General features: G+C 45.0%; 61 protein-coding genes and 4 pseudogenes. 9 read left to right on the top strand and 56 right to left on the bottom strand.

Translation table 11 applies throughout. The annotated features are described in order from the left end of the window. Positions 1-86: 86 nt before the first annotated feature. The 16 genes and pseudogenes from AQR02_RS28160 to AQR02_RS28095 all read right to left on the bottom strand — a co-directional run bounded on the left by AQR02_RS28160 (position 87) and on the right by AQR02_RS28095 (position 13,516). Entirely contained in the window at positions 87-896 is an 810-nt protein-coding gene (locus tag AQR02_RS28160) for a hypothetical protein (RefSeq protein ID WP_054943632.1), read from the bottom strand. 918 nt (positions 897-1,814) lie between these two features. Then, positions 1,815-2,126, bottom strand: coding sequence for a hypothetical protein (locus AQR02_RS28155; protein WP_127600892.1), 312 nt, complete (start codon positions 2,124-2,126; stop codon positions 1,815-1,817). A 203-nt stretch (positions 2,127-2,329) separates the two neighbouring features. After that, positions 2,330-2,525 (bottom strand): annotated as a pseudogene (locus AQR02_RS35005) (phospholipase D-like domain-containing protein); the annotation flags it as partial. 26 nt (positions 2,526-2,551) lie between these two features. Continuing rightward, positions 2,552-2,740 (bottom strand): annotated as a pseudogene (locus AQR02_RS28150) (SpoVA/SpoVAEb family sporulation membrane protein); the annotation flags it as partial. 175 nt (positions 2,741-2,915) lie between these two features. Next, the gene (locus AQR02_RS32705; protein ID WP_159067864.1) at positions 2,916-3,071 is read right to left on the bottom strand and encodes a hypothetical protein; all 156 of its coding nucleotides are present in this window, start codon (positions 3,069-3,071) and stop codon (positions 2,916-2,918) included. 293 nt (positions 3,072-3,364) lie between these two features. Then, positions 3,365-3,712: a hypothetical protein gene (locus tag AQR02_RS28145; protein ID WP_023559073.1), complete on the bottom strand. Its 348-nt coding sequence runs from the start codon at positions 3,710-3,712 to the stop codon at positions 3,365-3,367. Between the two features lie 105 nt (positions 3,713-3,817). Further along, positions 3,818-4,255: an Hsp20/alpha crystallin family protein gene (locus AQR02_RS28140; protein WP_054943631.1), complete on the bottom strand. Its 438-nt coding sequence runs from the start codon at positions 4,253-4,255 to the stop codon at positions 3,818-3,820. A gap of 196 nt (positions 4,256-4,451) precedes the next feature. Further along, complete coding sequence (locus tag AQR02_RS28135) at positions 4,452-5,495, bottom strand: ATP-binding protein (protein WP_054943630.1); 1,044 nt, start codon at positions 5,493-5,495, stop codon at positions 4,452-4,454. A 158-nt stretch (positions 5,496-5,653) separates the two neighbouring features. Then, positions 5,654-7,828 (bottom strand): PAS domain-containing protein, encoded by a 2,175-nt coding sequence (locus AQR02_RS28130; protein WP_082452127.1) that lies wholly within the window; start codon positions 7,826-7,828, stop codon positions 5,654-5,656. 325 nt (positions 7,829-8,153) lie between these two features. Continuing rightward, on the bottom strand, positions 8,154-9,080 hold the full coding sequence (dpsA, locus tag AQR02_RS28125) for a dipicolinate synthase subunit DpsA (protein ID WP_054943629.1): 927 nt from the start codon (positions 9,078-9,080) through the stop codon (positions 8,154-8,156). 37 nt (positions 9,081-9,117) lie between these two features. Then, positions 9,118-9,432 carry a YunC family protein gene (locus tag AQR02_RS28120; RefSeq protein WP_023559069.1) on the bottom strand — a complete coding sequence of 105 codons (315 nt, stop codon included), beginning with the start codon at positions 9,430-9,432 and terminating at the stop codon, positions 9,118-9,120. A gap of 159 nt (positions 9,433-9,591) precedes the next feature. Then, positions 9,592-11,109 (bottom strand): phospholipase D-like domain-containing protein, encoded by a 1,518-nt coding sequence (locus AQR02_RS28115; RefSeq protein ID WP_054943628.1) that lies wholly within the window; start codon positions 11,107-11,109, stop codon positions 9,592-9,594. Positions 11,110-11,189: 80 nt separating this feature from the next. Further along, entirely contained in the window at positions 11,190-11,396 is a 207-nt protein-coding gene (locus tag AQR02_RS28110; RefSeq protein ID WP_029197844.1) for a DUF1657 domain-containing protein, read from the bottom strand. A 116-nt stretch (positions 11,397-11,512) separates the two neighbouring features. Beyond that, positions 11,513-12,061: a CBO0543 family protein gene (locus tag AQR02_RS28105; protein ID WP_245237779.1), complete on the bottom strand. Its 549-nt coding sequence runs from the start codon at positions 12,059-12,061 to the stop codon at positions 11,513-11,515. A gap of 62 nt (positions 12,062-12,123) precedes the next feature. Further along, a complete protein-coding gene (locus AQR02_RS28100) occupies positions 12,124-12,597 on the bottom strand; it encodes a hypothetical protein (RefSeq protein WP_023556420.1) in 474 nt (157 codons plus the stop codon). Positions 12,598-13,312: 715 nt separating this feature from the next. Further along, positions 13,313-13,516, bottom strand: a complete 204-nt coding sequence (locus tag AQR02_RS28095) for a hypothetical protein (protein ID WP_054943627.1) — start codon at positions 13,514-13,516, stop codon at positions 13,313-13,315. A 237-nt stretch (positions 13,517-13,753) separates the two neighbouring features. Between AQR02_RS28095 and AQR02_RS32700 the strand changes: the two genes are divergently transcribed. Continuing rightward, a complete protein-coding gene (locus AQR02_RS32700) occupies positions 13,754-13,927 on the top strand; it encodes a hypothetical protein (RefSeq protein ID WP_153784608.1) in 174 nt (57 codons plus the stop codon). A gap of 174 nt (positions 13,928-14,101) precedes the next feature. Here the strand turns inward: AQR02_RS32700 and spoVAE are convergent, their stop codons facing one another. The 4 genes from spoVAE to AQR02_RS28075 are packed head-to-tail and all read right to left on the bottom strand — an operon-like array spanning position 14,102 to position 16,854. After that, positions 14,102-14,452, bottom strand: coding sequence for a stage V sporulation protein AE (gene spoVAE, locus AQR02_RS28090; protein ID WP_054943626.1), 351 nt, complete (start codon positions 14,450-14,452; stop codon positions 14,102-14,104). Next, positions 14,449-15,468 carry a stage V sporulation protein AD gene (gene spoVAD, locus AQR02_RS28085; protein WP_054943625.1) on the bottom strand — a complete coding sequence of 340 codons (1,020 nt, stop codon included), beginning with the start codon at positions 15,466-15,468 and terminating at the stop codon, positions 14,449-14,451. The genes spoVAE and spoVAD overlap by 4 nt, the downstream gene beginning before the upstream one ends. A gap of 1 nt (position 15,469) precedes the next feature. Beyond that, the gene (spoVAC, locus tag AQR02_RS28080; protein WP_005832062.1) at positions 15,470-15,949 is read right to left on the bottom strand and encodes a stage V sporulation protein AC; all 480 of its coding nucleotides are present in this window, start codon (positions 15,947-15,949) and stop codon (positions 15,470-15,472) included. 44 nt (positions 15,950-15,993) lie between these two features. Beyond that, complete coding sequence (locus tag AQR02_RS28075) at positions 15,994-16,854, bottom strand: DUF421 domain-containing protein (RefSeq protein ID WP_054943624.1); 861 nt, start codon at positions 16,852-16,854, stop codon at positions 15,994-15,996. Positions 16,855-17,064: 210 nt separating this feature from the next. Here AQR02_RS28075 and AQR02_RS28070 point away from each other — a divergent pair, with 210 nt between their 5' ends. The 3 genes and pseudogenes from AQR02_RS28070 to AQR02_RS34995 form a co-directional block, all read left to right on the top strand. Further along, on the top strand, positions 17,065-17,271 hold the full coding sequence (locus AQR02_RS28070; protein WP_007781230.1) for a DUF1657 domain-containing protein: 207 nt from the start codon (positions 17,065-17,067) through the stop codon (positions 17,269-17,271). Between the two features lie 529 nt (positions 17,272-17,800). Next, positions 17,801-18,205 carry a phospholipase D-like domain-containing protein gene (locus AQR02_RS35000; RefSeq protein ID WP_245237778.1) on the top strand — a complete coding sequence of 135 codons (405 nt, stop codon included), beginning with the start codon at positions 17,801-17,803 and terminating at the stop codon, positions 18,203-18,205. Positions 18,206-18,276: 71 nt separating this feature from the next. Further along, positions 18,277-18,395, top strand: a pseudogene (locus AQR02_RS34995) (DUF421 domain-containing protein); the annotation flags it as partial. Positions 18,396-18,577: 182 nt separating this feature from the next. On the opposite strand, the gene AQR02_RS28060 reads toward AQR02_RS34995, so the two are convergent. From AQR02_RS28060 to AQR02_RS28045, 4 genes are all read right to left on the bottom strand, one after another. Further along, on the bottom strand, positions 18,578-19,621 hold the full coding sequence (locus AQR02_RS28060; RefSeq protein WP_054943622.1) for a YkvI family membrane protein: 1,044 nt from the start codon (positions 19,619-19,621) through the stop codon (positions 18,578-18,580). Between the two features lie 221 nt (positions 19,622-19,842). After that, positions 19,843-20,325 (bottom strand): CBO0543 family protein, encoded by a 483-nt coding sequence (locus AQR02_RS35245; RefSeq protein ID WP_280818673.1) that lies wholly within the window; start codon positions 20,323-20,325, stop codon positions 19,843-19,845. A gap of 231 nt (positions 20,326-20,556) precedes the next feature. Continuing rightward, complete coding sequence (locus tag AQR02_RS28050) at positions 20,557-21,030, bottom strand: hypothetical protein (RefSeq protein WP_054943621.1); 474 nt, start codon at positions 21,028-21,030, stop codon at positions 20,557-20,559. Between the two features lie 78 nt (positions 21,031-21,108). Further along, positions 21,109-21,411 carry a hypothetical protein gene (locus AQR02_RS28045; RefSeq protein WP_209444329.1) on the bottom strand — a complete coding sequence of 101 codons (303 nt, stop codon included), beginning with the start codon at positions 21,409-21,411 and terminating at the stop codon, positions 21,109-21,111. A 205-nt stretch (positions 21,412-21,616) separates the two neighbouring features. Here AQR02_RS28045 and AQR02_RS35715 point away from each other — a divergent pair. Continuing rightward, positions 21,617-21,733, top strand: a pseudogene (locus AQR02_RS35715) (bacterioferritin-associated ferredoxin); the annotation flags it as partial. A 45-nt stretch (positions 21,734-21,778) separates the two neighbouring features. Here the strand turns inward: AQR02_RS35715 and AQR02_RS28040 are convergent. From AQR02_RS28040 to AQR02_RS28020, 4 genes are all read right to left on the bottom strand, one after another. Further along, positions 21,779-22,876 carry a Ger(x)C family spore germination protein gene (locus AQR02_RS28040; protein ID WP_054943619.1) on the bottom strand — a complete coding sequence of 366 codons (1,098 nt, stop codon included), beginning with the start codon at positions 22,874-22,876 and terminating at the stop codon, positions 21,779-21,781. Continuing rightward, positions 22,857-24,014, bottom strand: a complete 1,158-nt coding sequence (locus AQR02_RS28035) for a GerAB/ArcD/ProY family transporter (protein ID WP_054943618.1) — start codon at positions 24,012-24,014, stop codon at positions 22,857-22,859. Before AQR02_RS28035 ends, AQR02_RS28040 begins: the two co-directional genes overlap by 20 nt. Then, complete coding sequence (locus AQR02_RS28030) at positions 24,014-25,504, bottom strand: spore germination protein (protein WP_159067863.1); 1,491 nt, start codon at positions 25,502-25,504, stop codon at positions 24,014-24,016. The genes AQR02_RS28035 and AQR02_RS28030 overlap by 1 nt, the downstream gene beginning before the upstream one ends. A gap of 537 nt (positions 25,505-26,041) precedes the next feature. Next, complete coding sequence (locus tag AQR02_RS28020) at positions 26,042-26,245, bottom strand: hypothetical protein (protein WP_028407024.1); 204 nt, start codon at positions 26,243-26,245, stop codon at positions 26,042-26,044. A gap of 218 nt (positions 26,246-26,463) precedes the next feature. Here AQR02_RS28020 and AQR02_RS28015 point away from each other — a divergent pair, with 218 nt between their 5' ends. After that, positions 26,464-26,691, top strand: a complete 228-nt coding sequence (locus AQR02_RS28015) for a YuzF family protein (RefSeq protein WP_054943728.1) — start codon at positions 26,464-26,466, stop codon at positions 26,689-26,691. Positions 26,692-26,773: 82 nt separating this feature from the next. Next, positions 26,774-27,670, top strand: coding sequence for a manganese catalase family protein (locus AQR02_RS28010; RefSeq protein WP_054943616.1), 897 nt, complete (start codon positions 26,774-26,776; stop codon positions 27,668-27,670). 137 nt (positions 27,671-27,807) lie between these two features. Here AQR02_RS28010 and AQR02_RS28005 read toward each other — a convergent pair whose 3' ends face one another. From AQR02_RS28005 to AQR02_RS27970, 8 genes are all read right to left on the bottom strand, one after another. Continuing rightward, positions 27,808-28,254, bottom strand: coding sequence for a hypothetical protein (locus AQR02_RS28005; RefSeq protein WP_054943615.1), 447 nt, complete (start codon positions 28,252-28,254; stop codon positions 27,808-27,810). Continuing rightward, a complete protein-coding gene (locus AQR02_RS28000) occupies positions 28,251-29,882 on the bottom strand; it encodes a tyrosine-type recombinase/integrase (RefSeq protein ID WP_054943614.1) in 1,632 nt (543 codons plus the stop codon). The genes AQR02_RS28005 and AQR02_RS28000 overlap by 4 nt, the downstream gene beginning before the upstream one ends. Continuing rightward, positions 29,875-31,272, bottom strand: coding sequence for a tyrosine-type recombinase/integrase (locus AQR02_RS27995; protein WP_054943613.1), 1,398 nt, complete (start codon positions 31,270-31,272; stop codon positions 29,875-29,877). The genes AQR02_RS28000 and AQR02_RS27995 overlap by 8 nt, the downstream gene beginning before the upstream one ends. Next, positions 31,269-32,417, bottom strand: coding sequence for a tyrosine-type recombinase/integrase (locus tag AQR02_RS27990; protein ID WP_228551779.1), 1,149 nt, complete (start codon positions 32,415-32,417; stop codon positions 31,269-31,271). The genes AQR02_RS27995 and AQR02_RS27990 overlap by 4 nt, the downstream gene beginning before the upstream one ends. A gap of 214 nt (positions 32,418-32,631) precedes the next feature. After that, positions 32,632-32,916 carry a 30S ribosomal protein S18 gene (gene rpsR / locus AQR02_RS27985; protein ID WP_023559051.1) on the bottom strand — a complete coding sequence of 95 codons (285 nt, stop codon included), beginning with the start codon at positions 32,914-32,916 and terminating at the stop codon, positions 32,632-32,634. 342 nt (positions 32,917-33,258) lie between these two features. Continuing rightward, positions 33,259-33,723, bottom strand: coding sequence for a single-stranded DNA-binding protein (gene ssb / locus AQR02_RS27980; protein ID WP_054943611.1), 465 nt, complete (start codon positions 33,721-33,723; stop codon positions 33,259-33,261). 70 nt (positions 33,724-33,793) lie between these two features. Further along, entirely contained in the window at positions 33,794-35,047 is a 1,254-nt protein-coding gene (locus AQR02_RS27975) for a DUF3854 domain-containing protein (protein ID WP_054943610.1), read from the bottom strand. A gap of 17 nt (positions 35,048-35,064) precedes the next feature. After that, positions 35,065-36,093: a hypothetical protein gene (locus tag AQR02_RS27970; protein WP_054943609.1), complete on the bottom strand. Its 1,029-nt coding sequence runs from the start codon at positions 36,091-36,093 to the stop codon at positions 35,065-35,067. An 827-nt stretch (positions 36,094-36,920) separates the two neighbouring features. Here AQR02_RS27970 and AQR02_RS27965 point away from each other — a divergent pair. Next, a complete protein-coding gene (locus AQR02_RS27965) occupies positions 36,921-37,910 on the top strand; it encodes a helix-turn-helix domain-containing protein (protein WP_054943608.1) in 990 nt (329 codons plus the stop codon). Positions 37,911-38,216: 306 nt separating this feature from the next. Here AQR02_RS27965 and AQR02_RS27960 read toward each other — a convergent pair whose 3' ends face one another. The 20 genes from AQR02_RS27960 to AQR02_RS27875 form a co-directional block, all read right to left on the bottom strand. Continuing rightward, a complete protein-coding gene (locus tag AQR02_RS27960; protein WP_054943607.1) occupies positions 38,217-39,446 on the bottom strand; it encodes a PIN-like domain-containing protein in 1,230 nt (409 codons plus the stop codon). A 505-nt stretch (positions 39,447-39,951) separates the two neighbouring features. After that, complete coding sequence (locus AQR02_RS27955; RefSeq protein WP_054943606.1) at positions 39,952-40,560, bottom strand: hypothetical protein; 609 nt, start codon at positions 40,558-40,560, stop codon at positions 39,952-39,954. Continuing rightward, positions 40,538-41,047, bottom strand: coding sequence for a hypothetical protein (locus AQR02_RS27950; protein WP_054943605.1), 510 nt, complete (start codon positions 41,045-41,047; stop codon positions 40,538-40,540). The genes AQR02_RS27955 and AQR02_RS27950 overlap by 23 nt, the downstream gene beginning before the upstream one ends. A 315-nt stretch (positions 41,048-41,362) precedes the next feature. Beyond that, complete coding sequence (locus tag AQR02_RS31675) at positions 41,363-41,554, bottom strand: aspartyl-phosphate phosphatase Spo0E family protein (RefSeq protein ID WP_245237777.1); 192 nt, start codon at positions 41,552-41,554, stop codon at positions 41,363-41,365. Continuing rightward, a complete protein-coding gene (locus tag AQR02_RS32145) occupies positions 41,539-41,940 on the bottom strand; it encodes an LPD1 domain-containing protein (protein ID WP_054943604.1) in 402 nt (133 codons plus the stop codon). Before AQR02_RS32145 ends, AQR02_RS31675 begins: the two co-directional genes overlap by 16 nt. A gap of 94 nt (positions 41,941-42,034) precedes the next feature. Further along, on the bottom strand, positions 42,035-43,882 hold the full coding sequence (locus AQR02_RS27940; RefSeq protein ID WP_054943603.1) for a phosphoadenosine phosphosulfate reductase domain-containing protein: 1,848 nt from the start codon (positions 43,880-43,882) through the stop codon (positions 42,035-42,037). Further along, complete coding sequence (locus tag AQR02_RS27935) at positions 43,861-44,151, bottom strand: hypothetical protein (RefSeq protein ID WP_054943602.1); 291 nt, start codon at positions 44,149-44,151, stop codon at positions 43,861-43,863. The genes AQR02_RS27940 and AQR02_RS27935 overlap by 22 nt, the downstream gene beginning before the upstream one ends. Before the next feature lie 238 nt (positions 44,152-44,389). Continuing rightward, positions 44,390-45,709, bottom strand: coding sequence for a replication initiation protein (locus AQR02_RS27930; RefSeq protein WP_054943601.1), 1,320 nt, complete (start codon positions 45,707-45,709; stop codon positions 44,390-44,392). Between the two features lie 996 nt (positions 45,710-46,705). After that, complete coding sequence (locus AQR02_RS27925) at positions 46,706-48,142, bottom strand: DNA cytosine methyltransferase (protein WP_054943600.1); 1,437 nt, start codon at positions 48,140-48,142, stop codon at positions 46,706-46,708. Positions 48,143-48,266: 124 nt separating this feature from the next. Further along, positions 48,267-48,695, bottom strand: coding sequence for a hypothetical protein (locus AQR02_RS27920; RefSeq protein ID WP_054943599.1), 429 nt, complete (start codon positions 48,693-48,695; stop codon positions 48,267-48,269). 167 nt (positions 48,696-48,862) lie between these two features. Continuing rightward, positions 48,863-49,018: a hypothetical protein gene (locus AQR02_RS32695; RefSeq protein ID WP_159067862.1), complete on the bottom strand. Its 156-nt coding sequence runs from the start codon at positions 49,016-49,018 to the stop codon at positions 48,863-48,865. Then, entirely contained in the window at positions 49,018-49,371 is a 354-nt protein-coding gene (locus AQR02_RS27915) for a hypothetical protein (RefSeq protein ID WP_054943598.1), read from the bottom strand. The genes AQR02_RS32695 and AQR02_RS27915 overlap by 1 nt, the downstream gene beginning before the upstream one ends. 337 nt (positions 49,372-49,708) lie before the next feature. After that, the gene (locus tag AQR02_RS27910) at positions 49,709-50,587 is read right to left on the bottom strand and encodes a coiled-coil domain-containing protein (RefSeq protein WP_054943597.1); all 879 of its coding nucleotides are present in this window, start codon (positions 50,585-50,587) and stop codon (positions 49,709-49,711) included. Between the two features lie 191 nt (positions 50,588-50,778). Then, positions 50,779-51,600: a DNA adenine methylase gene (locus AQR02_RS27905; protein ID WP_054943596.1), complete on the bottom strand. Its 822-nt coding sequence runs from the start codon at positions 51,598-51,600 to the stop codon at positions 50,779-50,781. Between the two features lie 234 nt (positions 51,601-51,834). Further along, a complete protein-coding gene (locus AQR02_RS27900; RefSeq protein WP_054943595.1) occupies positions 51,835-52,071 on the bottom strand; it encodes a hypothetical protein in 237 nt (78 codons plus the stop codon). 22 nt (positions 52,072-52,093) lie between these two features. Then, positions 52,094-52,870 (bottom strand): hypothetical protein, encoded by a 777-nt coding sequence (locus tag AQR02_RS27895; RefSeq protein WP_209444327.1) that lies wholly within the window; start codon positions 52,868-52,870, stop codon positions 52,094-52,096. 167 nt (positions 52,871-53,037) lie between these two features. Next, positions 53,038-54,039, bottom strand: a complete 1,002-nt coding sequence (locus AQR02_RS31670; protein WP_082452123.1) for a DNA cytosine methyltransferase — start codon at positions 54,037-54,039, stop codon at positions 53,038-53,040. Between the two features lie 196 nt (positions 54,040-54,235). Continuing rightward, complete coding sequence (locus AQR02_RS27885; protein WP_054943593.1) at positions 54,236-54,736, bottom strand: hypothetical protein; 501 nt, start codon at positions 54,734-54,736, stop codon at positions 54,236-54,238. Between the two features lie 48 nt (positions 54,737-54,784). Then, positions 54,785-55,147, bottom strand: a complete 363-nt coding sequence (locus tag AQR02_RS27880) for a hypothetical protein (protein ID WP_054943592.1) — start codon at positions 55,145-55,147, stop codon at positions 54,785-54,787. A gap of 37 nt (positions 55,148-55,184) precedes the next feature. After that, positions 55,185-55,862 (bottom strand): XF1762 family protein, encoded by a 678-nt coding sequence (locus AQR02_RS27875; RefSeq protein ID WP_082452122.1) that lies wholly within the window; start codon positions 55,860-55,862, stop codon positions 55,185-55,187. A 540-nt stretch (positions 55,863-56,402) separates the two neighbouring features. Here AQR02_RS27875 and AQR02_RS27870 point away from each other — a divergent pair. Further along, on the top strand, positions 56,403-56,839 hold a 437-nt coding region (locus AQR02_RS27870), incomplete at its 3' end, for a hypothetical protein (RefSeq protein WP_159067861.1).

The following is a 56,839-nucleotide window of genomic DNA, read 5'->3' as shown; positions in this document are numbered from 1 at the left end:
TCATATTCGCTCCCTCTCGCCCCTCCTCCTGGAAAGGGCGCAAAATATTAGCCCCTTCCAATGAGAAAGATAAAGAAACACTACTTTTAAATGAAGGATTCTATGATCGAATAATCCGGTGTCTTGCGGTAATGGATCTGATAACGGAGAAGCTCCTTGATGAACTGGCGCGTGTAGTTGTCCCCGTGCTTCAAGACGGCTTTAAAAGAGATCGAGTCAAAGGGACACCAATCCTTAATGGTCAGCCATTCATCCCCGCCATCCTTTTGATTGATGAAGACGAGATTTTTGTAAATGAAGGCTTGCCCCAGGCTACAGTTACCTTGACGGAATTTCTCCATCAATTCAGTAATCGTCTTTACCACAAGGAAACTATCCCGTGTGAAAGGTGGATCATCCGCACAGCGAATCCACGGATTTCTGTACCCCTCTAAAAGCCATAAATCCATCATAATCCGCTTCCCACAAGCTTCACAGAAAATTTTTCCATTCTTGTGATTGAAGAAGCACGATGTTCCCGTTGCGATAAGCTGTCCGCATTCGCATTCAGCCTCTCCACCAGTGCCATGTTCTTGCCACGACATCTTGCCCGGCAAGTTTGCAAACGTACCTGAGTAATGTTTAGCAAACCAGAGCCAGATGAAAAATCGATTAGTAGTCGGCAGCCAGATGAGGAAACGCTCAGTTATGCCTTCATCATTCTTATCAAACGTGACCTTACTGAACAGTTTCCAGAGGTGCTCCAATTGGCGATCCTCCAACAATGACAATTGCTTCATGGTCGGATCCAATTCGATTTTTAAATCGCCTCCGCATTTCAAACAACTTGCGCTCTGAAAAGGTGTATCCGACACATAGCTCTCACCGCACAAACAGAAATAAAGGCCTACTCTCATATGAATGTCTCCTTATCAGCCCCCCTTTCGCATGGGGAGGCTGTTGCTTAACCCCCCATGCAGGGTACTGAATATGGAAACGGACTGAGCCGCTTAGCCGATCTTTACTCGGCTGCTACCAATATCTTCTTCGTATCCACTTGAATACTCTCTGTCTCCAGCCTCCAAGAACTGACCGGTTTGAGAAATTGGTAGCAGTCAACGGACGAACTACTCTTTCTGATGCACGGATTCCAAGAACACCCACGCGGATTCCAGCGTCATTCACCATCGAACATCCGAATTACCCCTTAACACTCCCTTTCACCGGGGAAATTCTCTTCCCCCCGGCAGGGGACAAAAGAAGGGATATCCCCTGCTTGCGGCAGCGGTTCTTCCCTTCCCTCATCTACGTGTTAAATTAATTTATCGTTGTCAGAATGGCAATATTGAAGAACGCATACTGTGTAATTCCCCAATACTCCTTGTTCTAATTGAGTTTTTATTGGTTACACACCGTCCCTGTGTAAACCGTGAATTCACTTTTCTAAAATTACCACAAATACGTCTAGAAATCAAATGTTTAAATCGGACCTCGTTCCGACTCGATAATTGTACTTAAACAACCTCCTCGGTATATATACTAATGGTGGGGTACAGTCCCCTCCTTGCACTTAGAGCAAATAGGCTGCCACGATTGGTTGTTCTGGTAGTCTATTTGTCTCTCCAGAACTAAACATGCAGAATTTAAACTTTTCCAGACGAGAGATGCATATGTAAATTTTTGTACTAAGCCCTCGTTGTCCCTGTTATTTTTCTTACTCTAAGGATTTAGCTGTTTATGATTATTCGCTTCGTCATTACTGCCAATTTCAACATAATATACGCTAACGTTCCGTAGACGGTTTCCTGTTCTTCATCCTCTCCCTCGGTGATACTTTATTTCGGAGCGAAACCATGCAGCAACAGCAGCTCATATGTCGCAAGGATGCCATTAGAGTCGCCGTATCGCGTCTCGTAGTGCTGGAACATGTCGTGAAAAAGGCGGCGTAGGCCGATTCGGCCGGAAGGGGAGGCTACCGAGGCGCTGGCGCCGATCGCTTTTATCGCATGGAGAAAATCGCGCACCGTCGGGTACCGTTCGATGCGGACGTTTTGGCGGCGCCGCGGGTTCATAAACCCGGCTGCGGCCAGCATTGCGTTCCACTCCTTAGCTGTATGCAGCGGCAGGCCGTGGCGCTGCGGCTTCAAGCCCTGCGCACGGTAAGCGAGCTCGAATGCGGTATGCAGCTCTCGAAACGTCTCCAGGCATTACAGGTGAGCGTTACTCCTAGTTCTTTACACAAATCGTCATAAATCTGTTCTGTAGGATGCTCCTCTATGAAATGTCTTGTAAGAAATTCATACCATACCTGGTGCGTTAACCCGCGAGCTATAACAGCGAGGCAAGCAGATTGCTCCGTGAGTTCCCGCGCTACGCCGGCGCTGTACAAAACTTCGCACACCTTGTAATTGAGGCGATTGCTTCTTAAAATCATAATTCGCCGAACATACCACAGCCGTTTCCTCATCGACGACCATCACCTTTGCGTGCAGCATCCCTTTTTCGTACATGTAAATCTGTACCCGGCTTCCGTAGTAGGTACGGCTCCTATCTTAGAAGCCGGGCACATGCTTTATCCACGAGGCTTTGCTACGAGCGACGCAAGAAAAGAGAAAATGATCGCTGCTGAAACGCCGGCGCTCGTTAACTCAAAAATCCCGATGATGATGCCGATCCATCCATCCTGCTGCAGCTCCTGAAGCGCACCATGAACCAGAGAGTTTCCAAAACTGGTGATCGGGACGGTCGCGACGGCGCCCGCAGCTGAAAAAGACATCTTATCTTATATGAGAGATAATCAGGAAAGGAGGGATTGGGGCAATGACTGTAGCTACTCAGGTCAAAACTTGCCTGGCTTCGCTGAAAAGCACCCAGGGAAGAACCGCAATTCAAGGGCTTCTAGTCCATCCATGAACAAAACCGGAAGCAGATCCCGGCTAGGGCAGCAAATGATCCGCAGCTGTACCGCCGATGTACTGCTGCCGATCCGCAAGGCAGACTAAATGAAGAATGGTGTCGGATACACTGCCTTCCGCTGCCGCCTTCGTATCCTCCCGCTCTTCAGCCCCGCAAACCTTGCATACGCTGATCACGATTACTGCTCCTCGCGAAATTTTGCAGTTGCCATGCCTGTATCCCTCCCAAATCTTGCGCAGCTTGCTTGTCAGGTCGCCTCCCAAGCCAAGGCGCGCTGGTTGGCTCGGGAGGCTGAAGGCGCTAGGCAAGGCAGGGGTGCAAGTCTCGTTCGGCATGTTGCTGAACCTTTTGCGCGGCATTTGGGACTTATTTGCAAAGAAAATCGGCTGAATGGTTTTGGGGTATACGCATCGTCAAGTGAAAAAACGACCGCCTTCTTTTTAAAGCGATCGTTTTTTCACTTGCTGTTCTATTGATACTGCCGTGGCTGCAAATTCTGATTCTGCCAGCTCTGAGCCATTGGCCAGCCCGCATTCTGCACGCCGGCTTGTTGTTGCGCTGTTTGTTGAAGCTGAGAACAAATTTGCATCGCCTGCTGCATCTGCTGTATGGCAGTTTGATGTCCTTGCAGAACAGATTGAATGGTTTGAACCGCTTGACGTTCTTTCTGGGCCAGCTGATCCAGTTGGGCGGCGTTTTGCTGCTCCTGTTGCAACATTTGTTGATACATGTTGCTCGATTGCTGGGTTTGCTGGATCAACTGTTGAATAATCTGCGCGCATTGGCTTGCTTGCTGTGAAAGGTTTTGTTGATACACGATTTTTGACCTCCTTCAATATGGTAGGACTTCATCCCCCAAAGCTTATTATGTGCAAGCGCCCATTTTTCATGTAACGCCTATATTGTGATCTCACAATTCATTTTAATGAAACTGCACATCAATTTGCCGTTGGGTATCGGCTTTTAATTTCGGCATGCGAACTTCAAGGACACCGTTGCGGTACGTGGCTGTCGTTCCTTCCGTTTGAACGCGTGATGGCAAAGACACCGACCGTTGGAACCGTCCGACAAACCGTTCTTTGCGATGTATTTGTTCCTGCTTCACTTCATTCGCTTGCTTTATGGTCCCACTAATTGTAAGCATGTTTTCATCCACATCGATATGAAGGTCTTCTTTTTTATCCAAACCAGGGATTTCACAAGAAGCAATCACTTCATGTTCAGTCTCAAATACATCAATACGAGGGGTAGCAAATCCCAGACGCGCGCCTATTTCAGGAAAACCTTCGTTAAAAATTTTTTCCAAATCCCTTCTCCATAGATCGGTATTGCGAAACGAATCCCAAGGAATGAGCGGCATGTAAGTTCCTCCATTGTCACATTATCTTTTTTTTCAGCTTTATTTTGTACTCTTCGGAAAATATTATTCTTTGCTACCCTGCATAGTTGAATTGGAATATGCCTTTGGTCAGAAACTCCCGGCAATAGCCCCCGAAAAAATTTTTTGAGGGTTTGTTGTGTAGCCATTGGCATTTACAGCAATGTTACCGACAATTTTAAGTTGTTCCCGTAAATGTCGGTAATTGAACGATAACATTTGTGCCGACCTCCGAGCTTTCGAAATTCAAAGAGCCCCCCATTTTTGCGATCATAGCATGACTGAAACTAAGCCCAAATCCGATAGCGTCCGGTTTACTTGTAATAAACGGTAGGATGATTCGGGACTGCAGATCTTTTGGAATTCCTGCTCCTTGATCGCGAACAATGATGTGGATATGATTATCCGTAATGTTTATTCGGAGCGTTAAGACAGAACCTGGGGGACTTGCATCTAATGCGTTGTCAATGATTTCTTGCAGCGCCGCTCGCAGCAGCTTGGGGTCTCCTAACACAAAGCCGTTTCGCTCCGGATATTCCAAAGCGAAACGCACTTTTTTGTCTAGTGCTTGGATTTGTATACCGGGAACCCATTCCTGCATGAACGAAATGACGGAAACAGGAACAAATTTCAATTCGGAAGGCTTTCCAAAGAGCAAAAACCGCTGCAACGCTTTGTCGATCGTCTGAATTTGCTCATCGAGCAGCTTAAAGTATCCTGTCATTTTCTGATGAGGCGGAGATGCCGCAAATTGCAAAACGGAAACATGATCCTTCGAACTTTTTTCCAGAAGTTGAAGCGTCCCTTTGATTACCGCTAAAGGATTTAAAATGATATTGGCTGTGCCCGCCGCCATATGCCCAATCGTTTCCCTTCTTTCTTTCTCACATTGAATTTGCACGTACTGTTGAAAATCTTGGATATCGGCCATTAGAACAAAACATTCCCCTTTTAACTGAGGGTATACATAGGCGATCATGGATCGCACTTTGCCATCTAACTTCTCTTGTACGAGTACTCCCGGGTAATTCTTTTTATCCTGCAATACTTGCCCCACGATCGCTTGTATTGCCGAGTGTGCAGGGAATTCTTCTTCGGGGGTTACTGAGTACCATGTGTTCATGGTTGTATTTAACCATAAAATTCTGGCTTCTGAATAAACGACAGCCAGTCCAATATCCATTTGATCGGAATTCATAAGGAACTCTACGATTTGCTTCATCTCTATTAACGTCCTCCATTTGCTTCCTCCATTAACTCCCTTCCCGGCCACTTATCATGTGCAAACTGCAGTAAACAAGCGAGCGAATTTCTCGTCACGAAGTGGATGGGTTATGAATAAAATTAAACCCACTTTCAAAGAAGTTATTAAATTCGTTGTTACAGAGCGACGGGAAACGATACGGTGAAAGTTGTACCTTCACCAACCTCGCTTGCAACCTCAATATTCGCATTGTGATACTCTGCAATCTGATAACAAATGGATAGCCCGAGACCCGTTCCTGTCTCTTTCTGCGTAAAAAAGGGTTGTCCGATCTTTTGCAACAATTCTTGCGGAATTCCAACCCCTTTATCCCTTATGCTTACTTTAACCCATTCATCGCATCGCATTTGTTCGATCCAGACAGTTCCCCCTTCAGGCATCGCTTCAATGGCATTCTTAATCAAATTAATAAATAACTGTTTGATTTTATTTCCATCGCACCGGATCTGCACGGATTCCTTGGTTGGATGAAAGTGAATTTCAACATTATGTAAAGTGGCCTGCGCCTGAAGCAGCACGACGATATCCTGAATCAGCTCGGAAAGATCATGCCGCGTCATGTTCATCTCTTGCGGTTTGGCTAAGGCCAGCAGTTCATTTAGAATAAGTTCGATACGAGTTAATTCATCCTTCATAATATCGTAGTACTTACTTCCATTTTCGTTGCCGGCGCTTAACAATTGCAGAAATCCTTTCAGCGCGGTAAGCGGGTTTCGAATTTCATGCGCAATTCCCGCGGCCATTTGACCCGCTATGGATAATTTGTCTGCCTGATGAGCAGATTGCTTGGCTGCATCAAATTCGGTAATATCGTGCATGACACAAATGCCGCCCACAATTTTATTGTGAACAATGATCGGCTTCCCATGACAGAGAACGAGGCGATGCTCGCCATTCGACTTTTTAACGACCATTTCCAGATCGCGGAAACTTTCGCCCCGATACGCCCGATAAAGCGGGACGCGTTCCTTGCTCAACAGCGTTTTTCCATCCGATTCATACAATCCGTATGTAGAACTCCAGTGTTCGGGAGAAAGAGGTATCTGTACGAATTCGTGCAATTGTCTTGCGGCTCTATTCATGCTTGTCAATATCCCATTTTCATCACAAATCACAACGCCGACATCCATCATTTCGACAATACCACTCATGACACGTTCTTGAGTAGCCAGGACGTCTTCCAGCGTCTTTCGGCTCGTGATATCTCGAAAAACCTTAACTATTTCACGAACATTGCCCGAATCGTACCGTAGCGTGTTGCTTACGACCTCCACCCAAACAAAGGAGCCGTCTCTTCGACGTAATCGCAAAATGTTGACATAACCGTCTTCATTCATCCACTCTTGCGAGTTGTCCAATTTTTCTATATCGGGAGGATAGAACAGTTCCCAGACAGGTCTTCCTATCAATTCCGTCGCATCATAACCCAGCAATGGTTTGCACGCCGGCGATATGTAGTAGATAATGCCATTGATATTCAGTGTAGCAATCATTTCCCCCGTGTGGTCCGCTAACAAACGATACTTTTTCTCGCTGTGCTTCAGGGCCTTTTCCATACTGGATTGCAGGGTAATATCCCTTGCGATGCAATGCAGCCCTACGAGTTCATTCTGAATGAAATTCGGGATATGCAATACGCTGAATTTTAATATTTGGCCGTCTTTCGCTTCAATTGAAGTTTCCATTTCAAACCGGGCATTGGTATACGTTTCCGTCACGTGCTCCAGACTTTTCCAAATGATGTCTCCAAGTGTTCTTTCCAATTCGTATAAGTCATAGCCCAATAATTTCGTGCAGGCGCGGTTCACATAGCTGATACTTCCATCCAACATGACGTCGTAAACAAGATCGGAATGATTGTCAGCAAGCATTCTGAATTTATCCGCGTATTCCTCGTTCAATTCAACAAGCCTTTTGCGATACGTGATCTCCTGAATCTGGATCAAGAATATCCTTTCCGGATATTCCTCCACTTCGATGATCGATAGGGTTGTCGTTCCCCATTTGTGTCTGCCGTCAAGACAAATATAACGATTTTCCATTTCGACATAATCGGAATTACCGCCTAACAAGTCATTGATGGATCCGTTATATAATGGAACGTCTTCCGTATAAATGATATCATGTATTCTCATTCGCAGCAGTTCTTGTTCTGTATAGCCCTGCATGTTGCATAGCGAGCGATTGACCATTTCCACTTCCCCGCCGAGCCGAACCATAGCTTTTCCGACAAGTGTATAATGAAATGCGTGGTGGGCGACAGGATGCGAAAGCAAATCTGAAATATCCATTGTGCAAGTAACCTCCGACTGTGCAATAAGCGTATAGTTGCATACGTAACGTTCTTCTGTTAAGAACCTATGTATGTACTCTATTATATAGGTCATTTGTAACAGTTGGAACAAGATTCCGAGACCAACTTAACTTGGAGTCCCCGAACGCTAGCCATGGAAACGGAACCGACTTGTGATCTGCGAAAGAGCCGCTTCACCACGCACTTCATCATCCGAATTCTTACGAAAATAAGACGGAGGCCGGCAAAGTTGCCAGCCTCTATGATCAAGTATACACAAGTAATCACACCTTCAATTGATTCGTTATTCAGTGTTCACGATCTCATATCCCGGAAGGACAGGAAAGTATGTCCATTTGCTCTCGGTTTCGACTCCGTTCGTCCTGGATCAATTGACATAACGTACTCGCCAATATACGTCCAGCCGTTCTTGGCGCGACCAATCCCGGTAAACTTGGTGCCAACAAGGCCTTGATTCCACGTTTTTCGGCAAAACGAAAATCAGTCCCACCAGGTTTGGAAGCCAAATCAATAATGATAGCGTGATGCGGAATACGGGTTAAAACACGAGAACTAAGAATATGCGCCGGAACTGTGTTAAAAATAATATCCACATTTACGCCTTCATCGTACAAATCTTTCGTATTAAACGGCTCAATCCCCATCTCCCAGGCACGTGCAAACTCCTCCGGTTTCTGCACACCCGCTTTGACGCGTGCCCCCAGGCGGTGAAGCATACCGGCTAACGTAAGACCGATTCTCCCCAAGCCCAGCACCATACAACGCGAACCATGTATGGTAATGTCCGTATGTTGAATGGCCATCATTAAGGCGCCTTCCGCAGTGGGAATGGAATTGAAGATGGCAACATCGTCCCTGCTGAATAATTCAATCAGATCGATCCCCAGTTCCGCGCAAAGGTTCTTCAAGTAGGACTTGGCTATGCCAGTATAGACTTTTGCGTGTTTCGGCAAGGAAGACATATATTCCTTGTTCAGCAATAGCGTTTCAGCTGAAAATGAAGATTCTACTCTGCCATGGTCGTCTGTACCGACAACCGGTAATATCAATATGTCCGCTTTGCGAAGAACCTCCTTCGTAAGCTTGGAATAATGGACTTCATGAAGTTGTTCGTGCAAATCTTCAAAACCGATTACCGCAACATTTGCATCCAGGTCAGTGAATGACCGAATGATTTCAAGATGCCGGGCATCGCCTCCAAGGAAGACAATATGCAGACCCGTTAACAAAAAATCCCCCTACTTTCCTTAAGAATGGACTCAACAATTACCTGCCCCCGCTTACCATCTTTAAAAGCGCATCTGCTCCTTTCATTCCAGGGCGAATTCCGCGTAATTCCGCCTCTGTAGTAACCATATCGAGTGGGGCATCCAGCAATTGCTCTATGGTTCGCACCCCGGTTGCGCGTCCTGCGACAATGCGGCGATCGTTTAATTTCTCATTTAACAAACGGATATCCAGCGCGCCGCACATGATATATCCGTGATCGGTTGTGATGGCAAGAAGTGTTGTTTTGGGCAGGGCGACCTCGATACTTATAACCTGATGACCTTCCACTTCAATCGGTTTCATCATGATCATCTATGATGCAGCTCCTTTTTTTCTACACTATATGCCGGGCGTGATATTTGCACCATAGACGGTAGCCCAAATCCGATATTACTTGTCTTCGTTGGAAGCCTTCTCCCCTTTCGCCAGTGGAAACTGGACTTCGATTCAATTCCATGTAACTTTTGAGATTTATAACAAAGGAGACAACAAACGCGCCGCTTGATCAAGCATGCGCTCGGAAGAAGTACGATGCATATGATCTTCCAAACGATATGGAGTAGCCTCGGCGAGATCCCGTTCGAATTGTTCCGTAAGCTCCCGGGCCACATCGGAATGATACATCACTGCACACACTTCGTAGTTTAAACGGTAACTACGGAGATCGTAGTTGGACGAACCCACTTCGGCAATCTCGCCATCGATAATCATGACTTTCGCGTGCAATACCCCTTTGTTGTACTGAAACACATCGATCCCTGCTTCCACGAGTTCGCCATAATACGTACGGCTTGCAGCTCCTGCAACTTTAGGAATCACTTGGCGCGGCACCAGTAATCGCACTCGAACGCCACGCGCCGCGGCTGTTTTGATGGCCATCATGATATCCGCATCGGGTATAAAATAAGGGTTGGTCACGTCGATGGTTCGGGTCGCCTGCGTCAGGCAGATGAAATGCATTTCCCGAATGACCGGAGTAGGCAGCCCGGGATTGCCTTCGAATATCTGTATATAGACGTTATGCGAATCCTTGGACGGGGAAGCTTTTCCCATGAGGGTGCCTTCCATCGTTCCCAGCTCCGATCCCCATTCCCATCCGTATCCGGATCGTTCTGTTTTGCCGGATAGAAATGGATGAATGGCTTTATCGTCTGAAAGTTGGGCCGATTCAGGGATAAATTTTGCCTTTCTCGTTGAATGGAGCATGTCCGGTGACGCCATTTTCCAGTGAGCCTCAAAAACGGCTTTCACATCATCCGCTGTTTCGCCGGTTAACCGCATATGAGTGTCGCGCCAAAAACCGACATCCGGCTTCATTCCAGTATACTCGTCCCCAACGTTGATTCCTCCCATGAAGGCTTCCTTTCCGTCGACGATGACGATCTTGCAATGATCCCGGTATGTCAAGTTGGATAGTACCCAGGGGATTCGCAAGGGAAAGATGGTCCTGCATTCAATGCCTGCTTCCATCATCCGGCGAACCGCATGTTTGGGAAACGACCGGCTTCCCCAGCCATCCCTTATAAAACGAATGTTCACACCGGATAAAGCCCGGTCAATCAGCACATCTGTGATACGTTTACCGATATGGTCATTCCGGTATATGTAATATTCCAGATCGATTGACTTTTGTGCGGCCTGAATTGATTGAAGGAGTTTTCCGTAGGTTTCCATCCCGTTCGTGAGGATTTGGACGGAACCGGTTCGAAGGCCACTGACAGACAAAGGTTGCAAAGCCCGAGCGATAACAAAAGCGGAGTCACCACATGCTGTAGGCAACGCTATTGGGTTATTGTGCGAAGAAACGAGCTTGTCCCGCCGCATTTGCACAGGATTCGTGACGAACAGGTAACAAACGAATCCGATAATCGGTAATACAAGTCCGACTGATATCCAAGTCAACGCTTTGGCGGGGCGGCGCACCTCCCGAACCGCAATGATGATCAATAGTGCCGTATTTACTAGCCATAATCCTGCTATCCATGCCAAGAAAATCAGCCTCCCAATCCAGTCATCTACGAGGGAATAAAGGGGCAGCCATGCCGAGAAGAGATCGGCATGGCCCTTTATTAGAAACCTTTATACTGCGGTTCTTCCTGTTCAATTTGTTGTAACCGTGGAGTGACCTGGTCAATGATGTTTTGTGTCTGTTGCGCTGCATTTGTGAAAGTGGTTTTGGCCTGTTGGTTTTGTGTGTTTAACGCAAACTGTTCAAAGCTGGCCTGCGCGCTTTTTAATGAAGCTACAGCTGTTTTCACTTGAGAAGCTACCGTCACGTTGATCACCTCCTGAAATGGCATCCATATGTAATATGTCAACCTGTCAGAAAATTAATGAATGGTAAAATTTGATGATTGGCTATTGTCAGGGGTTAGAGTCTTCCTGAAAAGACTTACCGCAATCTATGCCCTTCTTGGCAATGCTTGAAGCCAGCAGGTACAGCCCTACATAGATTAGGAAACGAATATGTATGTTTCCAGTGAACGGGGTGGTATAAATCGGCCATTTGTGAGACCGGCTCGGCCACAAAAGCGGAAAATCCCCCAAATAGGAGAGCTTTGAACAACGGATGTATGCCAGACTTGTACTGGTGTAAGAACATAACCGTGACGGGAAGAAGTGAAAAATTCCATGGAAAATTGGCCGGCATGAACGGTATGACTTCCCAATGATAATGCCAGAGTCCCATGGCAATCCCAAGCTGGTCCAACCACGATGTCACGATAATCATCGTAAACCCGGATAGGAGAAACTGTCCCGTAGCTCTCTTATCCCGAAATCCGATCCAAAATAGCCAGGGGCATATCGATAAACCTACTCCAAACCACCATTGCCGCGTAAACAGTACGTGAGTGCGCCAAATGTCAGTCATGTTGCGGTGTGCTTCAACAATCAATTGATAGGCTTGTTCGATTGCATGATGAATCTGATTTTCGTCCACTGATATGCCACCCCTTTCCGTTATCCGCTTACCGATCATTTTTCATCCGATATGTGCCTGTTTTATATACGCGAGTTTCCATACAGTATATTCGACGTTACAAATACGCCGACCGGCGGCAGCGAAGTTGAAGGCGGTTGCGGTGGGATATAGCCGCTATACCCCGCCAAGCTTATATCAGTTGTCGCTACCCAGGTTCCATATTCGCCCGCCTGTAAAGAAGAGGGTAGCATCCGCAGACGTCCGGTGAGAACCAAATGCCGAAGTTGAATCTTGACATCGTCATAGATGGTTAATTGGCCGGAGTAGGCGGCGTAGGGGGAATGAAACATGATCTGCTGCGTGCTTTCATTCCAACTTCCTTCAATCGGAATCGGCGTTCCGCGAAATTGGATGGTGCCTTGAATTTGCTGGTCCTGCAAAACACGCATCACTAGTTTGCCCCACACAACCGGTCTTCCGGCGACAGATGCATGAACTCCCCATATGGAAAAGGGAGGTAAACTCTTTGTACTTGTTTGAGCCGCAACGGACATGATTCATCACTCCTCAAAGTTAGATCACGTCATTATATGCGTCCTCGGAAAAAATGCCAGTCACTGGGCAAGAATTCTTTGCAGATAACCGAACATGATCAAGTAAAAGAAGATGGACTTTCTCTTATACTGGTTGTTTCTTAATGCAGACAGGTTTCGAACAAAATTGTTTCAACCCATCCCAGTTGCCCCAGATGCAATTTTTACATCGATTTGGTTGTCTTGGGGCAGAGGTAGTCCAGTTTTTAATGCTTGTACTGAATGTTGGTAACATGCAGGCATCCGCCTTTCCAAATTTATGCAAACAGCATTTAAGTTGTCCAGAAACGAATCATCCTATGCAGTTATCCGCATCGTGAAAGTCCGCTTGGATTTGATCCCATCTACCCTTGTCCCCTGCATACAAATATCAAAGGCCGGAGCAACCCATTTTGGGCAACAGCCGGCCATTTGGTCCTATTTCGCAGGCATTCTACCGATGGCTCGAATCGCAAACATTTTTCACACACCGATTCTCCCAGTTGTTGCAGAAGTCCTCATATACTTGCTCTACGCCACAGTCGGATAGCATGTGCCTGGCCAAAAAGTCATACCAGAACTGGTCGAAAGACAAGGGCATCCGGGTTCCATATTGGGAACGAAGGGTTACATAGCGGTCCCAGATTTTGATTCGGAATGCTGCCAATTCATCACATCGCTCCATGTCGGTTCGCCTTTAAGCGACGCTGGTGTCGCTGGATATTTCTGACGTTTTCGCTTTTTCTTCGGAGAGCTTTTGAAATTGTTTCGCCCTTTCCAGATGAAAGGTACGTAATTGTTCGTGATACTGAGCCATTTTCATGTGCCAATCGTACATTTGCCTGACATAAGCGGCCTGGTCATGCGTATACATGGGCATTACCTGTTTGATAAACTGCATTTGAAAACATTCCTCCTTGGGTTAGGTAAAGTTGAACTTACAGCATTAGTCTATGGCAGGCGCATAGAAGCGACAACGGCATCCGCCCGGTTTCCGGTCATTTTATCGGGTTGGTTGTCTATATACAGGCGGAAACACAGCCTTTTGGGGACCTGACTCCTATGATGCATAAAGGATATGAAAATCGGAATAATATCAGTTGCATATTCTGAAAATGGCGAATGAAAAGGAGAAATTATGGAAAAAAGCGAACTTAAATCACAATTTAAACAGCGAATCAAAACGACAAGTAACAAATCTCCAATAATCTTGGATGGAAAGGCAAGTGAAAATGTTCCAACCGAGCCGAGTTTAATGGAGCGAACCAAAGAAGTGATGGAGAATATAGGAACCGAAATAAATAGCGTCTGACAGTATATGGCTTTTATAGCTTGGTCAACGTAACCTTTGAGATTATCGATGGGGACATTCCGTACAGATTGGAACAAGTAAATGTTTCTCATAATCAAAACCGGCCGGTTAGGGATCGCCCTGACCGACCGTTACAGTGTATTTTAGCCAACGAAATTCGGATTGGGCCCCGTATTATCCTTTGGGTTTTACAAACAATGCAGCGAGAAACGAAAAAATAATCGCAGCAGATATTCCGGCACTGGTCACTTCGAAAATTCCGGTGATGATCCCAATCCAGCCATTGTTCTCTAGTTCTTGAAGCGCACCATGGACAAGCGCGTTACCAAAGCTTGTAATCGGGACCGATGCTCCTGCCCCGGCAAATTCAATCAGCGGGTCATACCATCCAATTCCATCGACAATCGCGCCCAGTACAACAAGCAAGGTCATGGTGTGGGCCGGTGTAAGTTTCAAGATATCAAAACAAAATTGTCCGAAAACACAGATTGCACCGCCCACCAAAAAAGCCCAAAGAAAAATCATAATATCTCCCTCCCTGCCTCTATGGATACGGCATGAGCGATACAAGGAATGCTTTCCCCTTGTTGAAATGAAATCGGGGATAGCAGCGCCCCCGTAGCGACAACGAGGATTCGTTTCAGTTCACCTCTTCGCATCCGATTTAGCAAATGTCCATAGGTAACAACTGCCGAACAACCGCAGCCGCTTGCTCCGGCCTGAACCATTTGGGTTTCATAATCGTAAATCATCATCCCGCAATCGGAATATTCGGTTTGTTCGATGGGAAAGTTATGTTTCTTAAACAATTTACAGGCGATTTCATATCCGACTTTCGCAAGATCGCCGGTAACGATCAAATCGTAATAACCCGGTTCAATTCCCAAATCCCGAACATGCGCCTCAATGGTGTCTACCGCTGCAGGAGCCATCGCTGCGCCCATATTAAACGGGTCTTTAATGCCCATATCGATAACCCGGCCAATGGTGGCAGAAGTAACAACCGGTCCGTCACCTTCCGTGGATATGATGGCAGCACCGGCCCCGGTTACCGTATATTGGGCGGTTGGCGGTTTTTGCGAGCCGTACTCGGTCGGATATCGGAACTGTTTCTCCGCACTGGAATCATGGCTGCATGTCCCCGCCAACACAAATTTCGCCGAACCGGAATTTACAAGGTTAGCTGCTAATGCCAGACTTTCCATCGAGGTTGAGCAAGCACCAAACACACCGATGTAAGGGATCGATAATGTTCGCGCGGCAAAACTGCTGCTAATGATTTGATTCATCAAATCCCCGCCTATGTAAAACTGTACTTGTTCTTTTGTCAACCCCGCATTTTCAATAGCCAGTTTTGCCGCTTCTTCAATCAATACCTTTTCTGCTTTCTCCCAGCTCTTTTGTCCCATCATGGATTCTCCATGGACAATGTCAAAATCTTTGGCCAGCGGGCCTCTTCCTTCAAATGGACCCACTACCGTTGCTGTTGATCGGATGAACGGCTTGTTCTCAAATAGCCAACTCTGGTGTCCCTTTAACATATTAAGAGCCTCCCCCGCCTTTGATCAGCAAATGTACAATTCCTACCGCAAAGGCGGCGACTGTACCAAATACAATAACCGGTCCAGCCAGTTTAAACATTTTACCGCCAACACCGAGCACCATACCTTCACTCTGATGTTCAATCGCAGCGGATGCCATCGAATTCGCAAATCCCGTCACAGGCACTGCGGAACCCGCACCAGCCCATTGGGCAAACTTATCGTACACCCCCATGCTGGTCAGAATGACAGAAAGGAGGATCATAACCGCCACGGTAGGGTCTCCAGCTTTTTTCTCATCAAAGCCGCCCCAATGCACAAACATTTCCTGGATGGCTTGTCCAACCAAACAAATGGCCCCGCCAGCTATAAACGCACGAATGAAGTTTTTGAGTATGGGCCTCGGAGGTTCGACGCTTTGCGCCAATTCTTTATATTCCTGTTGTACCCGCGTTAAATTTTTCTTTATATTATTTGCCATGAACATCCTCCTCGATTTTCAGCTGACGTATAATTAGCGAATTGTTAACGAATCAGCAATGGTTTAACTTCATCAATAATCTTTTCTAACGCTTTTGAACATTGCTCGTACATCTGCTTTGTATTTTGTTCTTTGGTAGATAAGCCAAACATTTCGAGATCCGCTTCACACTTTTTCAATGTTGCAAGCAACGCGGCTTTTTTCTGGGGTTTCGGTACTTTGATCTGATCATCAAATAAATCAACGTATAGCTGGCCATAGGAATCCACCTGTCCAAGAAATACGTTATCAATCGAAACACCTAATTTCTCCAGTTCCGTATCCAGCCATTTCCTGTTTAGACCTATCGTGGCAAGCGGTTCGTCCATTATTTTTCCATCCATAATGACCGATTGAGGTTCTTGTTCTGGCCCGACATTTATTCCCAGGTGTTTAGGCGTTAACGGTTGATTTTCCTTGGTTAAAAGAACGCTAACGTCACCGCTTGACTCCATGATGGCGAATTCAACATCGGCAGCTTTGAACACATTCTTTATTCGAAGCTGTTCCATAAGTTCATCCGTGGTAATCCTTTCTTTTTTTAGGTTATCCTCCATGATCTTGCCGTCCTTAATGAGCACTGTTGCTTTGCCGTCGAATAGGTCTCTTGCCGTTTTGCTTTTCAGCTGTAGAAATTCAATCCCTAAAGAAACAACGGTCCAAACCGTCATCGCAACCAAGCCTAAATACCAATTGGTCTCCAGATCCAACGAAACGTAAGCTGCAAGGCTGCCGATCGTGATTCCGGTGATATACTCAAACAATGACAGCTGTGATACCTGCCGTTTCCCCAATATCTTCGTTAGGACAAAAAGTACCCCCATAGCCAACAACGTTCGCAAAGCGATTTCTACCCAATCCGGCATAATATCACCATTCCTTTCCAATCACATTAATCGACAAAAGTTAATATGTCCTAATTCCATTATTTTCATGCATTTCCATTTGAATTTTTTTCTAACGTATACTTTTGTTGCGAGACGGAAATATTAATTTCGGTATGGGGAGAATGTAAGCATCTATTCCTATTACCCCTGAAACATTATCCTATCCTAAGGTAAAGGAGGTGACATTCCGTGACAGTTGCTTCTCAAGTGAAAACGTGCGTAGCATCTTTAAAAAGTGCTCAGGCGAGTCTGGAACAATTTGCTTTGGAAACACAAAATCAAGAAGCAAAATCGCTCTTTACGAATGCGGCCCAACAAACACAACAAATCGTGCAGCAAGTAGAAAGCCGCGTACAACAGTTGGAAAATGAAGAGCCTCAATATAAGGGGTTTTAAGAAAAACAGACAAACCATGAATATTGAGGACATGGCTTGTCTGTTTTCATCGGTGAACAGATTAGAAAAGAGATCAAACCCTACAAGTTGAGTAGGGTTTGATCTCTTTTCGCCACTATTCTTTTGTTTAGACAGCTAACCTTGGATAAACCTAAACACTGCCGCCCCCATCGCCACTGCTAAAGCTGACAGTATCCAAGTTCCCCCTCGGCCCAACGCACGCCCATGGCTACGGCCGCCAAATGATGAAGGTTGGAATTGAATGCCGATCTTTTTTCCCCATTCGCTTCCCTTGGGCGCTGTCCTATTGGAGTTGCCGAAATCATTGTAAGATTGTTGTATTCGATGGTCAGGAAGCTTTTACTGGAGGCATCAATATCGGGGATGAATATACCGGATTAAAGTCGAATGTCGGCTTTGACGCGACACCCATATTCGAATAGTGGTTTAACCTTCAAACGAACTGCAAGCAGTCTTCGACGCCCATTGGAATATCGCGCCTTACTTTGTGCCAGATGCAGACATTATTATGGCGATTAAAGCAGCTTTGGTTCGCGGTGTCCGAGTGCGCTTAGTTCCCCGCCACGTGGTATCGATCATCGTTGGAGCTGCAAGTCGGACCTACTATGGAGAACTTTTGGAAGCCGGGGTTCATATCTACCTCTACAATAAAGGCGTGTTGCATGCGAAGTTAATGATCATTGACGGAGAAATTGCCGAGATAGGCTCCTCAAATTTTGATTTAAGAAGCTACCGTCTGAATTATGAAGTGTGCGAAGTTGTGTACAGTTCTGAAGTAGCACGAAAACTGGCGGAACAATTCGAGCATGATCTTGCGGACTCCATTCCCTTACGGATGGAAGTCCCGCCTCAACGCACGCATTTGCAGCGGATTCTCGATCAAACGGCGTGCTTGCTTTCACCAATCATTTGATGAAAGAGGAAATGAAAAGTTGTTTCTTCAATTCTCAATTGAGTTCTTGCTAGGTTTTGTAGGATTGTCCATTGTCCATCATTACAAAGATGTTAGGGAAAAACCAATTTAGTCAAGTAACACCGTTTGACTTCATTTCAGCTATTTTTTAGGTGAAGTCGTTGGAAATACTCTATATGACATGCAACTGTCTACCCTATGCTGTATTCTTTATTCTTATGGAGGTCATTTATGTTAGCTATTAAGACGGCAGGCCAAAAGTCTTGGAAATAAGAAGTTGGATCGATGGAACCCTGTGCCTTAATTCCGATAGTAGCATAATTACCCAATAGTTGGATTTCGTGCCGAATCAACTTATAAAAATATGGAGACTTAGTCCCTGGGCATCCGTTGAGCTGCTAAAAAAATAAGAAGTATCAAACCCATATACCCAAATAGCGGATAAAGATAAGTAAGTAAGGAGGTGAAACCGGCTTGACTAATCAAAAAACTAGCAAGTAATATGCCAAGAACTAACCAACTTTTAGGAAGATTATATAGACTTTGGATTTGACGAGAAATTCCGAAAACATTGCCTATCAATGTGGTGAATATTTCTCCATAGATTACGAGCAAAAACAATACATGAAAAAACCGCCCGAAATCTCGAATAATCTCGGCCATCGGAATATCGTATTGAAGAATCTCGGGCATCTTTGAGCTCATTGCAAAATGGCTGACAAGAAGCATAAAACCAAGACCAATGCCTCCCCAAAACCCTCCCCATTTTAATGCGCTTTCGTCATCCACCTCACTCCCCAGAGGAACCATAACGGCTAGAATAAAAGCAAAATTCAATCCTGCATACACAAACGGACTCACGAACCACTTCAAATTGTACAGTTGTTGGTTCTGCCAACCGACTATATCAAAAATATTGTCTATTCTGACAACCTTTACGACAAGGAGAATAGTGAAAAAAAGCATCATGGGAACAACTAACGAGTTTACGAACATAATTCCGCTGATTTCCTTCGTCATCACCAGATAACACAAAACGATGCTGATGATAATACCCAGTTGATAGGGTAGACGGAGTTGTTCTTCGAAAATGGTACCGGTTCCTGAAAGCATCACGGCCGTTACCCCAAATAGAATAATTAAAGTCAAGGCATTTGCGACTTTGCCGAAAATCTTGCCAAACAGATAAACATTAAACTCCTGATATGAAAATGCTTTGATATGGTGAGCTAGAATCATCATTTTAGTGCCGATCCACACAAAAAGAAAGGTGCTGCATAAAATGCCTAATACCCCATAGGCTCCGTATACCGTGAAAAACTGCATAATCGACTGTCCTGAAGCAAATCCGGCTCCCACCACGGTTCCCGAATATGTTGCGGCGATTTGTATTATCATACTTGTATTTTTCTTCATATTTCACCCATGTCCTGGTATAGTATAGAATCATTAAATTCTATGCTTAAAAAAAATGCTTATTCCAAAAGGAACTCGTTGTCAGCCGTTATGACGAGAATCGATAGTGGTCCGGTAGATCATCAATTAACAAACTTGAGTCTTTAACAATGACATGGTAAATATGCAGCTCATGAATCTGGGCATGATTTTTGGAATCGGTAAACTTATGGTTTTGGCCTTTATTTATCTACCGAGGATGAATCTGTGCAATCAACGCCCCGCTTGGCGATGCTCGAAGCCAGCAGATATAGCCCCACATAGATAGGAAACGAATATGTATGTTTCCAGTGAACGGGGTGGTATAAATCGGCCATTTGTGAGACCGGCTCGGCCACAAAAGCGGAAAATCCCCCAAATAGGAGAGCTTTGAACAACGGATGTATGCCAGACTTGTACTGGTGTAAGAACATAACCGTGACGGGAAGAAGTGAAAAATTCCATGGAAAATTAGCGGGCATGAATGGTATGACTTCCCAGTGATAATGCCAAAGTCCCATGGCAATCCCAAGCTGGTCCAGCCACGACGACACGATAAGGAGAAACTGTCCCGTAGCTCTCTTATCCCGAAATCCGATCCAAAATAGCCAGGGGCATATCGATAAACCTACTCCCAACCACCATTGTCGCGTAAATAGTACGTGAGTGCGCCAAATGTCAGTCATGTTGCGGCGTGCTTAGACAATCAATTGATAGGCTTGTTCGATTACATGATGAATCTGATTTTCGTCCACCGATGCCACCCCTTTCCGTTATCTGGATACCCATCATGTGCTCTTCTGTTGACAAGACGATGCACCCGCGATTCCATTTCCATACCCTGCACAGAACCCGGCACCGATCATTTTTTATCCGTCAAGGCCATGTTTGGGGACAATGACGGATATGTGCCTGCTTTATACCCGCGAGCTTCCATACAGTATATTCGACGTGACAAATACGCCGACCGGCGGCAGCGAAGTGAAAGACGGTTGCGGTGGGACATAGCCGCTATACCCCGGCAAGCTTATATCTGTTGTCGCTACCCAGGTTCCATATTCGCCCACCTGTAACGAAGGGGGGAGCATCTGAAGGCGTCCGGTGAGGACCAGATGCCGAAGTTGAATCTGGACATCGTCATAGATGGATAAGTGGCCGGAGTAGGCGGCGTAGGGGGAATGAAACACGATCTGATGCGTGCTTTCATTCCAGCTTCCTTCAATCGGAATCGGTGTTCCGCGAAATTGGATGGTGCCTTGAATTCGTTGGTCCGGCAAAACACGCATCACGAGTTTGCCCCACACAACCGGTCTTCCGGCCACCGATGCATGAACTCCCCAAATGGAAAAGGGAGGTACACTCTTTGTACTTGTTTGAACCGCAACGGACATGATTCATCACTCCTCAAAGTTGGATCACGTCATTATATGCGTCCTCGGCAAAAATGCCAGTCACGGGGCATGGATTCTTTACAGATAACCGAACAGGATCAAGTAAAAGAAGATGGACAGTATCGTCATCGGGATGCTCCAAACCGGCTTTGTATGATGAAAGCGAAGCATCAGAAACATGTGTACATCAAAGAAAAGCGACCACCAGCAATTCCAGCCGTGGGAGTAGGTAATATAACCGAGGCGATATCCAACCCATTCTACACCGATATAGATCAGCACCCATTTTGCAATGTGAACCGCAGCCTTCCATTCGACTTCTGGAAAACGAGTCAGGTAGAGAAAAGCAGTCAAAGGATAAATGCAAAAGGTGTGCAGCATCACAACGCCGGTATAATTGATCAGTTGATCCGGTTCCAGACGCCACACATAAAATTTTTCGTGCGAAAAAAATTCGTAAAGATTTGGAAGCTACCTTACGATTCCAGAGGCGTCGAACGTCAATTCCTTTCACACATCCTGCAAGGGGGAATTCCTGTGGATTGCTGCGCACCTTCCGATCATGCCGGAATCGTATGTTGACCGGATCAAAACTCAGGTACAGGCTGGCCGCTGCGCATGCGAAATCCACAATCCGCAGGGGACTTGCTGTTTGGGGAATGTGAGCGCTTTTGTACGCGGCTTCAAACGTTCCATGTCATGAAGACGCGATCATTGGCGAGTGACACAGGGCGCGCGAGCTGCGTCTTCATCGCCGGTCCGCATGCGAATCGAGCATCCCGGTATGCTCCAACTTCAACGAAACATGGATCGTCACGTCCATATCCGGCCATCGTTGGTTCCACTGCTCACGGGTAAATGGCCGGCCCTTCCATCCTACCGTGTGCATGCCCAGGCCGAACGGGTCGACACATAACGACTGCGTTCGACCGATGACTTTCTCCAGCTTTTCCTGGGTTCTCCGTTCAAGCGTACGCTCGAACTCCTGCAGTTCCCGTGGGCTGTCCGTCTTCTGTCCAGCGGGGACTTCTTCCACCCGTCCTTTAAGCATCACGTCAATATGAACGTTCCGGAACGAATCGGTGAAACGAATTTGCCGCTCGGTTTTGATACTGCCGAGCACGACATCCGCCGCTGGCAGCGGCACCGTCTTTTGAACGCCTCTCTTTTCATGCAACATTTGGAAAAAGACGTCATCGGGCAGCGAAACCGTCCCGACCATCTTATCCCCGCGGAACAGCGCCGTCCCGGAATAACGAAGTTCATTGTTCGCGACGGCGTAATAGGGAAGAACCGGATCGGCATAAGGGTTGTACACCCTGGCCAGGAATTCATGCACGTTGCTTGTCGTCAATTGCCCTTGCTTTTCGTAGTGCGCAAACATTTTGTACAGATACAAGTCGATTTCCTCCTGCCCGCTCTGCATCTGCCTGTTCAAATATCCGATCATATCGCCACGCACAACAGAGAGAAACACGCGGCTGGAAATTTCGGGATCACGCAGTAACGTATCGAGCAGAGACGTCAGCCCCCGGTTAGCCATGGCTTCGGAGAAGAAAATCATTCGGATCTGCCCCCCTTTCGTTTCCCGGTAATACTTCAAGTTTCGTAAGTATCTCCCTTCGATTAACGTATTGGAGGACGTGGTAATCACGCTCTTTTTCTCTTTCTTCAGCGGGGGAATGATGGTAGACAGCTTTACGGATCCGTCGTTCCCTTCATCCAGATAAAGCAATACAACCGGCGATATTTCCTCAATGGTATTGGTTTTATCGACAAACGAGCAACCGCCGAGAACAAGCAACGCCAGTAATAGAAGAAGCGGTTTATGACGAGCCGCCGGCATGTCGGACCCTCCATTTCCTGCGAATCGTGATCCATCCCAAGAGGAAGAAGCCAAAAGGCAAAACGGTATAGGTGCTGGCATCCAGCCATGAAAGCCAGGTGATCCACTCCTTGGCTTTCCATTCATCCGGCCATATCCAGCGACCGGCCATCCATGTCAGCAGAAGCATCATCAAAAACGCCAACCAAAACGGCGCTCTTCCTTCTGAAAGACGACTGCGCGCAAGACATTGGATTGCTCCCGCCGCATACAATAGAAGGATGGCGACGACGTAAACGACGGAAATGGCGTAGGCTGGAATCAGAATCATTTCCAGCCGTTCGGCGAAAGGAAGCTGAATATACCGGATCAGATCGACGATCGGCAAGTCTTGCCGCTGCAAATAATCAGATCCGTAAAACGTCAGGCAAATGACAAAAAAGAATATGTATTCGAATGCGGTAAATGCATTGGCGGAAATCAGAGCCGTTTTCAATTTCTTCGCGTCTACCGCCTCTTTCGGCAATGCCAGCATATATTCGGGACCGGAGAACGCCGCCCATACCGTAAGAAAGGCTTGCCAGATGCCTTGGGGCATGTGCTCCGGAAGAAGAGGGAGCAGATGGCGGTATTCGGCAGCCGGCGAAAACGCAAACGGCACGTACAGGAAGGTAACCCATATCGTGCCGACAAACGCAACGATCGCAAAACGAACGGTCCTCTCCATGCCCAATCGAGCCAGGTATACGCAAGCACACAATAGCAGGATGCCAAACAACGTAGCATGTAAGGCGGGAAACAAAATATGGTGCACAATATCGACATAACCCATCATCAGCACGATACCTTTCATCAAAACAGCGAACAGCCCCGCAAGCAAAAACAGGAAAGACACCGCCGATCCCAACGTGCGGACGATGCCGAGATAACCGCCGGGCGTTTCTTTCCATGCAAAACAGCGGGCAATCATCAAAATGTTGAGGTGCGAGCATCCCGCCGCCAGCAGGATGAGGCCGATCATAACCGGCTCCGCAAGCACACTGGGCAAATATAAAAGATAATATAACGTTTGCATCCGGTTCGCCCAGAAGGCGAGGGACAAGAAACCGAAGGGCGCTGAAATCGAAAACAAACCGGCCGAACCTACACGAGAAGCCATCACGGTTTCCTCCCGGTAACGCGCATCCGCTGCAGCGGCTTCAAATAAGCCGGCCTTGTGCGCATCCTGGACAGCGGAGCACGAAACACCGTATCTTTCCAGTCGCTTGCGAAAAACGGGCTCAGCGGGGACAAATACGGTTGCCCGAGCGAAGTCAATCCGTGCAGGTGGATGCACAGCCAGAGCAATCCGAACCCAATGCCCCACATGCCCAGCCATGCCGCCAGAATGAGCAGGGCAAATTGGAGCAGTTTGCTCGCGTTCGTCATCAAATAGTTGGGAGCAAGAAACGAGGCGATGGCGGAGATGGCGATCACAATGACCATCACATTGCTTGCGATTCCTGCTTCCACGGCTGCTTGACCGATGACAATACCGCCCACGACGCCGAGCGTTTGGCCGGATTTGGTCGGCATGCGCAAACTGGCTTCCTTTAATATCTCCAGCGTCAGCAGCATGAGCAGCGCTTCCCAGAACGGAGGATACGGAATTTCACTGCGGGATTGCATCAGGACAAACAGCATCTCCAGCGGAACCATCTGATAATGGTGAACCGTCACCGCCACGTAAGCCGGGGTCAAAAACAGAGCAATTACGAACGCGACAAAACGAAGCCCCCGCAGGAAGCTGCCCACCATCCATCGGTGAATATAGTCCTCCGGGGACTGAAACAGATCAAAGAACGTAATGGGCGCTACAAGCGCAAACGGCGTGTTGTCCACCAGCCAGACCACTTTGCCGCTGGCCAGCGCCGCGGCCAGCACGTCCGGACGGTCCGTCTGTTGAAATTGCGGAAAAACGCTGTTGACGTGGTCCTCCATCAAAGCGGAGATATGGGAGGAATCGAGAAGAACATCGAAATCAAATTGATTCGTTTTCATCTCTGCGATCCGCACCAGCTCCGGATTGACAATACCCTCCATGTACAGCAGCACAACAGAGGTTTTGCTTAACGATCCGGCGGTCCATTTCTTTGACTTTAGGCTTGCTACGGGCAGCCGGCGACGGATTAAGGTCAAGTTTTTGTCAAGGCGCTCGTTCAGGCTGTCTTTGGGACCGTACACAATCGATTCCTGCTCGGAAGAATCGATAGTGCGGCCGAGTTGATCCTGCTTTTTGACCGCGCAAACGTTCCCGATCTCATCAAAAACAAGAATTCCTCCCTGCAGGATGAGTTCTTCGGCTTGCTGCAACGTCGTTACGTCCACCCGATCTTCGGAAATCACCTTTTGTCCTGCTTGTTCGTCCGGGGCATGCAAAAGGGGAAGCACGATGTCGCTTTCGACCTGTTTTTGATCCACAAAGGAACGGATGTAAAACAGCTTGACTTTCCGCACTCCCGCATCCAACTCATGCACCTGTGCATCGTGAATATCGTGAAACAATTGCTGCACGTGCTGCGGAGACAAGTTGCCTGCGGGAGGTTGAGTGTCGGCTTCATTTGGCGTATAGCTTTTGTCTTGCTTTTTAAACCAGCCGATCCAATGCATCGGCTCCCCTCCTTTCGCATTTAGTCCGTGTATTATTTTTCCCGATATGACAAAAAACATGCCTCGCAGTTCCAGGTTGTTGGCAGTCCTGAGATTATGAGTCGGTTCGTGAAAAACCACGGGCTTCCTACGAGGCCACTGAAAAAAGTCCCCTCGCCTTCTTTCTGCGATGCAAAAAGTCCGTTTTTAGCCTGTGAGACGGCTTTAAACGGACTTTTCCTTATTTTCCTGCAACATCAAACTTAAAAATCGATGCATCACAGAAAAAACGTATCTTTTTCAGCGGCCTCCTTCCTGCCGATGACTTGATTCGTGAACATTTCGCAAACACTGATTCTCCCAGTTGTTGCAGAAGTCCTCATACACTTGCTCGACTCCGCTGTCGGCTATCATGTGTCTGGCCAGAAAGTCGTACCAGAACTGATCGAAAGACAAAGGCATCCGGGTTCCATATTGGGAACGAAGGGTTACATAACGGTCCCAGATTTTGATTCGGAATGCTGCCAACTCATCACATCGCTCCATGTCGGTTCGCCTTTAAGCGGCGCTGGTGCCGCTGGGTATTTCTGACGTTTTCGCTCTTTCTTCGGCCAGCTTTTGAAATTGTTTCGCTCTTTCCAGATGAAAGGCACGCAATTGGTCGTGATATTGAGCCATTTTCATGTGCCAGTCGTGCATTTGCCTGACGTAAGCGGCGTGGTCATGCGTAAACATGGGCATTGCCTGTTTAGTAAACTGCATTCAAAACCATTCCTCCTTGGGTAGGTGAATTTTGAACTTACAGCATCAGTCTATGGCAGACGTGTAGAAGCGACACCGGCATCCGCCCGGTTTCCGGTCATTTTTATCGGGTTGTTTGTCTATACACAGGCGGAAACACAACCTTCCTTACTTCGGCATAGGCTAAATGGTAACGAGAATGAGGAGGAGATTTCATCGTGTATGCTTATCCGAATGGAATGTACAGGGAAACGGCAAATCCCGCATTATCCACAGTAACCTTGGTTGACCCGTATTTTTATCACACCTTGCGCTCGCTTCAAGGAAAGCCGGTGGTTATTGAAACGTCTCGGGGCCCTGTTCGGGGTACGATAACCGACGTGAAACCGGATCATGTCTTGCTGCAAACAGACAATTCCTCATTTTTTCTGCGCACGCAGCAAATGATTTGGGTTATGCCCTCTTAGCGCTCCGGCGCGGCATGAGACAAACGTTCCCTGTCATAAAGATAATAAGAACTATTAATCTGATAAGGGGATGATGTCCGCCATGTTCAAGCGCATCAATCGATTGCCCATTGCATTGCCTGTTCCCAAACATCCGGACGCCAACGCCGCGGCGGCTGTGCAGGAACTATTAGGCGGCCGTTTCGGGGAGATGTCTACGTTGAATAATTATTTGGTCCAATCTTCGAATTTTCGCAGCAAAAAAAAGCTGAAGCCCTTTTATGAACTTGTGGCCAGCATTACGGCGGAGGAGGTTGGCCATGTGGAATTGGTGATGAATTCCATTAATTTATGCCTGTCCGGTTCCACATTTCCGGCAGATCCGGATGCGGCTCCTCTGCGCAACGGGCTTGACAAACGCAATACCTACCATTTTATTGCAACGGCTCAAACCTCGTTGCCCGGCGATTCGATGGGCAAAGCATGGAACGGTGATTATGTCTTTAACAGTGGCAATCTGGTACTTGATCTGCTGCATAACTTTTTTCTCGAATGCGGCGCCCGCACCCATAAGATGCGCGTGTACGAGATGACAGATCATCCTGTCGCCCGCGAAATGACGGGTTACTTGCTGGTCCGCGGGGGAGTTCATGTGCTTGCTTACGCGAAGGCGCTCGAAATCATGACCGGAGTCGACGTCAAAAAAATGCTCCCTATTCCCAATCTAGAGAATCGGGCATTTGATGCGACCCGCAAATACGAAGAACAGGGAATTCATCGAAAGTTATATACGTTTAGCGATTCAGACTATGAAGATATCGCTCAAATCTGGAAAGGATCCCACCCTTCCGACGGAGAGCGATTGGAAGTCGTCAGAGGAGTTCCCCAAGGAGGGGAAGTGCCCGATCTTGAAGAAGTGCCGGAAGAATTTGCCCCTGGCATCTCGAATGAGGATTTTATGCAGATTGCCCAACGGCTGCAAAAGCTCGCCGGATTGTAAGGTGTTGCGTTCCTATACGGGTAAGGGTTGCTGCTTATATGGCATGTATACGAAACCTTTATTTATGTTTATTTCTATTAGCCGCGCGCGACTCCCAGCGTGCGGCTCGTCACATAGTGGTGGTCAAGCACAAGCCTTTATTTGAATGGTTTCAATTGTCTCTCCCTTAGTTCTTGAATTTTATTTTCTAAATATTCGATACGAGATTTTAGTTGTGCTTTCTCTATGACATGTTTTCTGCATATTTCCAGAAGTTTCTCGTTCTTTTCCTTCTCATTCTGAAGCGCCTGCTTAACTTTTTCATACCGATTCCCAAGCAATCTTTTACCGCTTGGTCTGGTTGACGTTTCGATTGCAGTAGCTGCAATTTTTTCTGCCCCTTTCTCAATTTCCATCTGCAGCAAAATGGCTTGATCACAGCGTTCCTTAAGATCAGGACGATTATAGATCGTCTTTCGCTCAATGCCAGCTTTTTTAGCAATCGCTGATATGGACAGTTTTTTCTTCCCTTTTCGGAGGTTTGTTATTGCTTGTTCGATACGCTCCAGTGTAACGAGTTTATTTTCTTTAGAAGGGTCACTCATGCCATTCCCTCCCATTCGCTTGGTGTGATATTGTAATCTGAATGATTATCAATTCCGGAATAATTCACCTGGGTTTCCAACTCATCAATAATTCCTGCAAGGTATTTTTCAATTGTCTTTAACTTGTTCTCATAAAGGCCCCCAGAAGGTGCAGATGCCAATTCGCTACGAATTTTTTTCAACCGGCCTTTATGAACTTCAAGAAAGTCCGGAGTAGTCAAAAAATTGCGGCATCCTAAACATACCCCGTCGCCTTCACAAGGTTCATTTCGCATTGGATGGTGAAGACAAAGTCCATGTGACAAAATTTGAATCTTATGCGCTTTACGCAATTTATCAACTTGTTCGATGGTCTTTCCTTTGAATGGGTTATTTACTTTAAGCTTTTCTTTTATTTGAAGAGCCTGCTTACCAACAAGAACTGCGCCTTCATTGAATACTTTCGAGAACTTGTTCCTTACATCCTCTTGAAGCAGGTGTGTATAGTGCTGTGTACCTCTAATGGACTTGTGATTTAACAATTCCCGTATAGTTTCCAGAGAGGCCCCACCTTTTAAAGCATACGTAGCGCAAGCGTGGCGGAATGTATGAGATGAAAAATCAGCAATATCTCCATTTTTATATCGGAGATTGTGTTTTTGAAGCCAGGGTCTTAGAAAATTCTTTGACCAATTTGCATGGGAAACTATACACACGGGATATCCTTTGACATTACGTATTCGATTAAGAAATAAATACGGTAAGCCCGATTCTTTTCTTAACGGATCCGTGTATTTTTCAACTTTCGTAATGGCTTGTACGACAAGGGCATTCGCTGGTTTATACACCCTCGTAGGTTCGGCTTGCAGTTTACCGGTGTTGTATACTAATTTTGTTTCTCCGCCAATTGGCTCAATGGAGGCATTATACATCGTAATGATTTCGCTAATGCGAAGTCCAAGCTGCAATCCAACTACTACGCTAGCTGCAACAAGTATATTTTCGTCCATATCTAAATCACTTACTGCTTTACGCAATATCCGATCGATCAACTGTTCGTCCGATATTTTATCAATGTTTACTTGCTCTGCTTGCTTGGCATCCTTCTTTAACGCTTTGTTATTAATAATGAGCTCATTGTACATGCCCTGAACAAATCGAACATCTTTTGGAACATCCCAGCCTTTAATATTTCCCTTTAATAAGATTTCTTTTAACGCCAATGCACTTTTCTTGATTGAAACAGAGCTTATTGACTGACCACTTGTCTCGCTTTTCGCTTCAGGCAAATACGTAAAATACGTCTCCAATAAACTCTGATCAATTTCTGAAAACGACTCCACTTCCGGCGCATATTCTTTTATAAATTTAGAAAATCGAACAACACCGTCTAAATTTCGTTTGGCAGTTGAAAACTTGCCCGTGGTTAACTCATGATGCATAAACCATTTTATTACTTCTAGCATTTTGGGCTTATCAACAACAAATTCAAAATCAATCATAAGCCTCTTGCCAGACAAATGCTCTACATTAATAAATCCGTTAAAATCCCATACATTGTCTGAGAATTTACTATTACCGCAGCGGAAATCTAATTGGGGTATTAGGGGGTTGTAATCAAACAATTGAAGCTTTATACTTTCAACCACTCAGCATCGCCTCCAAACGCCCTATAATCGTTTCTAAGGCGTATTCAACAGTCTCAAGATGATTCGTCGTACCAATGTACTCCTGAGCCATATATGCCTCTCTGTTGGCTCTGAGACGATCCAAATGGTCTTTATGAATTGGTAAGTGTTCGGGAGTCGTGATAAACTTAGGACAGATCACGCACATATTAAATTTAGAGCATATCTTGCCCTCATTATTTATCGGCTTCTGACAAGCCCCATCAGGCAATGAAGCAGACAATAGCGTTTCCGTGTCGATTTTTTTTCCTTCTCCTATTTCCTTCTCACTGATTTCCTTGACTATCAAGCCGATAAATCCAAGCTTTTTATATTCGCTTTCAATTTTTGGATCTTTGACCTTTGCATATAAACTTGTAGAGTGTAATGATTCATGACCAAGATATTCTTGAATTTCAAACATACTCATACCCTTGTTTAGCATGTCCGTTCCAAGCGTATGCCTAAATGCGTGAAAGGTTAATGGGTATAATTCGCCATCGTTATCTCTGATATCATGCTTTTTGACAAACCGATAAAGTTTATCTCGAAATATTTTTTGGAGCAGTCTGGCATACCGTATATTCCGTTTTTGCCAGTAAAGACAAATGTAGTTTGTTGCAAGTTCTTTCCTGGCCACTTCTGAGTATTGTTCAAGTAGTTGAACTGCCCGTTTGACTCGATTTGATACGGGGATATATCTGTCAGCCTTATTTTTCGGAGAGAAAACATACAATACGGGTTTTCCTGTAAAATCTTCAGTTATACACCCCTCGGTTAGGTCCAAAACCTCTGAAAGCCTGATTCCCGAATCGATGCCGATCTCCACAATAGACTTCAAGAGGATGTTTTTCTCCTTTTTTAAAGCTATTTCAATCTGTTCCATTACATTATCGGGTATATACCTTGTCCTTAAAACATCATCTTGCTTAAGTGCTTGGTACTCATCTCCATCAAAAACCTGTCCCTCCGGAAAACCATCATACTCAAAAAACTGCCCATGTTCTATTACCCATTTTAGTGCAGACATAGCAACCGATCTTGTAGAGTTTGCTAATTGAATCTGTTGTAAATAATAAATATACATTTGAGTGATTTGGTGCGATAAATCGGCATAATCCATAATTTTCAAGTTGTATTCTTTCAGGAATTCAAAGAACCGTTTCAATGAATAATTATATCGATACAGTGTTTCGACACTCGGCTTCCCTAGACTCATGCATTCAATTGTTATTTGCTTATGTATTTTCTTGAACCATTTATTTGGCAAATATGAAAATTCAAAAGATAATTTATCACCATAACTCGATTGATACGGAACCTCCCATCTATCAGTTTTTGTATCAACTGTTGAAATATACGCTCTACTCAATTCAACTCCGCGCTCCTTCTCTGACGCATGAAGCTTTCATATGCCGTTGTTTTCGCTTCAAGCGACAAATGTTGATACTTACTCGTAGACTTAACATCATTATGACCTAACCTATCTTGGACATAACGCATATCAAATCCCGATTCGGTGAGTTCGGTTCCATGGGTGTGCCTAAGCATGTGAGAAGTGCATTTAATACCCACTTGTTCAGATAGCTTATTGAAGAGCTTTGTTATCGTATCGCGGATCATATATTGGCCAGGGCTGGTTTCATGATTCACAAATATCGTAAGATGTTTTCCATCATCAGGGCGATGATACAAGATATAATCCTCTATGGCAAAGACAATATCTCTGCTGACGGGTATTTCCCTTTCTAGTGATTTGATGTTGTGGTCTTTATGGTATAGTGGATCATGCTCTTTTACCTTTATAACCCCAACTTTTGTTTGAATCTCATAATCACCTATACGAAGACCTAGTGCCTCACTAATCCGGCAACCCGTTTCATAAAGAAATCTGAACAATAACTGATTTCGGGCATTCAAGCTCTCATCTGACTGTAACATCTCAAGTCCTTGATAGAGCTTTTCAACCTGTTCCCGAGTCAAACGCTTACCCTTAACTGATTTTTTCTCTTTAACTCGGAAGAAATTAAAACCCATATCTTTACGACTAACTTTCTGAACTAGGAAATGTCTGTTTTTTGAATCATCTTTATAAGTTAATGGGTTCTCCGTCACAAAGCCCCCAATCACTTCATAATATCGATAAAATGAGGCTATTGTTGCCATATACTTATTCTTTGTCTTTGCAGATTTCTCTTTGTCCGTCTTTCCGACTTTCGTTTTCAAATACTCAAGCCAAGAAAACATATCCGCTTTCCTAACCTCGTAAAATTTAAGCCCCACTTCGTTTAACCAAGTGAAATATTCCTTTAAGTCTCTACTATAACCTTCGATTGTGTTCTCAGAGTGCCCCTTCTCTTCTAAATAGTGAAGAAACAATGTTATTTCCTCGACAATGTTGTAGTCCTCATCCACAACTACTACATTTCGTTTTCCGGCCTCATTGAGAGTTTTTTCAATTTTCAGATTGCCCATATTCATCACCACCGAGATCAATCCTATATGATGTTTAGCCAATGTTTTCCCACTTTTACCGATCTTGAGTGTGTATATCATCCATCATCTATTATTATAGAGTTAATTGTCAATTATCATAGTTGAGTTCCGGAGTAAACTCAAGAAACAAAAGGAACGATTCGCACATGCAATGCTCTTCCGCCGCGGGTTCAATGAACTCTTTTGTGCTACCATAGAAAAAGGTGTGTTGCCATAAGGCCAACACACCTTTTTCCTAGATATTATCCGTTGTGTACGGAAGCAACGCTACCGCCCTAGCACGTTTAATTGCAACTGTTAATGCACGTTGATATTTTGCGCTTGTTCCAGTCACACGGCGAGGAAGAATCTTCCCACGTTCGCTAATGAACTTTTTAAGAACTTCCGTATTTTTGTAATCAATATGAGTAATTTTATTGACTGTAAAGTAGCAAACTTTTCTACGTTTACCTTTGCCACCTCTACGTGGAGCAAACTTTCTTTCACCACGTTCTTCGTCATTTCTTTGTGCAAATGCCATTGTTATTTTCTCGTTCCCTTCATTATTGCACATTGGTTAACGTGCCAAGTTTTTTCTGACTATCCTCTAGTTCAAAGTTGGGTATGGATAAGTCTTACGACTTACCCACACCCGACTTCTCACTACGGGGCTACACCCACATCTTGAAATAAGGATGGTCATCATCACTAGACTACATTGACGGTCATAACGTATTACACACTTTACTCAACATCGCGCGATCTTAATAAACCGTGGATGCTGGTCGTAAATGAAGATTACCATTACACAGTTAAAATGCTTTAAAACCCCTTGATTTTACTGAGGTCTTAAAGCATTTTCTGATCTCAGATGTTACGCTCTCTAAAATGGGAGGTCATCTTCCCCAATATCGATCGGACGACCCTCACCATAAAATGGATCATTACCACCCTGACCGGGGCGATTACCACCACTACTTCCATTTCGGCTTGCGCCTGCACCGTTGCCGCTTCCACTTTCACGATTTCCCGATTCAAGAAAACGTACATTGTCGGCAATAATCTCGGTCACATAGACCCGCTTGCCTTCATTGTTTTCGTAGTTACGAACCTGTATACGCCCCTCAACAGCTGCCAATCTGCCTTTTTTGAGATAGTTCGCGCAGGTCTCAGCGAGCTGGCGCCAAGTAACGATCGGAATGAAGTCGGCTTCACGTTCGCGTCCCTCGCCACCACTGAATTGACGGTCTACAGCCAGTGTAAACTGTGTCACCGCTACACCCGCTGGGGTATATCTTAATTCAGGATCACGAGTAAGTCGACCGATTAAAATTACACGATTAAGCATTGAATTACCACCCTCATTAACTTATTTTTATAGTCCCCAAAAATGTAATGTAACTGAATTTAATGCAAAACTACTCCAACAGCGGAGTCACCCGAGGAATAAAATTATTATCAAGCAAATCATCGATTCCCTTACCTTGTGAGATATCCCACATGGCTAGGCTTAGTGCCATATCCGTCTTTTTTGCAAAGAATTCAACACATTGCTCCAGTGCCATTTGAACTTCCGGAGTGGACACCACATCGGCATCATAGGCAAAAACAATATGTTTACATCCCAACTGTTTTAGCGGTTCAAGCAAAAGCGAAAAGGCGCCGGCACCGGGAATGCCAAAAACCGGCTTTACCAGACCGTCTGCAGCTTTATCCGCTTTGATTGGTCCCTCGGTAACCCAAACTTCGGAACAATCCATGATCGTATCCGCCGATTGCCCGACTGACCAATACTTTAAGCATGGATGCGGCAAAGCGAGATGAACCGGAAGCGGGCCTCCAATGGATGCTCCGTTATCCTTGGATCCACTGCTCCACCACCAATACCGCTGTCCCTGCTTTAGCTCAACGCTGAAAACAAATTGACCAGATTTGGAGTGACAGGTTTTCTTATCTTTTTCCGAAAGCTCAACGATCATCGTTTTATCCTGGGCACGAAGCTGACATCTCGCTCTTCGCATACCGTTCGCATCCCGTTCAATTTCTTCTAAAATTTCTCCTTTAATTGCGCCCTTCATCGACAATTCAAGAGGTGCATTATCTACCCGTATCTGCCAACCCGTAATCTCGTTCGTGATTGAACGGAAAGGAAGCATGAGCCCTGTTCCTCCTGACATTGTCCAGTAGGGACCGTAACGTCCCTCAGTACAAAAGAATCCGGGGACCCCCAAAAGATCACTTGGATCGCTCAAGCGGTTGATGACGCTCTTTGCAACCTTATACCGTTCCTGAGATGGCATGCTCCGATACTCACGTAACCGAATCGCCTTTTCCTCGAAAAAACGGTCTTGAAGCAGATGCTCGAAATGATCGGAGGAAAGCGAGATCTCGTTTATCAAGGCACGATAGACGCGGTTGAGATGATGATCTGGCTTCTTATCGACAGCCTTGTTCAGTTCAATCTCTATCTTCGTCTTCGGGATTGCATTGGGATCCAGATAATGCCGAAATTGCCGACCAATGATCGAATCGAAATAATCATCAGTTGGCACCCTCATGCAGTGCACGATGGTTTGTTCGTGATTGATACGACACCATCCTTTTTGACCACATATAGGGCATGCCGACATGACCTCATACCATCCTGCGTGCTTTGTTCTGCGAAGCTTCATTCCCCTACCCCCTGTTTTTAAGACGCATGTGAATTGTTCCGGCTCCCCGCCTTCAAATGTTCCTCGACGAGACGCAGCTGCCCTACATCAAGGGAATTAAATCGTCCGTTCCAATTGATTTTCAACCACGTTTTAACCTTTGCATTCAGGTCCGCAGGTGTCCAATCCTTGGTTGCTTCCATCAAACGGCCGACTAATACATTCTTTTCTCTTTTGAGATCCGGTTCCTCCTGTGAATTACGCTGGCGTTGATCGCCAGACGAATTTCTGTCACTTGAGTGATTTTGGTTATGGGATCGGTCACCGGTAGAGGGCGCTTGGCCACTCACCTGTACCGGCGGTAATTTCTCGTTCATCCCATGCTCACCTAGGCCGCCTGAATGATCAGTCGGTTGCTGTTCCTGAGGGTTACCGTTATTCTTGTCCCCATTATTCTGCTTCGAGTTCAAATTTTGCCGGGTAATCGCGATGTATATGTCCTCAAATGAAGAAAGGCCGGAACCGATGTTACCATAGCCACCGTGCGACAACGCCCTTCCGACTGCACTTGTCGAAGCATTTTCGATTGGGTTGGTTGAGTCCACTCCAGATGAAGCACCAAAGCCAATAATGGAGCGCTCTTTTGTCTTAAAGGGCTGCCCGTACTTGTTCAAGCCTTCGAACGTACAGGTAATGACCCAACAATCGTTAATCTGCTCCGGATATGTGTCGAGCGTATAAGGAGCACCATGGACTTTGTGAACAGCAATCATCTGTTCGATCCTACCCTCAACATCGACATACGGTTTGTAAGTCTCAATGTACGTTTTTCCGTAGTAGGATTGAAAGCCAAACGCCTTCTGGTCCGCAGTGAGATCAAACTGTTTGTCAATTAACTTTTCTTTTTGCGGTAGGAGACGAATGTTCTTGTGGAACGCCGCAGGAACAAGTTCATACACCGATAATATCGTATCGTGGGCATGCTTTTTTTTCTCCTGGGCCATCTTCAGCAGTTGTTCACCTTCCTCACCCGCCAAGTAAGGATTTTGATCGTATCTTCTGCTCATTTTCGCAACCTCCAAATAATTTTTTTATTGCCTCCAGTTCTTACAACTGATCATGGACCCATGACCACCACTCCTTTTTATCCAAATTGCCAACAAAAAAAGGACGCATTCGAGATTCGAATGCGTCCTTCACAAAAATGGGTAGCAAAAAAAGGACACACGTGTAGTGTAAGTCCTAAAGAGCTCCCATTAAAATTGCTTATCTGCCGTTAGGCGTCTCCATCTTCGCTGAAAAAGAGACAGCGAAGAAAACGAAAAATGTTGCGTAATACTTGGATTATAGCACCTGAGAAGCTAATGGTAAAGCAAGGATAACCACTTTCCTAAGTGAATAAAATCATATTTCACAGCAGGAGGAACCCTGCAAATAACGGACTGGGGAGCCTAGTTGAGATATAACATAACCGGCAAGATTCTCCAATTTTCCGCTTTACCGATTGAAAAGAATTGATGTATAATTTATTTACGTGCTGTCGGGTCCAGTCATACACCTTTAAATAAAAGGGAAAATTAAAGACCTTTTTTACCTGCACACAATTATTCATGTGTGTTTTTTTATTTACTGTAATCAGCTTCCGCAAATCGAGAGATGTAGCTGATCAGTAGAAAGAAAAACATACATAAACAAAAACAAAAAAATGAAAAAAACCCCTACCGGGTCACCATTCATTGTCCTCCGGCCGCCAAGCGTTGAGACAAGGAATGAATCTGAGTAGAAGTTTTATCTCGAATTCATATGTGATCATTGTATCACATCGTTTTTGAAAAATAAAGCTTCTTCTCTCTTAAGTATGCCTTTTCGGTAGGACGATTAGGGGGATTTATTTATGTCTGAGAAGAAAAATTTGAAGGATGGATCGGCCAAATTACGCTACTACCGAGAGAAACTGAGTGGGAATCGAATTCCAAAAACGAGAATCGTACGAGGCAAAGAACAGTCGTATTTTGAAGAAGAACTGGAGAGACTTTACTTCGACGAAGAAGTAGTTCGAAACATCTCTTTGGACAAGTACAGTCAGAACATCCCGTATGTCGACGGTCACCTAACCATCATCAACAATTATATGTTCGACTATTGGGGATATCTCCTCGGTGCTGAGGGAATTGCGTTATACGCCCACTTGAAACGGTATTGCTACGGTGAGAAGGATTACTGCTGGCCCAACCTGGAGCTCATTTCTCACAAAATGAAAATGAGTCGCAATACAGTGAAGAAATATCTTAATGTGCTCGAATCATACGGTTTCGTCATTACGTTCAATGTCCAAAACGCTGACAATAACAATACAAACGAAAGCCCGCTATTCAAAATGAGGAAAAAGGTTCCCTTGCTCTCTCAAGAGCAATGCGCCCAACTCCCTAAAATACTTCAAGACGACCACGATAAATATCTTCGTAAATTGATGACAACAAGTGAACAACAGCTCGAACTGGATCCTTCTGTTAATTATGATGAATTCTTTATCTCTCTCGAACAAAAAGGAACCGTTTATTTAAAACCGAAACAGATGTCATTGTTCGAAGCGGAGAAGCAATCTGGGATCAGTCGACGTCTGCTGCAGGAAGAACAGACCAAAGAAGATCAAGCTCGATGGACCTCTGTATTGGATCAAATCAGCAAAATTGTATCGAGACCATCATATGACAATTGGTTCAAAGGAACTTTCGCTATCAATCAATCCGGTACGCTCATAATCTACACCCCTCACAACTTAGTGACTGAATGGCTGGAAACTCGTTATCAGCCGCTTATCATGGAAGTTCTGAGCACAATCGATAATCAAATTCAAGAAATCAAAATAAAAACTGTGTTATAAACCCACAGGGAGCCAGTCGGCTCCCTTTTTGATTTTTGTGCTGTTGAATTTTCCAGCCTACGAGTTATAAGTTTTAGACTGAAGATCTGAAATAAGGAGTCTCCGTCCCTAGACGGCGAAACCCGGATCTCCAAGAGAGAGCGCACGCCGTGCTGCAGCACAGCCGACTAATTTTCAAATTTTCATACCGTCAGACTCTATAGAACAAGTTTTCAGACTAATACTAGAAATTGGAACAGCGACAGCAAGGACGAGAAATAGGGTCCTATACTGTCGCTGGAACAAGTACATAGATAGTCACTTGGTCTAATCTAACACTTTACTTGTGTTATCTAAAACATTTAATAATTGCTGCTGATCTATACGATCATATAAAGCTCTTAAGGACTCAGTATGCACCAACTGCTTACAGTCTATTAGAACTGCAAATAATTTTCCCGCACAATATATAGTTGGAAATTTTATATTTAATAAGTTGCGACTCGAAGTTATAGGGAAGGCATGAAATAATCCATTTTCCAACTCATTAATGAGAAGTACCGGTATCACATCTGGCTCACTTGGTATTCTCCTTATGTTGTAAATATCACCTGGCATCGGAGTAGTGTGCATTTCCTTATGTTCCAATAACCTTTCTCGCTCTTCCTCGTTGATGGTCATAATTTCCTCCACAGCCTTTGCAGACTCCGGAAAATTTGTAATTATTACCGATGCTCGGTCGATAAACTCATTGTATGAATAAATATGAACGTATTGACCCGAACTTCTGTAGAATTCATCCAACAACTCAGGATGGGGTCTCTTAAGTTGGTTGTGTCTCTCCCACCAATCAGGCTTTGAATCGTCAGTAATAAATATAATAGGTTGTTTTTTTTCAGTAGCCCTTCGAATTAACTCTTTCCATATAACTAAATCACCATATTTTCTGTAATCTTCTTTATTAACTGCATCTTTAAAACCGGGAGGGATACTAAGATTGTACCGATTTGCACCTTCCTCATAAATTTCCAAGAGTTCTCTAGGATTAAAGCCGTCACCTATTTTATCACCAAAAATTTCAAATATCTCTTTTGAGATTGGATCATCAACCTTTAACGTAGGTCCGACAAAGTATTCGTTTCTGTCCATTTTATCAGGGCATTGATCGATCATTAAAGAAATTTTGTCTTTTAAGTAATTAAGTTCCTTTTGTAAATCATTTGCAAGTTGTGGACGAAATCGTATTGCTGATTTTTCTAGCCCATCTGCCATTGTTTTTATGCTATTTTTTAAAGATTGTTTTGTCTCTCCTAATGCCTTAAGTTCAGTTTCAATAACCAAACGCCGATTGGAATAAAACTCCTTCCCTATCTGATAAGGCATCCAGAGACGTTCTTTAAAGGTCTGAAGAACGCGTAAAAACTGTTTTCGACCATCAGGGGTCATTTTATATGTATTTAAGAGTGTATTAGTATCCAATGAGATTATGGCATTTATCCATAACTCATCAGTATCTGTATGATCGTAGCCTGAATATGCAAAAAAATTAGATGACATAATAATCTACTCCTCATCAAACCTGGTTGTAACTATCCCAGTAATTAGGTATTCCAACTTATATAATACCACGGTTCGACGAATGTTAGCTGGTTGCTAAACTATTCTTATGACAGTGATCCAATCCCTACACTTGGCACAATCCACTGATTCCTGTAATAACTTCTGACACAAAGCGTCTATGCCCGCCTATAAAATTTTGATACCCTCCTCTCAATAATTTATAGGCGACCTATAAATTATTGATCCCCCTCATTTTTGACCCTATCTCAAAAATTGACACCCGACTTATCCACAAAAATTTCGCCTATAAAAAATTGACATAGGGGGGTCAAAATTTTATAGGCGAATTCCACCTATCAAAAATTGAGTCCTCCCGGTATCAAATTTTGATATACCCTCTCTCAAAATTTGATACCGAATAAATACAATTGAATAAGCACGAAGTAACTAATAAAAACAATCTTTTTATTTTTAAAAGAATCATCTCCATATGATGAACAGCTTAATCGAAATCATGGGAATAAAACTTGTCCAGGATAGAGCTCACCAACTGCTTCTGATTTCCCCTCCGAAGCTGAGCGACAAAATCACACAATAAGATAGACAGCAGTTCTTCAAGTGTCATTTCAAATTTAGGAAAGACGGTTGAAGCGTCATATAAGAATATTTCTCCTCGTTGGGCCATTTCCCGCTTCAAACGAACCTCCAGAAAGGCCCATTGTTTAGGAGCATTAGAGTTTTCAGCGATCTCATGTTTTTTCACACGAGGGAAGTATAATTTGCGCCTACTGCTTAAGCTCATTACCGCATCTTCCATGGTAACGGTACTTTCATCCACCCTCACTTCACTCAGGTTTTCCCGAACGTGAAGCAAAAAGTCATCGTATAAAACATAAATGAGATGTTCAACGGTGAAACCCGCGAATGCCCCTTTTGTTTTTTTATTGATATCAGCAATAAAAACCTCTGCACGGGTAAAATCAATTTCTTCAGCACGAACCTTCAAAGGAACCAGGCGTCTGGATCGAAACAATATATCCGCCCAGCTCTCCTCACCCGCCAGCCTCCGGAGCTTATCTGGAATACTGTTACTTTCCCTCTCGATTCGCAATAATATCGACTTCCCCTCGGTAGATTAGATTCATGATCAGCCGGTACACTGTCTTACGCAAAGAAAGATTCCACATGAAGGCTAATTCCTCGATTAGCTCATATTGCTGCCGCAATGGCTCAACATGCATATACTGCCGGGTATCGGTGTATAGCAGCGGTGGGTAACGTTCAGGAAAGATGGCCGCCTGATCGATAGCCTTCTTAAGTAGAACCGTATTGGATATCGTTTCATATTTTTTACTTGGCTGCTTATCTTGGATACGTAACTCTTTCGCAAGCCGGCGTAACTCTTGACGCTGCAGAGGAGTGACAGGGAACTTAATATCCATCTTCTTATCTGATCGTACTTTCCTGACGCGCTGTGAGGCTTTCTGAGCCTTTTGACTTGAGCTAGAAGACTTAATCTCTTTAGTAGGTGCTTTCGTCTCCTTCAGCCTTCCTGGATCGCCTACAGGGCGAAATATTGAATTAAGAGTGGTATTCATTACCGTCTCCCCTTTCTGCATTTAATCATTTAGTCCATGGACATAATTCCACAATTCCATTTAGGACAAGTATATGACTCTCCATAATGGTGTTAGAACAAGCCAACTATGTATAATAGCCCCCAAAACGGCCGATGATGTTATTAATCTATGAAATCAGGAGATGATCTATTATGGCAAAAAAGCAAAAAGGCATAACGAAAGAAGAAGCAATGAAACTAGCGTCTATCATGCTAAAGAGTACAGCAAGAGTGAGTGGCCCGAAGCTTGTAAAAAAATAAATAAAGCAGGCTGCCGGAGCAACCTGCTTCAAAACTATTGTCTTTTACATAACAAAGCCGAAATCTGCTGATATTTGTTTAGCAGCACATCAAGCTCTTGCGATATTTTTAATACTCTACCCGATAACATTCCATACCGATCGCTTGCTTCGTGCATTTCCTCCCGTTTATGTTCGATCAGCTGTTCAATTTGAGCCATATCTGCAGATACTAACCTCTTTTCCATGTTCCCTCGTTTTGGAGAATGCCGGAGTCGAGAAGGATATGCCACCATGCCCGAAATACTTCATTAATGGTTTCCCTCTCTTTACTTTGCGGATAAGGGCCGCCGTAGCGGGTACCACTTACAAGATAGGAGTTGGTCATCCCGCGTTCGACGAGCTCGTCTTCGATCCAGTCTTCAAACGCCCGAGCAAAAAGATCATGATCCCTACTCCAGTAAGGTTCACGTCCCTTTGCATCGAGGAAGAACGAACTGAAATCTGTCGGTATGAAAAATCCCTTAGGCACTTCTCTATTCTTCTCAAGTTGAGTCGAAACCACTTCAGCAATACCTACAGAGGAACCGGAAAAGTAATCAAAGAGAGAAAATTTGATTTGTTCAGTAGACATTAGGTAATACCTCCACATGTACTCCCGCTTCCAGGCGGGAGGATTTTCGATCCATCCCGCCTGGCCGGGAATAACATGGCCTGACACTAAAACTCTATAATACCGTCGCGATTAGCTCACGTTCTTTTTGCCTGGCCTTAACTCGTTCAATGGCTGCAACGTCCTCTGCAGTAAACTGGTCCACCCCAGATCCATATGGGTCAAAAACTGGATGGCACAGCATCCCACGAAAACCGCCGGATACGCCGACAAGTGCATAAATAGCTTCGCGGAAACGTTCAGTGACAGGGAAACCCTCTATCTCTTCCCGGTGGAGAACCATTTGATAAGCGGTCATAATTTCGCTTTCCCGCCATTCGATATCCAACTGATGCATAGCCTTCAAAATATGAGTTCTGCAGTCAATGGTTAAGTCTCCGATGCCACGCCCGATCTTTGACTTACCGATGCGTTGTAGTCCGACCATACCTCCATAGCGGATATCCTGGGCGATAGCTTTTAGAATTCCGCGGAACTGGTAATACTTTTCATATTCCGGATATGTGCTGATCAGATTTCCCATGCTTCGGTCATTTGAGATCGTGCAGGCATAACAGCCAGTGCGAGCGGATTTCCCGCATTGCATCATTGCTTCGTTATCATTGACGACTGCAGCGCCAAGAGGACACTCGCTACCCGCCGCACTACCGTAGAATAGCAGGAGCTCGGTATTACGGGCACCATACTTACTCCATGGCGCTCGATTAAAGGCAAGGTAGGTAACAACCTCCTGGCTCGTCCAATCCCGAATAGGACTGGCTGTGCGAATGTTGCCAACTGGGTGATGGCCATAGAAATCATCTCCGAAATATTTCTCCAAACTTCTTTTCCGATTACCACTCTCGTTATCACGGCTGCCCATGACAAGACAGGTATCATCAGCACCTTCTGCTAGGAACACAGCTTCAAGAAAATCGCGTGCCGGTTCAATCTTTAAACGGCGGACGCAGTACTTGAAAGTAACACTTGCAGCTTGATAACCCTTCCCAATGATGCAAACCATGAGGGTTTCATCTTCCTTGGGCTCAACAATATGATATTCCACCCAAGGAAGGGCCTTAGCCAGTGCATCTCGAAGTGCGAGAATTCCGGACTTCACTCCCGGATTTTCAACGAGCGTGTCCGAGGTTATAATCATTATTTTCTTTGTCGGATCCGGATTGGCAATGGCATGCTCAATCATCAACTGCGCTACACATCGGCTGTCTTTGCCGCCACTCATTAACAACCCAATCCGAGAGTGATCATCATAGATCTTTTTAATTCGTCCCCGAGTGACTTCCATCAGGTCATCATCGACCTTCTCTAAAATATCCAGCGTCTCCCCTTCAATGACCCGAACGCGGGTACTCTTACCCGTATCGTTCATTTCGACTTCAAAATCGAGAAAGGGTTGGCAACGATCAACCGGGTACGGCATTGGCTCCTCTTGGGCCCCATACGGTGGAATTTGATTCTGCAGGTAGACTTCCAAAAGCAGAACACAAGATGAATGGAAGCAGTACATTTGAAATTTATGTTTCGGGCTTTGGTAATGCCAATTCCCTCCATCATCGATCATCGCATCGATCATCGCTTGAACAGGAATCATCAGCCGGAATCCAGTCTGCTCCAGGAATGAAAAGAGTACGGCCGCAGGGGATTCGCACTCAAATATCATATCCCAGTGCAAGTTGCTGTCCTCTGGAATACATCCTTCCAGCGGTTTATCCTTCAGGAAAGTATGCAACACGAAAAAGGACTGCTGGAAAAATACTGCAGACCAATCTCGGATGACTCCATGGAACAAAAATCCAGCACGTTCTAGAAAGTCCCATACATCGGTCAGGATGAGGTTGTAATCCCGGAGCCGATCGCTGACAGCAACCTTGTTCTTGCTATCTACAAACTCATATCTGTCCATATAATAATGTTCCTCCCAATAATGAATGTGTCATTTGCATAAAGTTTCCCGAGATACCTTCCGAAAAACATTTCCTCCTGCTTCTCCAGGATGATCATCTCACCCGAAGAAATCTTGTGAAGCTCATCTGGCGTATGTAGGAGATATTCGGCATATTGACCGTTCGGATCGGTGAAACACCGAATAAAAAGGCCACCGGATGAAGAAAACAAAAAATCATCATTTTCCAGTGTCCCACCACATACCATCATTCGTCCTTCGTGTTCCATATGAATTTCCTCCTTGTTTTTGGGCACAAAAAAAGAGACGCAAAAAAACATACGTTTCCCGTATGTTCAAATGGTCTCCTAAATTAAACCCTATTCGTATACGCTAAAAATAGCGGACTCCATCTTCGCAGAAAATGTAGCTGCGAAGAAAAGAAATTGTGGTTCGTAATAACAAAATTATACAATGCTTAACGGGGCGGTGACAACCCTGGAAGACCCCCCCCCCCCGTTAAACTGCTTAATACGTATACTCAGACGACTCCCATTTCTCGTATGCCTGTCTTAAGTATGGGTCACCTATAACGTCATCATACAATAGAGGCGGCCTATTAAGAGTTTTACGCTTCTTCTGAATCGTAGACAATCCTTGCATTAACATTTCGTCCCGTTCAATCGCGATTTGCTGCAGGCGTTCGGCCGATGGTTCTGTTAGGCGAGTAAGCAATGCCTTGAAATTGATCACGATATTTTTAAGTACTTCAATGTCAACCGCGGTCATTTCCTCGATACCTTGTTCGACATTTCTTAGCTCCATTCCAAACAGTGGATCATCCAGCGGAGTATCATGTAGCGAATTGGCATAGTTCTCCTCAATCGCTTTGACTATATAACCGGCCATGTTTCGTACCGTTTGTCCCGCATTCATCCCCTGGGCATGAAGAACGTTTTCTTCGATATAGAATGGATGGTAGGTCTTGGCGAGTTGAACGGCCTTTTTTCGGTGGATCCCATTCTCCGCAAGCAGCTGCAGAAGCGTTTCTGCATCATAATTGGCGCTTTCCTGTTCATTATTCACGTTCTTGTTATTCTTGCTTATACGAAAAATAAATGATTCCACTGAGCGTCCTACCCGCTTATGTATATCATAGGTGAAGGTGATATCTGTCTTTTCCTCAAGTTCTTGTTGTGCTCTATCGATCAATTCCCTTAAATGCTTCAGCATCTTGTATTTCTCACTTGGTATATTTAAGAGATGCCTTAACTCACTGATCTTAAGAACCCTCTCTTTACGGAACTCCCTCTCCTTCAGTAGCTCATACAACCGCCAGCTATATTCAGACTTCAACTTAATGACGTTTTTCAGTCGGAACTTGGTATAGGCACGCTTAAGGTTCCGGAAAAACGGTGCTAAATCCTCTGAAAGCTTGATCGTTACCCGTCCTTCTCCATCCATATACGTCGCACTCTGTACCCAGGTAATCTTCTGACGTGTTTGATCATTGGAAAATACAATTTGTTTGGACTGCAGTTGATCAATTGCCTTTTCAACACGTTCGTAAAAGGATTTTCCTTCTACCCCGATCAGGTTTGCCAAGTCCTTAATAGAAACCGTATAACTTTTAAATTCTTCATCATCTGGCTGTACGAGAGAGACTAGCGAGAAGATCAAACGACGTTCCGTGAGATCAAGATCCTGCTGCGCATTAATAATCTCCCGCGACTGGTTAACCCAGTAATAATCTTTTATGTTAGCCTCTACTACTTCAGGCATATTTAATGTCAGTTGACCGTTTTCTTCAATATCCAGAACATCTAGGTCATTTGTTTTCGAGCTCATATCCGATCCCTCCCTACAAAACTACTATATCCGATTTTTCGAGAGGGGAAAATGGAATAATTCGGATAAAAAATTACTGTTATTGATATGTCCGTAAAAACGGAACCACAATATAGACTTCAATGCATAAAGAAGCCTGATATTAAGGGATTGGAAAAACATCCCTTCACCAAACCTATTTTATATGTCCGTACAAACGGGGTAAAAATATTTTATGAATTTCTTCATGAAATGATCATCATCACTAAACAATATGTCCTTATAAAAGGAACGTACATCTAAATTGCCTTATTTGTTAAAGGATTTTCACAACCATTAGGAAGCTAGAAGGCGAAATGTCCGCATAAACGGGGAGGTTCTACGTATGAATCGGAGGAATATGGTAAGAATAGGGGTATTTTAGAGCCTTTGAATTCGAAAACAATATTGAACACCCCTTTTTTACGGACATATCAAATATTTAAACCCTTCCTCAGCTAATAATCTCAACATCAAGGTGATCACGTCCCGTTTATACGGACATAATGCCCCGTTTATACGGACACAACCCCGTTTGTACGGACAATAGACCCCGTAAGTAAGGACATTTCGTCCCTATTCACAGGACATTTCATTCCCTTTTTAAGGACAAATGACCCCGTAAACACGTACTTTTCGTTCCGTACATACGGACATATAGGACTCTAAATCCTTACGCAGTAAGGGTTTCAGCATAGTTAAACAAGTAAACAATTAATAAACAATATTATAAGTAGTATTAAAAAGATAAACATAGAGAAGATAGATTCCGTTTTTTAATAGATTTGTGGATAAAGTAAAGAAGCAGCCTCAGAGATTAGTCCCCTAAAGCCGCTTCTTTGATAATTACACTTCCTTTTCAATACGCTACACAATCTACAACAATAATATATTTCCACCATAGCATCTGCTGAATCCCGCTCCAAATAAATCAGGACGATGTCCTTATTGCTTCTGAAGCGGAACCTTTTGATCATCTTATGAGAACATGAATCCAATCTGGCCGGACTGATCCAGCGATAAGGCAAAAGATTCGTCGTTCTTCTTTTTCTTGCTTCCTTGATCCTTAGCGAACCGGCGAAAGAAAACAGAGGCGATTGCGTTGGAGAAACTACGAATCGCCCTTCCGCAAACTGATTGACCAATTTGCTCATAGATTCTTGAGAGTGAAATATGCGCTGGCCAAGAGAACCAGTCAGGAATAGAAAAAATTCGTCGCAGTTCACTGACAGTTAAAAACCGCCATTGGGTCTTATCCTTATTTAAAACATAACTGTTACTTGCTGAATGACTTCTATACCGTCTCGCTACACATTGAATAACTGAGGCATTCTCGTCAACAAAGGTCTTCTCCAAGCCTCGGTTGGCCCATGCATTGTTCTTCTCTGCCTTCTTATTAAAGCTTTCCATCCACTTGTCCAGGCTCTTCCATTCATGTTCAGTTGAAGCCGGATCCAAAAACTCCTTAAGCAGTTTATGACGAACTGCCGGCGGCTTCGGAACCTGAAAAAGATCAAAATCATCCTTCTCCTGGAAGTACACCGCATATGACCGATTCCGCAAGGCAATGCTGCCAAAGTCATAACTTTCTAATTGAATAGGACCCACAATATACGGATAGTCATTACTCAGTAATTCGCGCAACTCATTGTAGGACGTAGAGTTGTAAAACTGAGGGACATTTTCAAAAAATAAAACTCTAGCGTTGGCACTATTCAAAATCTTATAAGTTCCAAGCACCAAATTGCGGAAGTATCCTTGATCTAAATTCCCTAGGCTGCTATACTCGCAGCAATCCAGTGACACAAACGCCACGTCTGCCTTTGCAACGGTATGGCAGTCTCGTAGATCGCCGTTGAATAAATAGCTGTTTGGAAAATTATGCTTCAGAACAGAAGCACTATCATCCTCGACCTCAACCTCCATGGTTGCTGTGTAGTAGGCACTATCTACAAAGCAGGCCGTACCAATACCAGCTCCTGCACAGATCGACAGAAGGCGAATACGTTCGTCTGATGGGGAATTAAAAGTTTCCGATTCAAACAATTTGAACCGGAGCGGGCGCACAATTACATGCCCCTCCTCACCGTTACGATATACTGAAATTTCAATTTTCTCCTGAATGCAGAGGATGGTTGAGTAGCGATCTCCGCATGTATCCACCAGTGGCCGCTGTTGCCCACTAATACGGTTCTTTCGAGACGACACGCTAACCTCATGTACGCCTGCACCTTCTTCATACGGTCTGTTCTGAATGCTAATCAGCTTATCAGCCTCATTGACTTGAACATATAAATCATCTCCTGGCGTAAAGCCAGCAGCTTCACACACGAGACTCTGAAGCCAGAGTCGAGGTTTTTCATGCTTACTACTGACCGTATATACCTTCTTAAGAAGTAATTTCGAATTGTTCATAAATGGGTATCCCCCAGCAAGGATCGGGGAAAGCCCCCGATGTTGCCGAGGGACTTTCCTCCTTCCGTGTTATAGGTACCTATTACCGCCTTTTTACTTTTGACCGATTCGATCAGTCTCAGTTCTACATTCCATCCTGATTTACTTTGACATACCATTTTCCAGCCTGAAGGTGATTGACATTCATCTCGCACCAGGTACTTTTTTTCACCAGCTGCAGCTTCTCCCATTCCACATAGACAGGTATGTCCTCCATAAATAATTTCATTGCCTCTACAAGATCTATTTCCCGAAACTCGGAACCTAGTTTGCAAGGCTTATCTGCCCAAATGAGCCGACGAACATCCCGCTCCAACTGCTCGGTAGTTTTCACAGCACCGGTTAGCACTTCCAGAACACGGTGAGGTCTAGCGGTCTGTTCAAACTGTAGGAGCGCCCAGGTAAAGGTTATATTCTCCTCGCTCATCAACCTTGCTGCATAATTGCACAATTCTTCATACTCCCGTACAACTTGAATATCACTGAAATCATTAGCAAATGGTTGTTGAATCATACGAATTCCCCCCTCAAATACCCCCCCGCCTGCACCGGGAAGGATCACTGATCTTCCCGGTGCAGCGGGTGAGGACATGTTTCCAAACGGATGAATTACCACAATCAGATAATATGGTAAATGTCCGCGGGCCTTTCCATTGCTACGTTATTCCTCTGGATGATCACTTAATCATCTTCATCGAGACGCATGAGCCTGTCTATTTCATCCTCTTCAGGCAACTCATCATGAGCAAACTCGATTTTCATAATGCCGACGGCCTCACTCTCATTGCAGTCATACGCTTCCATAATGGCCTCAAGTCGGTTTAAATAAGTTGACATTATTTGATTCCTCCTCGATTATTGGCCATCTTAGAAACACAAACATTTTCGATCTGCTCACATGAGGTAATTATATTCTCGTCTCCGTAAGCCTCTCTTAGCCGGCTAATAAGATCCTGAGTAGTCCCGGATACATAGTCGATGTCACTCTCGCGAATGACTGACCCATTTTCCAGGCTCACCGGAGCAATTGCCGCCATCACCGCATCATAGGTATCACTTGTCACCGTAAAGAAGAATTGGCGCGATATCCGCTTCCAAGGAAGTTGATAACCGCCTAACTTTTCTTCAATAGCTTCCGGAGATAAGAACCATGACTTGATGTAGAGATTTTTTGTATTAATATCCTCCATACTGATCAAAAGCCTCCTTTTTTTTGGCACAACACAAAAAAGAGCACAAAAAAAGGCATACGGATTCCGTATGTCTTATTGCGCTCCAAATGATTGAACCTATGCTTATATCGCTGTAAAGCTACTCCTTCCTTACGCGAAAATGTGACGGCAAGGAAAATTAAGATGATTCGTAATGATTTAAGTATACAACTTGGCTAAAGATAGTGTAAATACAAAGGTTCATATAAATAACATAACCCACATTCCAAGTGGAAGGTCGAACATTTCTCATATGAAAAAACCTTTTAACTCTATAACACAGAAAGACTCCACCCAACTTGGGAGGAGCCTTTTATTAATTTTGAGGAGGAGTCTCTTGCGCTGGCTGCTGAAGCTTCGCGATCTGCTGCTCATAATCTTTACGCTGCTGCTCGATTTGAGCGTACAGCTTCCGGATCTCCTCCGTCGCCTGTTCGAGCTTGTCCTGCTGCTTATCCCTGAGATCAGCGAGCGCCTCTTTCCTCTCCGCGTCTTTCTGCTTTGAGAGTAGCTCCAGCTCCACACGGTGACGTTCCTCGGCTTGTCTCTGATGTTCAACATGCGACGCTTCCAGAGCGGCGAGAGCGCCCTCCAGAGCCGTTATACGAGCTGCCTGTTTCTCGGTAAAAGTGGCAAATTCGGATAGCTTAGTTTTGAGATCCTTGTTCTCATTGGCTGCTACCTTGTATTCGTTCACCAATCCGGATAGCGTGTCGATCCGCTGGCGGTACTCCTCGACGAGCAAACCTTTATCATGAGCCGCAGCCTCCAGCTGTTCGCTGAGCTTCGCCTGAGCATCATTCTCTTTCGTGAGACGCGCCACTTCATCGGCTTGGGACTTCAATCCCTTTTGGAGATCCGCGATCTCCTGCTCCTGAGCGAAAATCGTAACCGCGACCGCTGCCTGTTTCTCCTCGTGCTGCTGAGACAACTGGAGCCGATCCGCCGCCTCCGTCTCGATCATAGACGTGAACAGAGCAAGAGGACGACTCAGATGATACTCTAGCTCCTCGATCTGCTTCCGATATCCGGATCCGTTTCCCTCTTTCAACTGTTGCAGCTCATACAGCGCCGCCAGCTGCTCGATGAATGCCTCTTGAGTCTCCAGACCGCTTTCCGCTGCCAGTCGTTCGAGCTTCTCTTTCAATTCCGGACTGATCTTGTATGCCTTCGTCGTTTTTGCCTCGTTCGACATTCGAGTACCTCCTCGTTATCGGTTAACCTTTATAACTATATTATACAACAGGTTAACCGGGTTTACTAGGTTAACTTAAGATATAATTAAAGGCGCAGGAGGCTGTGCAATCCGAGTATAGGCGTCAATAACAAAGCTAATTAGGGAAATCAAAAAGGACCGCGACTCATATGTCCGCGGTCCTTGCTTATTTACATCAGAGAATCTGGATCGTAATTCATGAAGAAAAACTCCGTTTCCCTACGGCGTGCTTGGCCGAGTTCAGCCTTAACGACAGCTCCTACCCTAGCGGTCACCGTCCGAACATGGAAGTCACTGTACAAATCAAGGATAAATGGATCTCCGTAATACGTTACTAGGCATTTTCCCTGGATTTGATGCAGCATCCGTGCTAATTCCATGTGGTCGGACTTTGTAAATCCACCAAAATAATGTTTTTCCTTCCCAAAATATGGAGGATCCAGAAAAAACAGAGTCTCCGGTCCATCATACTTAGAAATGACATCGCGAAAATCAAGACATTCCAGTAGCACGCCTGACATCCTTCTTTCAAAGGTTTCGAGTCGGCCTACCGCATTCTGATAATCTACTGCGCTATTTTTTACTTTGCCATACCGGAATCCACTCGGCGCTCCATTGGTCGGAATAATCCGCTGCCGGAGTAAATAGAACCAGTACGCAGCTCTCTCAATGGGGTCTGCAGGTGTTGGCGACTTACAAATCTGATGGAACAAGCTTCTGCTTGTAGGCATCGAAGCGAGTGCAGCCATCAGCCCCTGCTTATCATTGCGAAGAGTCCAAAGAAAGTGCAGCAATTCGTTGTCCAGGTCATTGAATATCTCGACCTTGCTTGTAGGCTTAGCAACCGTCACATGTCCCCCACCACCGAAGACGTCCACAAAACAATGATGCTCCGGAAAAAGCGGAATAATGTGCTTCGCCAAAAAGTGCTTTCCTCCGAACCATCGGATCGGGCTATGTGTTTTTATTTCTTTCTTATTTGCAGTTGTCATACCAATCTCTCCATTTCCGGATCGTGTATAATGCGATTCGGAAACAGGCAGGACTCTTTATATCCTCACGCGCACGTATGCGCGAGTGCTACTATTCACTATGTGAGCTTGCTGAAGTGGGCTACATTGAACCTCAAAGCACAAGGGGGAAAGCCCCCTCCGCTACTTCTTCACACCTGAGATTAGAGAGTTGGCGACAACCCGATTTCTATTACCAACATACAAGCTTCTCCTTTAATCAGCCGGGTTTGCTTTCGACATTGTCTCAGCACATGCTTCGTATTCATCGGTATAGGCCGTATCCCCGAGAATATTTTCGTTGAATAAGACCTCCAGCACTAAAGTACGGGAATGTCCCCTTTTACTCATATCCTTGAATACGAACATCAGGTACTTGTCCTTGTGGATGAGTCGAAACATTTGCTCTTCGTTGAATATCGGAAGAGGCTCACCAAATTCATTTGTCTCCATATCGTTTCCTCCAACCATTAGTTTATTTGAGAAGGGCGATCTGCATACGAAGCATAGTTTCACTGATCCGATTCTCCGTCTGCAGGGAAAAATCCCTCTTCAGAAGGTAGAGAGTGAATTTAGCGATAGACTTACCAAATTTCGCTTTCAGCCGCTCGTATTCCGTTAGGTTTGCAAGAAGATCGGATACGGTTTTCTTCGCGTAAAGAAACCCTACAAGCTCTTCTTCCGCATCTTCCAGCTTCAAGACGGTTTCAAGTTCCTTCATCGCTTTCTTCTCATCTTTTTGCTTTTGGTTGTAGCTGCCGAGCAGATCCTTAAGTTCGCGGAACAAACCTTCAACGCCGTATAATTGGGCGCGATCGGCATAGTCCGTGACAAGCCGGCTTGCTTCCTGGGGCGTCCGGTGTTGGATACACGCAGTAACATGCCATTTCTCACGTTGGATTTCCTTAAGTTTGCGAATATTCTGCACTTCCTCAATCAGCCGGCCGTACGCGGACGGCTTTGCCCCCAGAGGGACACCGTCGGCGTACATGCGGTATTCGATACCATGCTGATTGAACAGCTCTATCAGCGGGTCTGCAACCGTTTTGCCGCAATGCAGTTCCACGAACGGAAGCGGGCTGAATGAAAACACATGAGCCAGAATCTTTTCAGCAAACTGGCGACTACTTTCTTTACGCGGGTGATACTTCTGAATCGGGTATGGGGTAACGATCTCATCATAACCAATGATCCGCTGTCCGTGCTGACTCAGAAAGAATATATCCTCCCGCGGAAAGTCCCGCTCTATCATGTAATCCATTACGGCATTAACCCACCGTGATTGAGGACCCCGATAAAATTTATAAGCCTCCATAGGCTCGCTCTGTCTTGTAGAAGATTCCGTGATAAACGCGATCCTTCTCACATCATCAGCTCCTATCTATTCTTTATTACCTTCCTGCTCCCACGCATTCATGTTCAGGATGCTTGATTCCCAGTGCTGCTGATCCACGTTTCTAACTGAACCCTCATTGCACTTGCGAGGGCAGTGGCCACGGGAAAAGCAATACCGTTGCCTACGATTCGATATTGATGGCTTAACGGTACCTTTGCTGGAATAACAAAACAATCAGGAACAGCCATTAGCCGTAAAGCTTCCCTCACAGTGATACGACGCGATTCCTCCGGGTGTAGGTGCTCCCGACCGTCCTTGGCGATGTGAGCTGTCAGTGTAGGGCTGAGAGCATCCCACGATAAACGTCTCATCCCCCGCCACTGAGACCGGGGGTTCTGAATAACATCGACAATCCGCTCAGGCGTGGGACTTTCCCATGTCGCAACATGATTCGGAAAGCTCCCGAGCACTCTTTCCCCAGAACACGCATTTTCCGGCTGTGGAAGGTCCCCTATGGCCTCTCTTACCGTCAACTTCTTCATACACGGGACTGGAAACTTGAAGGTGAATCCGAGGTCTTTCCGAATACCAGCAATAAATATTCGCTCCCGCGATTGCGGCGTTCCGAAGCTGGAGGCATTCAGGATTTCACTCGAAAGATTGTAGCCCGCTTCCTCAAACGCCTGGATAAGCCTGGAGAGTGTTTGAGGATGCCGGTTAGCCATTCCCAGAACGTTTTCATAAATGAAGAATTTCGGTTTTTTGATCTTAATCAATTCGTAGTAGACCCATATTAACCGACCGGTATTTCCTAATTCCCCGCGATTCGAACCGGTTGAGCTAAAGTCAATGCAAGGGGGGCCGCCGATATAACCGTCCGCATGTGGAATGTCGGACGGCTTTATTGTGGTTAGGTCTCCAACCTGAACATGATTACCAATGTTCGCCTGATAACAGATGGCTGCTGGCATACTCATTTCATTTGCCCAAACGATATCAAAATTTTGTTTGAACCCAAAATCGAACAGCCCACCACCTGAGAAGATTGAACATACGGTAAATTTCTTATCGGATTGTGCAAACATTTATAGTCCTATATTCAAGTGAGCTCACAGCTCACAAGAGGACAACCGAAACGGTAATATGTGGGGTCATATCACCTGCACTATCTGAAAGGGATAACGTCCCCGCCCTTTCTCCTGCATCAGTTTTATGAGGTACTAAAGAGTTGGCCCTACCCAAGTAAAAAACTTACTGTGGCAAGGAGTAGAGCCATATCCCTCAACCCATTATGGGAAATGTTTGACGCTTCCTTACTCCTCGGATTTCTTTTAAGGTTTCAAAGTGGGGTGAATCGCGGAAACGATCACGGTCCTCTTCCCCACAAGTGAAATCATTTCTGAAGCAGCTGGCTTCACCGTAAAATTCACAGTCCATGCAGACATTTTCGAGAAATTGATCCGCTTCATGAACTTGGATTAGATACGTCTTTTCTAGCGGAACTAGTCCAAAGAATCTGAACTGGCCATCCATACCTTTCTGGACAGTCCCCTTATCAATCGCCAGCACGAAAGCTTCTTCGTTACTGGAATCATAGGAAGGTTGCATCTGGATCGGCCGCTTTCGTCCGTCCAAAAAACCTTTAATGAAAAGGTCAGTCTTTAGCTTGGCGTCCACCGGAAGAAAAACATGGTCATCTTCACTGTGAAGCAGCTGCTGTAGCTTCAAATACTTTCTCCCTCTGCTATTCACATGAACTTCAACGGGTCGTGATTTCGGCATGAAGAAGCACTCCTCCAAACTCCTGATTTTTATGAATTGCCTCCATTTCTAAGCTACCCGTAATGTCCTGCAGCTGCGCTTTGCGAAGCGAAGACCTTCTCCCTTCAATTTGTACAGATGGCAATTGAGCGAAGAATCAAAAAACGGCTCATCTCCACTGAACAGCAGGCACATTGGAATATCGACGTATACCAGTTCCTGCCCAGGCTTGCGATTCTGAATCGCCTTCTTAGCGCTGTACCAGGTTGGAAGGATCGGCGTCCGGTGAAGTGAAAGTCCGCGATTGCGAGCTGCATATAGTCGAACTTTCTCATTTGAGAGCACCGATAAAGTCGCGAGCATCATATTCCACTTAACAAACTGCTGAACGGGCAAAAGTTGCTTCTGTACCAATCGGTTGAAATATTTCATTTTACATTCCTCCATTTTTGTTTGTTTTTTATGCTCCTCAGATCTGCAGCATCCAAAGCTTTTTAAGACCCGTGGGATGCTTGTCTACCCTGTTACGCGAAAGACTGTTCCAGCTTCCGCCCGAGATTTTGCCCATTAATTGAAATCCGGCAGCGCGTACAGAGACCCCAGTTTCCTCGTCCAGTGTGTAGGTGATCAAGGCGTGATAGCCCATATCACGAGCAATACGCCGCGCAGCAGCGTACAGCTTACTGCACAGGTGGACGTAGGCTCCATTGACGCATAGACGGGTCACCTCCAAGGTCAATCCATCATCTTTGTGACGACTGACCGGGCGACCCGCAGTGAGAACACCGACCAACTTTTGGCCGTTACTCATACCAAGTGCGAATTTCATCCCTTGTGGTGCCATATGGTGCCGGTGGTGCAGATTGATAAAGTGGCAGGCCTGCCGAAAGGAGATGGGCGTAGGGATCACCTCAAATGTGCTGTAATCCGGATAGAATATCCTCATATACTGCACCGCCTGGGAGCGACTCATTGCAGAGTCCCAAAGTAAATCAAACCCTTCATCGTGCAAGGCCAATCGCCGTTCCCCAGTGAGTTCGTCGTCTGAATAGACGATGTACTTCCTCATCCCTTCATGAACGAAAACCCAATACCATTTCACCGGCGACACATCACTGTTGATACCGGTCGGCAGAAACTCATTCATTCCAATGTCCTCATTGTTTTGGTACTAAAAAAGGAGACACAAAGAGGCCACACGTATCCCGTATGTCCTAATGGTCTCCTTAGCAATATTCCAAAGTCCTCCTTGTTTTTGGGCATAAAAAAAGGAGACGCAAAAAGAACATACGTATCCCGTATGTCCTAATGGTCTCCTTAGTTAAACCCTATGATTATTCGCTGAAAAGCGGCTCCTTCCATGCCAGAAAAGGTAGCGGCATGGAACATCAATTTGTTTCGTAATAATTCCATTATACTTCACGATAAGAATGTATGTAAATAATAGATACCGTACCTGTTAGAAGTCTAAATGAGGATGGCAGCTTGAAGTTCACCGCCGAAAGCACATTCGGGAGGAAAAGTTAAATGTGACATTTAATTGAACGTAAGAGCATCGCCGGCGCGAGGGAGGCTGAGCTTATTTGTAAAAAAACGGGTGTTAATTCTTTGTTCTAAAGTTCTTGAATGATAGTGATAACTTACTTTATAGTGAAGCCAGGTAAGGAAAAATTGGAGGTTAACAAATATGAATTATAATTTGCTTGATGCGATCGATATGGTTTCTAATACTCCCTTTGAAATGGTCGCAAAATGCGGAAAATATGAAATTTACGGTAACGAGAAGGATATTATCATTTCTTACGGTAAATATTCCACACGAACGATAACGAAATACGGTGAAGTATATGTTCACCGTGCAGTTGCGCAGGCTGAACTTTTTGGTGCTCCTTTTGAGGGATGGGAAATAAGCTATATAGCCGAAGAGACTGACAAAAATGGAGCAATTAGTAAATTTGAAGAAGGGTCTACTATCCTTGCTATAGACGAAGATGGTTGTCCCTCCATATTTAACATTGCAGAGGAACAAGATGCTGGATATGTAGGAAGATTATTTGATTCAATAGAAGAGAACAGCAATGAAAAACTTTACGTTATTACAGATGAAGTTCGGTATAAGGAAAG

Source organism: Paenibacillus ihuae, from assembly GCF_001368795.1.
Lineage (GTDB): Bacteria > Bacillota > Bacilli > Paenibacillales > Paenibacillaceae > Paenibacillus_AQ > Paenibacillus_AQ ihuae.
Note: the sequence above shows the minus strand (reverse complement) of the source record. Positions and strands in the feature narration are given on the sequence as shown.

What these genes read in the sequence shown, in the direction of transcription:
- AQR02_RS28030 (WP_159067863.1), bottom strand. Translation starts at nt 25,504, where the DNA reads ATGCATTGGATCGGCTGGTTTAAAAAGCAAGACAAAAGCTATACGCCA.
- AQR02_RS27930 (WP_054943601.1), bottom strand. Translation starts at nt 45,709, where the DNA reads ATGAGCTCGAAAACAAATGACCTAGATGTTCTGGATATTGAAGAAAAC.
- spoVAC (WP_005832062.1), bottom strand. Translation starts at nt 15,949, where the DNA reads ATGGCAAATAATATAAAGAAAAATTTAACGCGGGTACAACAGGAATAT.
- AQR02_RS28160 (WP_054943632.1), bottom strand. Translation starts at nt 896, where the DNA reads ATGAGAGTAGGCCTTTATTTCTGTTTGTGCGGTGAGAGCTATGTGTCG.
- AQR02_RS32695 (WP_159067862.1), bottom strand. Translation starts at nt 49,018, where the DNA reads ATGTCAACTTATTTAAACCGACTTGAGGCCATTATGGAAGCGTATGAC.
- AQR02_RS27885 (WP_054943593.1), bottom strand. Translation starts at nt 54,736, where the DNA reads ATGCCGAAATCACGACCCGTTGAAGTTCATGTGAATAGCAGAGGGAGA.
- AQR02_RS27905 (WP_054943596.1), bottom strand. Translation starts at nt 51,600, where the DNA reads ATGACAACTGCAAATAAGAAAGAAATAAAAACACATAGCCCGATCCGA.
- AQR02_RS28050 (WP_054943621.1), bottom strand. Translation starts at nt 21,030, where the DNA reads ATGTCCGTTGCGGTTCAAACAAGTACAAAGAGTGTACCTCCCTTTTCC.
- AQR02_RS27880 (WP_054943592.1), bottom strand. Translation starts at nt 55,147, where the DNA reads ATGAAATATTTCAACCGATTGGTACAGAAGCAACTTTTGCCCGTTCAG.
- AQR02_RS31670 (WP_082452123.1), bottom strand. Translation starts at nt 54,039, where the DNA reads ATGTTTGCACAATCCGATAAGAAATTTACCGTATGTTCAATCTTCTCA.
- AQR02_RS28010 (WP_054943616.1), top strand. Translation starts at nt 26,774, where the DNA reads ATGTTCAAGCGCATCAATCGATTGCCCATTGCATTGCCTGTTCCCAAA.
- AQR02_RS28020 (WP_028407024.1), bottom strand. Translation starts at nt 26,245, where the DNA reads ATGCAGTTTACTAAACAGGCAATGCCCATGTTTACGCATGACCACGCC.
- spoVAD (WP_054943625.1), bottom strand. Translation starts at nt 15,468, where the DNA reads ATGTTAAAGGGACACCAGAGTTGGCTATTTGAGAACAAGCCGTTCATC.
- AQR02_RS27910 (WP_054943597.1), bottom strand. Translation starts at nt 50,587, where the DNA reads ATGTCGAACGAGGCAAAAACGACGAAGGCATACAAGATCAGTCCGGAA.
- AQR02_RS28100 (WP_023556420.1), bottom strand. Translation starts at nt 12,597, where the DNA reads ATGTCCGTTGCGGCTCAAACAAGTACAAAGAGTTTACCTCCCTTTTCC.
- AQR02_RS27950 (WP_054943605.1), bottom strand. Translation starts at nt 41,047, where the DNA reads ATGAATACCACTCTTAATTCAATATTTCGCCCTGTAGGCGATCCAGGA.
- AQR02_RS28035 (WP_054943618.1), bottom strand. Translation starts at nt 24,014, where the DNA reads ATGGCTTCTCGTGTAGGTTCGGCCGGTTTGTTTTCGATTTCAGCGCCC.
- ssb (WP_054943611.1), bottom strand. Translation starts at nt 33,723, where the DNA reads ATGCTTAATCGTGTAATTTTAATCGGTCGACTTACTCGTGATCCTGAA.
- AQR02_RS28120 (WP_023559069.1), bottom strand. Translation starts at nt 9,432, where the DNA reads ATGATCATGATGAAACCGATTGAAGTGGAAGGTCATCAGGTTATAAGT.
- AQR02_RS27975 (WP_054943610.1), bottom strand. Translation starts at nt 35,047, where the DNA reads ATGAAGCTTCGCAGAACAAAGCACGCAGGATGGTATGAGGTCATGTCG.
- spoVAE (WP_054943626.1), bottom strand. Translation starts at nt 14,452, where the DNA reads ATGATTTTTCTTTGGGCTTTTTTGGTGGGCGGTGCAATCTGTGTTTTC.
- AQR02_RS35000 (WP_245237778.1), top strand. Translation starts at nt 17,801, where the DNA reads ATGGCGATTAAAGCAGCTTTGGTTCGCGGTGTCCGAGTGCGCTTAGTT.
- AQR02_RS28015 (WP_054943728.1), top strand. Translation starts at nt 26,464, where the DNA reads ATGTACAGGGAAACGGCAAATCCCGCATTATCCACAGTAACCTTGGTT.
- AQR02_RS28005 (WP_054943615.1), bottom strand. Translation starts at nt 28,254, where the DNA reads ATGAGTGACCCTTCTAAAGAAAATAAACTCGTTACACTGGAGCGTATC.
- AQR02_RS27940 (WP_054943603.1), bottom strand. Translation starts at nt 43,882, where the DNA reads ATGGACAGATATGAGTTTGTAGATAGCAAGAACAAGGTTGCTGTCAGC.
- AQR02_RS27900 (WP_054943595.1), bottom strand. Translation starts at nt 52,071, where the DNA reads ATGGAGACAAATGAATTTGGTGAGCCTCTTCCGATATTCAACGAAGAG.
- AQR02_RS27925 (WP_054943600.1), bottom strand. Translation starts at nt 48,142, where the DNA reads ATGAACAATTCGAAATTACTTCTTAAGAAGGTATATACGGTCAGTAGT.
- AQR02_RS28060 (WP_054943622.1), bottom strand. Translation starts at nt 19,621, where the DNA reads ATGAAGAAAAATACAAGTATGATAATACAAATCGCCGCAACATATTCG.
- AQR02_RS27935 (WP_054943602.1), bottom strand. Translation starts at nt 44,151, where the DNA reads ATGGAACACGAAGGACGAATGATGGTATGTGGTGGGACACTGGAAAAT.
- AQR02_RS28130 (WP_082452127.1), bottom strand. Translation starts at nt 7,828, where the DNA reads ATGGATATTTCAGATTTGCTTTCGCATCCTGTCGCCCACCACGCATTT.
- AQR02_RS32700 (WP_153784608.1), top strand. Translation starts at nt 13,754, where the DNA reads ATGGAAAAAAGCGAACTTAAATCACAATTTAAACAGCGAATCAAAACG.
- AQR02_RS27895 (WP_209444327.1), bottom strand. Translation starts at nt 52,870, where the DNA reads ATGATAGAGCGGGACTTTCCGCGGGAGGATATATTCTTTCTGAGTCAG.
- AQR02_RS27965 (WP_054943608.1), top strand. Translation starts at nt 36,921, where the DNA reads ATGTCTGAGAAGAAAAATTTGAAGGATGGATCGGCCAAATTACGCTAC.
- AQR02_RS28095 (WP_054943627.1), bottom strand. Translation starts at nt 13,516, where the DNA reads ATGCAGTTTATCAAACAGGTAATGCCCATGTATACGCATGACCAGGCC.
- AQR02_RS35245 (WP_280818673.1), bottom strand. Translation starts at nt 20,325, where the DNA reads ATGACTGACATTTGGCGCACTCACGTACTATTTACGCGACAATGGTGG.
- AQR02_RS32145 (WP_054943604.1), bottom strand. Translation starts at nt 41,940, where the DNA reads ATGTCTACTGAACAAATCAAATTTTCTCTCTTTGATTACTTTTCCGGT.
- AQR02_RS27875 (WP_082452122.1), bottom strand. Translation starts at nt 55,862, where the DNA reads ATGAATGAGTTTCTGCCGACCGGTATCAACAGTGATGTGTCGCCGGTG.
- rpsR (WP_023559051.1), bottom strand. Translation starts at nt 32,916, where the DNA reads ATGGCATTTGCACAAAGAAATGACGAAGAACGTGGTGAAAGAAAGTTT.
- AQR02_RS27915 (WP_054943598.1), bottom strand. Translation starts at nt 49,371, where the DNA reads ATGGAGGATATTAATACAAAAAATCTCTACATCAAGTCATGGTTCTTA.
- AQR02_RS28135 (WP_054943630.1), bottom strand. Translation starts at nt 5,495, where the DNA reads ATGAAGCAAATCGTAGAGTTCCTTATGAATTCCGATCAAATGGATATT.
- AQR02_RS28140 (WP_054943631.1), bottom strand. Translation starts at nt 4,255, where the DNA reads ATGCCGCTCATTCCTTGGGATTCGTTTCGCAATACCGATCTATGGAGA.
- AQR02_RS27920 (WP_054943599.1), bottom strand. Translation starts at nt 48,695, where the DNA reads ATGATTCAACAACCATTTGCTAATGATTTCAGTGATATTCAAGTTGTA.
- AQR02_RS28040 (WP_054943619.1), bottom strand. Translation starts at nt 22,876, where the DNA reads ATGCCGGCGGCTCGTCATAAACCGCTTCTTCTATTACTGGCGTTGCTT.
- AQR02_RS28075 (WP_054943624.1), bottom strand. Translation starts at nt 16,854, where the DNA reads ATGCCGGATTGGGTAGAAATCGCTTTGCGAACGTTGTTGGCTATGGGG.
- AQR02_RS28045 (WP_209444329.1), bottom strand. Translation starts at nt 21,411, where the DNA reads ATGCTGCACACCTTTTGCATTTATCCTTTGACTGCTTTTCTCTACCTG.
- AQR02_RS27960 (WP_054943607.1), bottom strand. Translation starts at nt 39,446, where the DNA reads ATGTCATCTAATTTTTTTGCATATTCAGGCTACGATCATACAGATACT.
- AQR02_RS27970 (WP_054943609.1), bottom strand. Translation starts at nt 36,093, where the DNA reads ATGAGCAGAAGATACGATCAAAATCCTTACTTGGCGGGTGAGGAAGGT.
- AQR02_RS31675 (WP_245237777.1), bottom strand. Translation starts at nt 41,554, where the DNA reads ATGGAAAAGAGGTTAGTATCTGCAGATATGGCTCAAATTGAACAGCTG.